General features: G+C 41.5%; 59 protein-coding genes and 2 tRNA genes. 21 read left to right on the top strand and 40 right to left on the bottom strand.

Annotation, left to right across the window (positions count from 1 at the left end; all coding sequences use genetic code 11):
* Nucleotides 1-259 precede the first annotated feature (259 nt).
* Both ACTF5Q_RS03655 and ACTF5Q_RS03650 read left to right on the top strand, forming a co-directional pair.
* Nucleotides 260-2110, top strand: coding sequence for an adenylate/guanylate cyclase domain-containing protein (locus ACTF5Q_RS03655; RefSeq protein WP_438953314.1), 1851 nt, complete (start codon nt 260-262; stop codon nt 2108-2110).
* Nucleotides 2111-2245: 135 nt separating this feature from the next.
* Nucleotides 2246-2416 carry a hypothetical protein gene (locus ACTF5Q_RS03650; RefSeq protein WP_438953313.1) on the top strand — a complete coding sequence of 57 codons (171 nt, stop codon included), beginning with the start codon at nt 2246-2248 and terminating at the stop codon, nt 2414-2416.
* A gap of 100 nt (nt 2417-2516) precedes the next feature.
* Here the strand turns inward: ACTF5Q_RS03650 and ACTF5Q_RS03645 are convergent.
* From ACTF5Q_RS03645 to ACTF5Q_RS03635, 3 genes are all read right to left on the bottom strand, one after another.
* Nucleotides 2517-2593, bottom strand: a tRNA-Arg gene (locus ACTF5Q_RS03645).
* A 132-nt stretch (nt 2594-2725) separates the two neighbouring features.
* Nucleotides 2726-4144 (bottom strand): dihydrolipoyl dehydrogenase family protein, encoded by a 1419-nt coding sequence (locus ACTF5Q_RS03640; protein WP_438953312.1) that lies wholly within the window; start codon nt 4142-4144, stop codon nt 2726-2728.
* The gene (locus ACTF5Q_RS03635; RefSeq protein WP_438953311.1) at nt 4131-4871 is read right to left on the bottom strand and encodes a TVP38/TMEM64 family protein; all 741 of its coding nucleotides are present in this window, start codon (nt 4869-4871) and stop codon (nt 4131-4133) included. The genes ACTF5Q_RS03640 and ACTF5Q_RS03635 overlap by 14 nt, the downstream gene beginning before the upstream one ends.
* A gap of 233 nt (nt 4872-5104) precedes the next feature.
* On the opposite strand from ACTF5Q_RS03635, the gene rpmH reads away from it, so the two are divergent.
* The 11 genes from rpmH to ACTF5Q_RS03580 all read left to right on the top strand — a co-directional run bounded on the left by rpmH (nt 5105) and on the right by ACTF5Q_RS03580 (nt 13015).
* Complete coding sequence (rpmH, locus tag ACTF5Q_RS03630; RefSeq protein ID WP_048599009.1) at nt 5105-5239, top strand: 50S ribosomal protein L34; 135 nt, start codon at nt 5105-5107, stop codon at nt 5237-5239.
* A 40-nt stretch (nt 5240-5279) separates the two neighbouring features.
* The gene (gene rnpA, locus ACTF5Q_RS03625) at nt 5280-5654 is read left to right on the top strand and encodes a ribonuclease P protein component (protein WP_438953310.1); all 375 of its coding nucleotides are present in this window, start codon (nt 5280-5282) and stop codon (nt 5652-5654) included.
* The gene (gene yidD, locus ACTF5Q_RS03620; RefSeq protein ID WP_153691265.1) at nt 5651-5881 is read left to right on the top strand and encodes a membrane protein insertion efficiency factor YidD; all 231 of its coding nucleotides are present in this window, start codon (nt 5651-5653) and stop codon (nt 5879-5881) included. Before rnpA ends, yidD begins: the two co-directional genes overlap by 4 nt.
* A 56-nt stretch (nt 5882-5937) precedes the next feature.
* Complete coding sequence (gene ttcA / locus ACTF5Q_RS03615; protein WP_438953309.1) at nt 5938-6816, top strand: tRNA 2-thiocytidine(32) synthetase TtcA; 879 nt, start codon at nt 5938-5940, stop codon at nt 6814-6816.
* 115 nt (nt 6817-6931) lie between these two features.
* Complete coding sequence (yidC, locus tag ACTF5Q_RS03610) at nt 6932-8716, top strand: membrane protein insertase YidC (protein ID WP_438953308.1); 1785 nt, start codon at nt 6932-6934, stop codon at nt 8714-8716.
* Nucleotides 8717-9460 (top strand): MOSC domain-containing protein, encoded by a 744-nt coding sequence (locus ACTF5Q_RS03605; RefSeq protein ID WP_438953307.1) that lies wholly within the window; start codon nt 8717-8719, stop codon nt 9458-9460.
* Nucleotides 9460-10107, top strand: a complete 648-nt coding sequence (gene yihA / locus ACTF5Q_RS03600; RefSeq protein ID WP_438953306.1) for a ribosome biogenesis GTP-binding protein YihA/YsxC — start codon at nt 9460-9462, stop codon at nt 10105-10107. Before ACTF5Q_RS03605 ends, yihA begins: the two co-directional genes overlap by 1 nt.
* Before the next feature lie 88 nt (nt 10108-10195).
* Nucleotides 10196-11041 carry an acetylglutamate kinase gene (argB, locus tag ACTF5Q_RS03595; protein WP_438953305.1) on the top strand — a complete coding sequence of 282 codons (846 nt, stop codon included), beginning with the start codon at nt 10196-10198 and terminating at the stop codon, nt 11039-11041.
* Nucleotides 11042-11112: 71 nt separating this feature from the next.
* Nucleotides 11113-11907: a sterol desaturase family protein gene (locus ACTF5Q_RS03590; RefSeq protein WP_438953304.1), complete on the top strand. Its 795-nt coding sequence runs from the start codon at nt 11113-11115 to the stop codon at nt 11905-11907.
* Nucleotides 11883-12536 carry a ferredoxin gene (locus tag ACTF5Q_RS03585; protein WP_438953303.1) on the top strand — a complete coding sequence of 218 codons (654 nt, stop codon included), beginning with the start codon at nt 11883-11885 and terminating at the stop codon, nt 12534-12536. The genes ACTF5Q_RS03590 and ACTF5Q_RS03585 overlap by 25 nt, the downstream gene beginning before the upstream one ends.
* Nucleotides 12533-13015 (top strand): SixA phosphatase family protein, encoded by a 483-nt coding sequence (locus tag ACTF5Q_RS03580; protein ID WP_438953302.1) that lies wholly within the window; start codon nt 12533-12535, stop codon nt 13013-13015. Before ACTF5Q_RS03585 ends, ACTF5Q_RS03580 begins: the two co-directional genes overlap by 4 nt.
* 40 nt (nt 13016-13055) lie before the next feature.
* On the opposite strand, the gene ACTF5Q_RS03575 is transcribed toward ACTF5Q_RS03580, so the two are convergent.
* The 26 genes from ACTF5Q_RS03575 to rpmC form a co-directional block, all read right to left on the bottom strand.
* The gene (locus tag ACTF5Q_RS03575; protein ID WP_153691258.1) at nt 13056-13823 is read right to left on the bottom strand and encodes an amino acid ABC transporter ATP-binding protein; all 768 of its coding nucleotides are present in this window, start codon (nt 13821-13823) and stop codon (nt 13056-13058) included.
* A 15-nt stretch (nt 13824-13838) separates the two neighbouring features.
* Nucleotides 13839-15122 (bottom strand): amino acid ABC transporter permease, encoded by a 1284-nt coding sequence (locus tag ACTF5Q_RS03570; RefSeq protein WP_438953301.1) that lies wholly within the window; start codon nt 15120-15122, stop codon nt 13839-13841.
* Between the two features lie 2 nt (nt 15123-15124).
* Nucleotides 15125-16339 (bottom strand): amino acid ABC transporter permease, encoded by a 1215-nt coding sequence (locus ACTF5Q_RS03565; RefSeq protein WP_438953300.1) that lies wholly within the window; start codon nt 16337-16339, stop codon nt 15125-15127.
* 111 nt (nt 16340-16450) lie between these two features.
* Nucleotides 16451-17467, bottom strand: a complete 1017-nt coding sequence (locus ACTF5Q_RS03560; protein ID WP_438953299.1) for an amino acid ABC transporter substrate-binding protein — start codon at nt 17465-17467, stop codon at nt 16451-16453.
* Nucleotides 17468-17659: 192 nt separating this feature from the next.
* Nucleotides 17660-18367 carry an ATP12 family chaperone protein gene (locus tag ACTF5Q_RS03555; RefSeq protein ID WP_438953298.1) on the bottom strand — a complete coding sequence of 236 codons (708 nt, stop codon included), beginning with the start codon at nt 18365-18367 and terminating at the stop codon, nt 17660-17662.
* Between the two features lie 56 nt (nt 18368-18423).
* Nucleotides 18424-19455, bottom strand: coding sequence for an RluA family pseudouridine synthase (locus ACTF5Q_RS03550; protein ID WP_438953297.1), 1032 nt, complete (start codon nt 19453-19455; stop codon nt 18424-18426).
* 90 nt (nt 19456-19545) lie between these two features.
* Nucleotides 19546-20871 carry a replication-associated recombination protein A gene (locus ACTF5Q_RS03545; protein ID WP_438953296.1) on the bottom strand — a complete coding sequence of 442 codons (1326 nt, stop codon included), beginning with the start codon at nt 20869-20871 and terminating at the stop codon, nt 19546-19548.
* Nucleotides 20868-22253, bottom strand: a complete 1386-nt coding sequence (locus ACTF5Q_RS03540; RefSeq protein WP_438953295.1) for a trypsin-like peptidase domain-containing protein — start codon at nt 22251-22253, stop codon at nt 20868-20870. Before ACTF5Q_RS03540 ends, ACTF5Q_RS03545 begins: the two co-directional genes overlap by 4 nt.
* 102 nt (nt 22254-22355) lie before the next feature.
* The gene (gene rplQ / locus ACTF5Q_RS03535; protein WP_438953294.1) at nt 22356-22778 is read right to left on the bottom strand and encodes a 50S ribosomal protein L17; all 423 of its coding nucleotides are present in this window, start codon (nt 22776-22778) and stop codon (nt 22356-22358) included.
* Nucleotides 22779-22881: 103 nt separating this feature from the next.
* Nucleotides 22882-23898 carry a DNA-directed RNA polymerase subunit alpha gene (locus ACTF5Q_RS03530; protein WP_438953293.1) on the bottom strand — a complete coding sequence of 339 codons (1017 nt, stop codon included), beginning with the start codon at nt 23896-23898 and terminating at the stop codon, nt 22882-22884.
* Nucleotides 23899-23996: 98 nt separating this feature from the next.
* Nucleotides 23997-24389, bottom strand: a complete 393-nt coding sequence (rpsK, locus tag ACTF5Q_RS03525) for a 30S ribosomal protein S11 (protein ID WP_438953292.1) — start codon at nt 24387-24389, stop codon at nt 23997-23999.
* Nucleotides 24390-24401: 12 nt separating this feature from the next.
* Complete coding sequence (gene rpsM / locus ACTF5Q_RS03520; RefSeq protein WP_153903227.1) at nt 24402-24770, bottom strand: 30S ribosomal protein S13; 369 nt, start codon at nt 24768-24770, stop codon at nt 24402-24404.
* Between the two features lie 203 nt (nt 24771-24973).
* Nucleotides 24974-25621, bottom strand: coding sequence for an adenylate kinase (locus ACTF5Q_RS03515; protein WP_438953291.1), 648 nt, complete (start codon nt 25619-25621; stop codon nt 24974-24976).
* On the bottom strand, nt 25618-26979 hold the full coding sequence (gene secY, locus ACTF5Q_RS03510) for a preprotein translocase subunit SecY (RefSeq protein WP_438953290.1): 1362 nt from the start codon (nt 26977-26979) through the stop codon (nt 25618-25620). Before secY ends, ACTF5Q_RS03515 begins: the two co-directional genes overlap by 4 nt.
* Nucleotides 26980-27070: 91 nt before the next feature.
* The gene (gene rplO, locus ACTF5Q_RS03505) at nt 27071-27541 is read right to left on the bottom strand and encodes a 50S ribosomal protein L15 (RefSeq protein ID WP_438953289.1); all 471 of its coding nucleotides are present in this window, start codon (nt 27539-27541) and stop codon (nt 27071-27073) included.
* Nucleotides 27542-27679: 138 nt separating this feature from the next.
* Complete coding sequence (gene rpmD / locus ACTF5Q_RS03500) at nt 27680-27868, bottom strand: 50S ribosomal protein L30 (protein WP_153691243.1); 189 nt, start codon at nt 27866-27868, stop codon at nt 27680-27682.
* A gap of 12 nt (nt 27869-27880) precedes the next feature.
* Nucleotides 27881-28441 carry a 30S ribosomal protein S5 gene (gene rpsE / locus ACTF5Q_RS03495; protein WP_438953288.1) on the bottom strand — a complete coding sequence of 187 codons (561 nt, stop codon included), beginning with the start codon at nt 28439-28441 and terminating at the stop codon, nt 27881-27883.
* A 14-nt stretch (nt 28442-28455) separates the two neighbouring features.
* Nucleotides 28456-28815 (bottom strand): 50S ribosomal protein L18, encoded by a 360-nt coding sequence (gene rplR, locus ACTF5Q_RS03490; RefSeq protein ID WP_155538021.1) that lies wholly within the window; start codon nt 28813-28815, stop codon nt 28456-28458.
* A 9-nt stretch (nt 28816-28824) separates the two neighbouring features.
* Entirely contained in the window at nt 28825-29358 is a 534-nt protein-coding gene (gene rplF / locus ACTF5Q_RS03485; RefSeq protein ID WP_438953287.1) for a 50S ribosomal protein L6, read from the bottom strand.
* Nucleotides 29359-29370: 12 nt separating this feature from the next.
* Nucleotides 29371-29763, bottom strand: a complete 393-nt coding sequence (gene rpsH / locus ACTF5Q_RS03480) for a 30S ribosomal protein S8 (RefSeq protein ID WP_438953286.1) — start codon at nt 29761-29763, stop codon at nt 29371-29373.
* A gap of 12 nt (nt 29764-29775) precedes the next feature.
* On the bottom strand, nt 29776-30081 hold the full coding sequence (rpsN, locus tag ACTF5Q_RS03475) for a 30S ribosomal protein S14 (protein WP_153903219.1): 306 nt from the start codon (nt 30079-30081) through the stop codon (nt 29776-29778).
* Nucleotides 30082-30100: 19 nt separating this feature from the next.
* A complete protein-coding gene (gene rplE, locus ACTF5Q_RS03470) occupies nt 30101-30664 on the bottom strand; it encodes a 50S ribosomal protein L5 (RefSeq protein WP_438953285.1) in 564 nt (187 codons plus the stop codon).
* Nucleotides 30657-30968 carry a 50S ribosomal protein L24 gene (gene rplX, locus ACTF5Q_RS03465; RefSeq protein ID WP_438953284.1) on the bottom strand — a complete coding sequence of 104 codons (312 nt, stop codon included), beginning with the start codon at nt 30966-30968 and terminating at the stop codon, nt 30657-30659. The genes rplE and rplX overlap by 8 nt, the downstream gene beginning before the upstream one ends.
* The gene (gene rplN, locus ACTF5Q_RS03460; RefSeq protein WP_153691235.1) at nt 30968-31336 is read right to left on the bottom strand and encodes a 50S ribosomal protein L14; all 369 of its coding nucleotides are present in this window, start codon (nt 31334-31336) and stop codon (nt 30968-30970) included. Before rplN ends, rplX begins: the two co-directional genes overlap by 1 nt.
* Nucleotides 31337-31414: 78 nt before the next feature.
* Nucleotides 31415-31645, bottom strand: a complete 231-nt coding sequence (gene rpsQ / locus ACTF5Q_RS03455; RefSeq protein WP_438953283.1) for a 30S ribosomal protein S17 — start codon at nt 31643-31645, stop codon at nt 31415-31417.
* Between the two features lie 10 nt (nt 31646-31655).
* Nucleotides 31656-31853 (bottom strand): 50S ribosomal protein L29, encoded by a 198-nt coding sequence (rpmC, locus tag ACTF5Q_RS03450; protein ID WP_438953282.1) that lies wholly within the window; start codon nt 31851-31853, stop codon nt 31656-31658.
* Nucleotides 31854-32051: 198 nt separating this feature from the next.
* Between rpmC and ACTF5Q_RS03445 the strand changes: the two genes are divergently transcribed.
* Entirely contained in the window at nt 32052-32672 is a 621-nt protein-coding gene (locus tag ACTF5Q_RS03445) for a TIGR02466 family protein (protein WP_438953323.1), read from the top strand.
* A 70-nt stretch (nt 32673-32742) separates the two neighbouring features.
* On the opposite strand, the gene rplP is transcribed toward ACTF5Q_RS03445, so the two are convergent.
* The 10 genes from rplP to tuf form a co-directional block, all read right to left on the bottom strand.
* Nucleotides 32743-33156 carry a 50S ribosomal protein L16 gene (gene rplP / locus ACTF5Q_RS03440; protein WP_156081866.1) on the bottom strand — a complete coding sequence of 138 codons (414 nt, stop codon included), beginning with the start codon at nt 33154-33156 and terminating at the stop codon, nt 32743-32745.
* An 11-nt stretch (nt 33157-33167) separates the two neighbouring features.
* Complete coding sequence (rpsC, locus tag ACTF5Q_RS03435) at nt 33168-33875, bottom strand: 30S ribosomal protein S3 (RefSeq protein ID WP_438953281.1); 708 nt, start codon at nt 33873-33875, stop codon at nt 33168-33170.
* Nucleotides 33875-34255 (bottom strand): 50S ribosomal protein L22, encoded by a 381-nt coding sequence (gene rplV / locus ACTF5Q_RS03430; protein ID WP_438953280.1) that lies wholly within the window; start codon nt 34253-34255, stop codon nt 33875-33877. The genes rpsC and rplV overlap by 1 nt, the downstream gene beginning before the upstream one ends.
* A gap of 5 nt (nt 34256-34260) precedes the next feature.
* Entirely contained in the window at nt 34261-34539 is a 279-nt protein-coding gene (rpsS, locus tag ACTF5Q_RS03425; protein WP_153691228.1) for a 30S ribosomal protein S19, read from the bottom strand.
* A gap of 3 nt (nt 34540-34542) precedes the next feature.
* Nucleotides 34543-35385, bottom strand: a complete 843-nt coding sequence (gene rplB / locus ACTF5Q_RS03420; RefSeq protein ID WP_153691227.1) for a 50S ribosomal protein L2 — start codon at nt 35383-35385, stop codon at nt 34543-34545.
* Between the two features lie 220 nt (nt 35386-35605).
* On the bottom strand, nt 35606-35902 hold the full coding sequence (locus ACTF5Q_RS03415) for a 50S ribosomal protein L23 (RefSeq protein ID WP_438953279.1): 297 nt from the start codon (nt 35900-35902) through the stop codon (nt 35606-35608).
* Entirely contained in the window at nt 35899-36516 is a 618-nt protein-coding gene (rplD, locus tag ACTF5Q_RS03410) for a 50S ribosomal protein L4 (protein WP_438953278.1), read from the bottom strand. The genes ACTF5Q_RS03415 and rplD overlap by 4 nt, the downstream gene beginning before the upstream one ends.
* A complete protein-coding gene (gene rplC, locus ACTF5Q_RS03405; protein ID WP_438953277.1) occupies nt 36513-37235 on the bottom strand; it encodes a 50S ribosomal protein L3 in 723 nt (240 codons plus the stop codon). The genes rplD and rplC overlap by 4 nt, the downstream gene beginning before the upstream one ends.
* Nucleotides 37236-37244: 9 nt before the next feature.
* On the bottom strand, nt 37245-37553 hold the full coding sequence (rpsJ, locus tag ACTF5Q_RS03400) for a 30S ribosomal protein S10 (protein WP_022571549.1): 309 nt from the start codon (nt 37551-37553) through the stop codon (nt 37245-37247).
* 136 nt (nt 37554-37689) lie between these two features.
* The gene (gene tuf, locus ACTF5Q_RS03395; RefSeq protein WP_438953268.1) at nt 37690-38865 is read right to left on the bottom strand and encodes an elongation factor Tu; all 1176 of its coding nucleotides are present in this window, start codon (nt 38863-38865) and stop codon (nt 37690-37692) included.
* A 240-nt stretch (nt 38866-39105) separates the two neighbouring features.
* On the opposite strand from tuf, the gene ACTF5Q_RS03390 reads away from it, so the two are divergent.
* The 4 genes from ACTF5Q_RS03390 (at nt 39106) to ACTF5Q_RS03375 (ending at nt 41391) form a co-directional block, all read left to right on the top strand.
* A complete protein-coding gene (locus ACTF5Q_RS03390; RefSeq protein WP_438953276.1) occupies nt 39106-39540 on the top strand; it encodes an HPr kinase/phosphorylase in 435 nt (144 codons plus the stop codon).
* A gap of 277 nt (nt 39541-39817) precedes the next feature.
* Nucleotides 39818-40225, top strand: a complete 408-nt coding sequence (locus tag ACTF5Q_RS03385; RefSeq protein ID WP_438953275.1) for a PTS sugar transporter subunit IIA — start codon at nt 39818-39820, stop codon at nt 40223-40225.
* On the top strand, nt 40225-40503 hold the full coding sequence (locus ACTF5Q_RS03380) for an HPr family phosphocarrier protein (RefSeq protein ID WP_438953274.1): 279 nt from the start codon (nt 40225-40227) through the stop codon (nt 40501-40503). The genes ACTF5Q_RS03385 and ACTF5Q_RS03380 overlap by 1 nt, the downstream gene beginning before the upstream one ends.
* A gap of 18 nt (nt 40504-40521) precedes the next feature.
* Nucleotides 40522-41391, top strand: coding sequence for a lysophospholipid acyltransferase family protein (locus ACTF5Q_RS03375; protein ID WP_438953322.1), 870 nt, complete (start codon nt 40522-40524; stop codon nt 41389-41391).
* 1 nt (nt 41392) lies between these two features.
* On the opposite strand, the gene ACTF5Q_RS03370 is transcribed toward ACTF5Q_RS03375, so the two are convergent.
* Nucleotides 41393-42268 (bottom strand): 3-hydroxybutyryl-CoA dehydrogenase, encoded by an 876-nt coding sequence (locus ACTF5Q_RS03370; RefSeq protein ID WP_438953273.1) that lies wholly within the window; start codon nt 42266-42268, stop codon nt 41393-41395.
* 186 nt (nt 42269-42454) lie between these two features.
* Here ACTF5Q_RS03370 and ACTF5Q_RS03365 point away from each other — a divergent pair.
* From ACTF5Q_RS03365 to nusG, 3 genes are all read left to right on the top strand, one after another.
* Nucleotides 42455-42530 (top strand) — tRNA-Trp (locus tag ACTF5Q_RS03365).
* Between the two features lie 64 nt (nt 42531-42594).
* The gene (secE, locus tag ACTF5Q_RS03360) at nt 42595-42792 is read left to right on the top strand and encodes a preprotein translocase subunit SecE (RefSeq protein WP_153692279.1); all 198 of its coding nucleotides are present in this window, start codon (nt 42595-42597) and stop codon (nt 42790-42792) included.
* A 178-nt stretch (nt 42793-42970) separates the two neighbouring features.
* Nucleotides 42971-43504: a transcription termination/antitermination protein NusG gene (gene nusG, locus ACTF5Q_RS03355; protein ID WP_153692278.1), complete on the top strand. Its 534-nt coding sequence runs from the start codon at nt 42971-42973 to the stop codon at nt 43502-43504.
* Nucleotides 43505-43603: the final 99 nt, after the last annotated feature.

Genomic DNA, 43603 nt, shown 5'->3' with positions numbered 1-43603 from the left:
AAATTTCTAATTGATTTAATTATAAATTATCAAAACGAAGTATATGTGCATAAATTTTCAAAAAATTAAATTTGTACGGCTTCTTTCTGGGCTTAATGTTCTTTTCTAGCTTACTTATTCTTGTTTTTGACCCCCCCCTACCTCTCAGGATGGTCCACATAGTCCACTAGTCCACAGGTAACCCTACGTCTACTAACTTTAATTGGACTGCTTATAATCTTTGTGTAATCATAAACGTTGTCCAAGTTATAGAAATTTTATGCCAGATAAAAAAATAAACCGTAAAATTGCAGTAATTTTTGCAACCGATGTAGTCGGCTATAGTAAACACATGGAGGCAAATGAAAGCGAAACCATACTCAACCTCCGCGACTGCGAGGCTATTTTAAAGGGCCTATTTTCAAAATATGAAGGACGCTTATTTAATACGGGAGGGGATTCATTTCTCGCTGAATTCCCCAGCGCAGTATCGGCCGTTGAGTGTGCGGTGGAATTTCAGGATGCAATTAAAAAACGCAACTCGACTAACGATCCGAGTGTTAAATTAGATTTCCGTATCGGCATTAATTCTGGCGATGTAGTTATAGAAAACGAGAACTTGTTGGGAGACGGAGTTAACATAGCAGCCAGACTTGAGGCACTATCTCAAACAGGTGGAGTGACAATTTCTAAATCTATCCACGATTTTGTAAAAGGCAAAACAAAGTTTGAGTTTAATGATGTTGGACTGCAAAAGGTAAAGCAAAACGAATTCCATGCTTTTGATATCTTGTTAGAGGGATCGCAGAAGCGAAGACCTCAAAAATCAGTCAGTAAAAATAAAAACCTAATAGTGATTGCTTCAGTTACGGTTCTATGCGTGATTGCGGCTAGTATTTTTTATGAAAATTTCTCCTCCAGACAAACGGTAGAAATTGAGAAAAGTAATATAGTTTCAAACAAACCAATAATTTTAGTCAAACCATTTTCATCTAGTAGCGAAGATGATGACTTAGCAAGCCAAGCAATTACAGAAAGCTTGATATCAAGCCTATCACAGTATGGTGGTGTCAGAACACTGGCTAGTAGCACATCATACGCTGTCAAACAGAAAGCCTACTCCGATGCTGATCTTATGGAAAAATTCGGTATAAACTTTGTCGTGTCAGGTTCGATACAAACCTTTGGAACAAACTCCCGTCTTTTTGCAGAAGTTTCTGATTTAAAAACAAATCAGGCACTGATGTCTATTAAAGAAGATTTTAAACTTGAAGAAATATTTGATGTTCAGGACAAAATAGGCAGAAGCATTTTAGAAAAAATTCAAGTGGAAGCCGTCGAAGGTACAAAAGCACTAGCCTCTAAGAATGATTTTAAAACTTATGAACAGTATCTGCTTTCAATTAACCATGATGTAGAATGGAGAAAATGGACTAAAGAGGGAAACTCTAATGCGATTGAAATTACTGAAAAACTGAAAGAATTAAACGTCGACAAATACGTAGTAGAAAATCTAGAGGTATGGAACATACACCAAAATATATTGCTTGGACACTCCGAAAACCCTGAAGCTGACAAAGCAATAATGTTAGAATTGTCAGATAATTTAGTTTCCAAAAGAGGAAGGGATGATGATTACTTAATAAGAGCAATAATTGAACTGGAGCATTTTGACGAAAATTGTGAATATGCTGCGGATCTCTTGAACAGAATCGCAGACCCCAGTGCCAATACAGATAACTTTATTACTTCTGGCTTTATTCATAGTAGATGCACAAATCTAGAAAAAGCAGCAGAATCATTCCGCCAAGCATTATTATTGGAACCCGTAGATCTGGGCTATCAAGTCACAAGAATGTACTCAGGAATTCTTTATGCATTGAATGAATATGAGCCTCTAAAAGAACTATTAGAACCGCTACTTCCTGATCCAGATTTATTGGGTATGCCCTTTTGGTTCTACGCGGCAGTACTTTCAGAAGAGGGAAGAGAGGATGAGGCGAGAAAGTATTATGAATTAGGTATTACTTATGGCGCTGATGAAAAGTGGATAATGCCGATGCTCAATACGCAAGAAGCGTCTGATAGGCTAAGACGTAATCTTTCGGATTATATGAACGCATCTAATTAATTAAGATCCCAATGTCTTTTCTAGTCCACTCGTCCACAGGTAACCCCACTCCAACTCACAATACCCCTGCTCACTCGAAAAGACGTTTATTTGGATCAGTTCGTTTGCTACACTCGTATCAAAAACGAGGCAGTAATGACTATTAGAAGAGCGGTAAAGTACTTCGTGTACGCAAACCTAGTTGCATGGTTATTAACGTTTTCATTCGCAGGTCTCCTTGTATGGGCACTTATGGATTTAGAGCATTGCGGCACGGGGAATGTCGAGGTCTATGACTGTATATTACCTCTAGATTTCCCTGAGTGATACAACTGCAAGATTAATGAAATTGATTAGTTTGTTACCCCAGACGTTACCCCCAAAAACAAAAGGCCCAGCACGATTTCCGCTAAGCCTTTGATTTATATGGCGCACCGGGGAGGATTCGAACCCCCGACCCCTTGATTCGTAGTCAAGTACTCTATCCAGCTGAGCTACCGGTGCACTCCAGGTGTGGTTAAGGTGAAAGTCAGGGCTTTGCAATACATAAATACATAAAAATCTATCCCCTTGCCCAATGGAGCCAAACGAGGGGATAATACAGACACCTAATTTAGTTCGTTAGCATAAACTGACTTACTTGAAGATTTTCTGAAACACTTTGACATAAAATTTCAAAAAGCTATTCCCGAAAAGCCTTGGAGCGTAGTACTCACTTACAACCCTTTTGTTAACCTCTCCGAGTGTAGGATATGGAGGTATCATTGAATTGACATTCGAAATTTTGAGGTTCCTTGAAATTAAAAACGCCCAAAAAGATATGAGCTCTCCAGCATTTTTAGAAACAATTGTGCAACCAATTACTTTTCTTCCAAATAATACAACTTCCACAAAGCCCTCAGTTTTACTATCCGTTATAGCCCTATCATTACTCTCCAAGTTCACACATGACCGTTCAACTTTATTTCCAAAACGCTTAACGGCGTCATTAAAATTCAATCCGACCGATGCTATTTCCGGGTCGGTGTATGTCACTTGAGGTATATGAGTGGTTTGTATTGTGGACGATAGACCAAATAGTGTTTTTTTAAGAACAATGCCAGCATGATAGCTGGCGGTATGAGTAAAGCTTGGACCGTCAACTATGTCCCCAATTGCATAAACTGACCGATTGGTGGTTTGCAGATTTCTATCTACAATAACTCCAAGTTCATTGTATTTAATGCCTGCTTCCGTCAAAGCCAGCTTCTCAATGTTGGGTGCGCGACCCGCGGCAATTAATAAGTCGCTAACAACAAGTGCACTAGCAGAGCTTAGATGTAATTTTATGTTAGATCTGTCGTTTTCAACACGATCAACAACAGTACCCTCAAGAATATTAACACCATCATCGATTAAACTTTTATGAACGGGCTCAACAAACCTACGCTCATAGCCCTGCATAATTCTGTTTATCTCTATTATTGTAGTTTTTACGCCTAGCCTAGCATGGGCCTGTGCCATCTCCACACCGATTGGACCTCCACCTATTATAGCAAGATGCCGAGGCGATTTTCTTAAATCGAACAAAGATTCATTAGTTAAATAATTTACTTTATCGAGACCTTTTACATTTGGAATTTTTGCCCTGGAGCCAGTAGCAAGCACGATGCGACGCGCAGTTATTTCATTGTTACCGACGACGACTGTTTTAGGATCTTTAAATTTCGCATAGTCCCTCAGTACAGTTACCCCCATTTCTTCAAAACGCTCTTGGCTATCGTGAGGAGCAATTTCTGCTATTTTTTTCTCTACATAGGTCATGACCCCAGCGTAATCTAAATCGACTATTTCTGCTTTAATGCCAAACTTATCCGATTGATTGACTTGCTTCGCGGTATTTGCTGCAGCCAGCAGAGCTTTTGAAGGTACGCAGCCGTAATTAAGACAATCCCCACCCATTTGATCGCCCTCAACCAAAACAACATTAGCCCCCAATTGTGCAGCACCAGAAGCTACAACCAACCCTCCAGAGCCTGCCCCAATGACGAGTAAATCTGCCTTAATTTTTTTCATTTCCCCGCTCCGTTATTGTTTTCGGCAAAATGCCAGAGCGCCTCATAATCATTGGCAACATAAGTAGAGCCACAAGACCCAGTATAGGACCTAGGATCACTGGACTGTATAGGAGTTCAAGGTTAGGATACTCATTTCGGTCAAATACCTCACCAACGCCAACTCCTATCCATGTAAAAACTATACCTCCGGGAATAATGCCAATAATAGTTGTCCAGATAAAATTAAAAAGTCTGACACCAACAAGTGCAGGCAAGATATTTGCTAAAAAAAAAGGGACCACTGGAACCAGCCTGAGTATCAGCATTATTGAAACTTGATTGATCGTGAGAGCATTTTTAATTCGAAAGACAAAATTACTATTGAACGTATTTGATTTATTATAATTGAAGCTCTTCACACCGTATCGAACTAGTAAGAACAATAAAGTGGCGCCAGTACTAGCGGCAGTTATATTAATTATTAAGCCTCCGCCAAGACCAAATAAATATCCACCTGAAACTGAGGCGACTGCGGCGCCTGGCAGCGAAAAAACAACCAATGTTACGTAAAATATCCAGAAACTAATGATTGATAGTGTGAAATTTTTATCACGAAATTCTGCGATTTTTGCTCTATTTTCTTTAAGAGACTCAAAACTTATCCATTCACTAAAAAAGATAAGGCTAAAAACAGCAATAATTAGAAGTAAGAATATAATTATTTTTCTTAAATCTAGTTTGTTCATTGTGTTTTCATACTTTCAATACTGCTAAATATGCTGCCAAAAATAATAAAGATTATCTAATTAATATTAACTCAAAGTCTGTCTGTGGCAAAAAATAGCTCATGGAACTGCAAAAGTATATTTGAAGTAGCAGAACGGTTTGACTTCTCTGTGTAAGGCCCTTAAAAGCCAAATTTCAGAGATATGCGACTTAACGATTCTTAGTTAGGGGCACAAAATACGGAGAATAGGCCATGAAACGTACATACCAGCCATCAAATTTGGTTAGAAAGCGCCGACATGGTTTCCGTTCTAGAATGGCAACCAAAGCCGGTAGAAAAATTCTCAATGCTCGAAGAGCAAGAGGACGGAAGTCCCTAAGCGCCTAGGATTACGCTCAGTCCTGAGACGCACTTTCGGTGCACACTCATGGAAAATTTTACAACAAATCGCCGGAATCCAAAAATCTTTTTGGAAACTCTTTCCAAAAGATCAGACTTCGTGGCTGCTTCAAAGGCAGAAAAGTATGTTGGAAAATCTATCATTGTACAGGCCCGACCCAACTCTCTTCAAAATATAAGAGTGGGCTACACGGCTAGCAAGAGGGTTGGTAATGCCGTAAAGCGGAATAGAGCTAAACGTCGGATGCGAGCAGCTGTGGCAGAAACTTTGGCTTTTTATGGGACTCCTGGAACAGATTATGTTTTGATTGGACGTGCCCAAACTACCTGTAATACAAAATTTGAAGAGCTTAAGGATGAACTAATCTGCGCTTTTGAAAACCTGAATGTGAAACTAAAATGAACCCCATTTCATTTGTAATATCACTTCCAATTAGAGCCTACAGGGTTATCTTTTCACCCTGGGTGGGACATAACTGCCGTTATCAACCGACGTGCAGCGCGTACGCCTTAGAAGCCCTGGAGAAACGTGGAGCATTAGTTGGGGTTTACTTAATCGTAAGGCGCTTACTAAAATGCCATCCCTGGGGGGGGCAAGGCTATGATCCCGTTCCTAAAAAAAGTAAATAGTCATAAGGATACATACATGACTTGTTATGGATATTAATCTAATTTAAAGCCATGTTATGCTAGATGATCTAAACGATATCCATCCTTTGTTTTACGGTGCCCCATCGAGTACTGAATTCAAAAAACTACGCCGCAGAATTATTAGAAATGTGAGCCAGGCTATCAGTGATTACGGCATGGTGGAAAGAAATGCGCGCTGGCTAGTCTGTTTATCTGGTGGGAAAGACAGTTATACACTTTTAGCAGCACTCTACGAATTAAAGTGGAGAGGTTTATTACCTGTTGATATATTAGCTTGTAATCTAGATCAGGGTCAGCCGAATTTTCCACAAACCGTTCTTCCAGAGTTTTTAGAAAAAATGAAAGTGCCTCATCGGATTGAATATCAAGACACTTATTCTGTTGTAGTTGATAAAATTCCTGAGGGTCGCACATTCTGCTCATTATGTTCACGATTACGACGTGGCCACTTATACCGTATTGCACGGGAAGAAGGTTGTTCAGCAGTTGTACTAGGCCACCACAGAGATGACATCCTTGAAACTTTTTTTATGAACCTTTTCCATGGCGGCCGGCTTGCTACAATGCCGCCAAAACTTGTAAATGAAGAAAAAGATTTATTTGTCTACCGACCCCTTGCTTACGTAGCCGAAACGGATTGTGAAAAATTTTCGAAGCAAATGGATTATCCAATAATTCCGTGTGATTTATGTGGGTCTCAAGATGGACTGCAGAGACAGCAAGTAAAAAAGATTATAGATGGATGGGAAAAAAATAGCCCTGGACGACGTCAAGTAATGTTTCGCTCGTTGATGAATACTAAACCTTCTCATTTACTGGATACTAATTTATTCGATTTCTTAGGTTTGCAGAGAGAACTGATAGACGAACCCAAAATCCAATCTGACTCAAAAATTAGAGATATTGTTGAATAATCTCTATTTTTTTAATTAAAATTAACATGGTATCTATAAATTCACTCAAACAGGCTTGACCTTTTTGATCTTAGTCTGTTGAACGTGTGTAAAATAGAAAGATTTGGCGGCTTTTATGGACGATCAGAATAAAAATCTAATCTTAGCATCCGTGCTTAGTTTTGTTGTTATTATCGTTTGGTTTGTTTTATTTCCTCCACCAGAGCCAATTCAAACCGAAGAGCAAAATATAGAGCAAACACAGACCCAAAATTTGCCCGCTCAAGATATTCAGGAAAATGTAACCTTACCGTCCGATCTCAGTGACAATAAAGATGTCCCCAGCATCGAGATTGAGACAGACCGAGTTGTCGGATCGATCTCACTAGAGGGTGGAAGAATAGACAATCTTTCTTTGAAGGACTATCGCGTTGCTTTGGATGAAACCGCCGAGATAGTGACTCTGTTAAAGCCAAGTAGTATCCCACACGCATTTTATGCTGCATATGGTTGGGCAGCATTAGCTGGACTAGATTCCAAGTCAGTCCCAAATCCAGATACTATTTGGTCAGTGTCAGGCAACCCAAAATTGACGCCAAAAGATCCTGTAACGATATATTGGGATAACCAAAATGGCCTTTTGTTCAGCCGAACAATATCAATTGATGAAAATTATCTTTTCACAATCGACCAGACTGTTACAAATAAAAGTGGTTCTGAAGTGCAGTTAAGGCCCTATGGCCTTCTCAGACGTCATGGCGAGCCACTTGGTCTCAAAAATTTCTTCATACTTCATGAAGGATTAGTCAGAATGTCCGATGGAACCTTAGCTGAGGACAGTTATGATGATCTTAGAGACTATTCATACAGTGACAGAGAAGCCGCATACGCGGATAGAATTGAAGTGGAAAATTCGGGATGGATTGGTTTTACCGACCATTTCTGGATGGCAACGCTTATTCCAGAACAAAACAACAGGTTTCGCTCTACCGCTAAGTATTATGATAAATCTGATATTTTTCAGGCAGAGACCGTTTTTAGTCCCCAGACCGTGGGTACAGGACAGTCGGCAAGCGTAACTTCTTACCTTTTTGCTGGAGCAAAAGAATGGGAGGCAATACGAAATTACGAAAGAACCGGCGTAGATGGCTTTTTAGATAGTATCGATTGGGGTTGGTTCTTTTTCTTAACAAAGCCGATCTTCGCAGCTCTACATTATTTAAATAAGTTCATCGGCAACACAGGCTGGGCAATCATTGGCTTAACGTTATTAATAAAAACTCTGTTGTTACCTTTGGCGTATAAGTCTTACGTTTCGATGGCAAAAATGAAAGAGCTCCAACCAGAGATGGAAAAAATAAAGGAGCGCACAGGTGGCGATAGACAAAAATTACAAGCTGAAATGATGGAGCTTTATAAAAAAGAAAAGGTAAACCCCGCAGCAGGTTGCTTGCCAATATTACTCCAAATACCAATTTTCTTTGCACTGTATAAAGTGATATTTGTTACTCTGGAACTCAGACACGCTCCCTGGATTGGGTGGATAAAGGATCTTAGCGCTCCAGACCCTTCTACTATCTTAAATCTTTTTGGTCTGCTTCCTTGGGCAAACCCATTTCCACCGGAAAGCTTACTATTTATATTCTCACTGGGCATTTTGCCAATTTTACTCGGAATATCTATGTGGCTTCAGCAGAAGCTAAACCCTGCGCCAACTGATGCAACTCAAGCTATGATTTTCGCATGGATGCCATGGGTATTTATGTTCATGCTGGGCACTTTCGCTTCCGGTCTCATAATATACTGGATTGCGAACAACATGATAACGTTTGCTCAACAATATATGATCATGCGATCTCAAGGTTACAAACCCGATGTATTTGGCAATATAAAGGCAAGCTTCAAGCGAAAAAAAACCTAAATGGCTTACTTATCAGAAATATGGCGCTATCCTATAAAATCACATGGGAGAGAGAGTATTTCGGAAGTTAGAGTAAGATCTAGAGAGACACTTCCGTATGATAGAGTTTGGGCCGTACTGCACGAGAATAGTACCGCAGATGGTAGTAAGTGGGTAGCTTGCCATAATTTCTCAAGAGGCGCCAAAGCACCTGGACTAATGGCTATTTCAGCGAATTTCGATCAGGCGACAAATACTCTGAAAATGTCACATCCGAATAAAAATGATTTAATTTTTTGCCCGGATACCGAGGGTAACAAATTAATTGAATGGACCAAAGATCTTATACCCAGTGACAGGAGTGGATCTGCTAAGCTTATTAGAGCACAGGCATCTGCGATGACGGATACGGATTATCCTTCAATAACTATTTGCAGCTCAACGTCACATGACGCTTTAGCTGCAGAAATGGGGCTAGATTTGTCAAAGGTTAGGTGGAGAGGAAATCTGTGGATAGATGACCTTAAACCATGGGAAGAAATGGAATGGGTAGGTAAAATAGTTCAGATTGGAAATATACAATTTGATATAGTAGAGCCTGTACAACGATGCATGGCAACAACTGCTAACCCTGAGACCGGAGTACGTGATGCGGATACTTTAGGCGCATTACAGGCACACGGTCATCAGAATTTTAGTGTTTACGCAGTTGCAAAAAATAATGGAACTTTAAGTTTGGGTGACAAACTTACGTTAATTGATTGATGCTAGAGTTTAAGGAAAGTTCTGAACCGGATGAGTTTGCCAGAGAAAAGGGAAGAAAACTCTTCGCTGGAAACGTAGACTTTTTGAAAGGTGTGGTGGACATGAATGGTCTACCTCCCGCAGATAGGCTTGAAGTATGCTTCGCAGGAAGATCCAACGTGGGCAAATCTTCACTGATAAATGCAGTCACTGGAAGAAAGTCTATTGCAAGAGCGTCCAACACTCCTGGACGGACGCAAGAAATTAATTTTTTCAAAACTGAGGACCATCACTATCTTGTAGACTTGCCTGGTTATGGTTTTGCAAACGCTCCAATTGACGTTGTAAAAAAATGGCAACAACTGTTGAAGCGTTATTTATCAGGGAGATCGTCGCTTCGTAGGGCATTTGTACTAATTGACATTCGCCATGGAATTAAAAAAGTCGACGAAGAAATTATGGACTTATTAGATACGTCTGCAGTCACATTTCAATGTGTTTTAACAAAATGTGACAAAGTAAACTTAGAACAAAGAAACCAGATACTAAATCAGGTGAGAAAGAAACTTCAAACCCACCCAGCAGCCTTTCCAGAACTATTAGTTACTTCGGCGGAAGATAAAGTCGGGCTCGAGGCGCTGCGGAGTATAATTGCAACATTAGATTAGTATGTTGAAATATAATGTTTCACTATAAGGCTACATTGGGGTAGTAGAAAACCTCTACACTTTTGGATTATCTAAGAAGAAGCAAAATATGAATAGAGATTGGATTGCCACGGCAGAAACCTTGTCACAAGCTCTTCCGTACTTGCAACGTTACTCGGGAGCTATCATAGTAATTAAGCTCGGCGGTCACGCCATGGTGAGTGATGAAGCCCTCGAAACTTTCGCAAGAGATGTCGTACTTATGCGCCAAGTAGGCATAAATCCTGTAATCGTCCATGGTGGCGGACCAATGATTAATTCTATGTTAGATAAATTAAACATTGAAACTGAGTTCATAGATGGAAAGCGCGTTACAGACTCTGAGACAATTAGTGTAGTTGAAATGGTTTTGTCTGGGAACGTAAACAAAAAAATTGTACAAGCTATTAATAATCAAGATGGGCGTGCTGTCGGTCTATCCGGTAAAGATGCAAAACTAATTACCTGCGTTCAAGATAAACCAGAATTGGGCCTCGTAGGGACACCTAAAGATGTAAATCCCGAAGTGATCTTTAATTTGTTTGAAAATGACATGATCCCCGTAATTGCGCCACTGGGTTCAGGCATTGACGGTGAAACTTTGAATGTAAATGGTGACACAGTATCAGGTGCTATCGCTGCAGCATTAAAGGCTGACAGATTACTTTTACTTACGGACGTGAGTGGCGTTCAAGATAAAGATGGCTCCATCATAACTGAGCTGAATTCTAACCAAATTAAGAACTGGATAAACGAAGGTATTATTTCGGGTGGTATGATTCCCAAAACAGAAACCGCTCTAATGGCACTAGAGGGCGGAGTGCGGGGTGTTGTAATTTTAGACGGACGAGTGCCAAATGCATGTTTACTAGAGTTATTCACCGAACATGGGGCCGGCTCACTAATAAGAGCTTAAGAATTGTGAATTATGTAAATTAAAACTCTAAACGGGTTGAAAATTCACTTCTACACAGTACATCTCTGCTTATGGAAAATGAAATCTTCATAAGACTTGGAATATTCTTTTTGGCTTTCGCAGCTTTAGCTTTGCTGGAACAAGTCATACCGCGCAGGTCAGAAGAAGCAAATAAAGGGTCTAGATGGAGAACAAACTGGTCTTTCATCATTATAGATAGCTTTTTCTTAAGGCTGTTCGCTTTCGCACTTCCATTGCTTGCAATAGGCGCGGCAATGGATGCAAAGGCAAATTCAATTGGAATTTTTAATTTATTTGATTGGCCGATTTTTGTTGAGTTTATCTTATCAATATTAATTTTGGATTTCGCTATTTGGTTGCAACACGTGGTAACGCACAAGATACCATTTTTATGGAGGGTCCACCAAGTCCACCACTCTGATCCTGAATTTGATGTTTCCACAGCTATTAGATTTCACCCTATTGAAATTGTCCTTTCTATGCTTTTTAAAGTTGGCCTTGTATACCTGCTCGGACCATCTGCATTAGCCGTTTTGGTATTTGAGATTTTACTTAATGCCAGTGCGATGTTTAATCACGCCAATATCAACATCCCACCAAAACTTGAAAAGTTTCTCAGATTATTCATCGTTACACCAGACATGCACCGAATACACCACTCCTCAGATAGAAGTGAACACGATACTAACTACGGGTTCGCACTCTCTATTTGGGATAAATTGTTTGGCACCTATAAAGTAGAGCCCAATCTTAGTCATCCAAAAATGGAAGTGGGTTTGAGATGGCAAAACGATAAACCCACAAAATTTTGGTGGAGCATATGGCTACCTTTCAGAAACAAGTAACCTATGCTTCTATTAATGAGAAACTAAAAAGAAGTGGCCTCATATTGAGAGGTGGATTTACTCAAGACGATCAAACAACATTGCTAATTGGACCTAATGAACCTTCCTTTTGGGACTATTTCAGAAACTCCCCGGAATATAAAGATACTCTTCCAGATCCAATGGACAGATGGTCAAAACGCGTAATCGGAGCAATAGCATCAGACCTTAATTCAAAAGCAGTGTATCCTTCTGATGGACCACCTTATGCACCTTTTTACACTTGGGCAGTTTTGAGTGAAAAGGCATTCGTATCACCATTGAAATTACTCGTCCATGAGGACGTCGGTTTAATGATATCATATAGGGGGGCTCTGGTATTAGACCAATCAATTAAGCTGCCAGTTAGTAGCGAGAAATCACCATGCGAAGCCTGTAGTAAGCCATGCATAAGTGCCTGCCCAGCAGATGCATTTAGTATAGCCGCGTATGATACTGATGCTTGTAAATCTTTTCTATGTTCTAATACTGGACAAGATACGTGCCTTCAACAAGGATGCAATATTAGACTAAGCTGCCCTTTATCGCCTAAGAATAGTAGACATGCAGATCAAACAAAATTTCACATGAAAGCATTTTTAAAACTATGAAACGCCTCATACTAATGCGTCATGCTGAAGCTGGATGGCATATAAATGTGGATGATCACGAGCGACCCCTGAGCGCTAGTGGCATTCGTGATGCAAAAAAAATTGGTTCATGGTTAAAAGAAAAAGCATATATACCTGATAAAGTCATCTCATCTACTTCTTTAAGAACCAGGGAAACTTTCAGCTACTTATTTTTAGACTGCCCACAAATCTTCGAAAGGTCATTATACTTAGCAGACGCTGACCAAATGAAATCAACTCTTCAAACGCTCTTATCAGAAACGGTTATTTTGTTGGCGCACAATCCAGGAATAACTGAATTAGCGCATGATTTAATGAACCATGAGGAAAAGCATGAAAATTTTATGGATTTCCCAGCTGCCTCTACTTTAGTGATAGACTTCAAAGCGGATTTATGGAGCGAAGTAAAATCAGACAGCGGAATATTCGTCGATTTTGTAATGCCGCTGCAATTATAGACGACTTCAATAACAAAACACTTAATACAAATTTTAGGTCTTAGTGTCCTAATATCTGGCTTAAAAATAATTTTGTACGATCTGACTGAGGATTATTGAAAAACTGTTCAGGCTCATTTTGCTCTACGATTTGTCCGTCATCCATAAAAATTACTCGGTTAGCAACTTGACGGGCAAATCCCATTTCATGGGTAACACAAATCATTGTCATTCCATCTTCAGCTAACTCAATCATAGTATCAAGCACCTCTTTTATCATCTCAGGATCAAGTGCGGAAGTAGGCTCATCAAAAAGCATTATTCTAGGTCGCATACAAAGTGATCGGGCAATTGCAACCCGCTGCTGCTGCCCACCAGATAACTGACCAGGATATTTGTCAGCCTGCTCAGGGATCTTCACTTTCTCTAAAAAATGCATCGCTGTTTCCTCAGCTTCTTTTTTCGGAATTTTTCTTACCCATATGGGTGCTAAAGTACAGTTCTCTAGAATACTTAAGTGAGGAAATAGATTAAAGTGTTGAAAGCACATTCCAACTTCAGATCTGATTCTATCGATATTTTTTATATCGGATGTAAGTTCTGTGCCATCGACGATGATCTGGCCACTCTGGTGTTCCTCAAGCGCGTTTATACAACGAATAAGGGTTGATTTTCCAGAGCCTGAAGGACCGCAAACAACAATTCGCTCACCTCTATTCACAGTTAGATCAATATCGCGTAGGACATGAAAAGAGCCAAACCACTTATTCATGCTCTGAATCTTAATTGCAATTTCATCAGAAACTTCAAGTTTTAACTTTTCAGCCATATAGCTTTCCTTTTCCTACCGTTTACCAGTTTCCAGTTGCCGTTCCAACCATTGAGAATATTTTGATACACTAAAACATACGACAAAGAAGATTGCAGCAGCCGCTCCGAATAGTTCCCAATACACACCGTTCCAGTCCGTCGACGACAAAATTGGTCCCCTAATCATTCCAACCAAGTCAAACATAGATATGATTGATACCAGAGTAGTATCCTTAAGCATTCCAACCGAAACATTTACAATTCCCGGTATCGAAATCTTTAATGCTTGAGGAAGTATTATGAACCGCATCGACTGGGTATAATCAAGACCAATACTATCTGCGGCCTCATATTGCCCTTTAGACAGTGCCGCCAGACCACCCCTTACAACCTCAGCAATATATGCCGCATTGAAAAAGGTCATCATGATTAATACCCGCAAAATAAGATCTATGGAGGTATCAGGCGGAAAGAAAAATGCTAGAATGACATTCGCAACAAATAAAAGAGTTATAAGCGGTACACCTCTTATGAACTCAATGAAGACAACACAAATCCATTTAATTATCGGCATACCTGACTGCCGCCCCAGAGCCAACGCAATTCCAAGTGGAATAGAGAGACAAACTGCGATTGTACCCAATAAGAGATTGAGCATAAAACCGCCCATATCTCGTGAAGGAACAACTTCCAATGCAAGAAAGGATACGTTTGAGTCAACAATATAACCTCCAATAATCCACCAAACATTAGCAGCGATGAAGCTTACAAAAACTGCTATTGCAAATGAGCCACTAGAGAACCTGCGATAACAGATAATGGCAAGCACACATCCCAACAATGTAGATACTGAAGTTAATATTGATCCTCCCCATATCAACCAAAATGCCAGAAATGGGTATATTGCGCTAAATATTAGAAGCTGGCGTGGAAGAGACCTAAACAAAATAGGAGCCAAAGCAACAAGAAGTAATACGGTTGCTAAATTTGGTCTCCAGTATTCTGACGACGGGTATTTGAAACCATAAATGAGCTGTGGGAACCTTTCCTTTAAGACAGCAAAACATGCCCCACTTTTCCCATCTAATAGGTCGTAGCATTCTCGAACAGTCTTAGCGTCCCAAACTCCATTCAAAAACCAGGGAGTGACTGCAACAATAATCGAGTATATCACCCATAGTGAAATGAACGTCATGATTGTGTTAAATGCAGATGAAAATAAATTTTCCCGAACCCACTTAACTAAACCCCTCTCAGCTGTAGGAGGAACACGTTCTGAAATCATTTCCTTGCGAACAAACGAATTATTTTCAGACATAACTAGCGCTCCTTCAACATAATGCTGCGATTATAAACGTTCATGATCGCAGATATGCTAAGACTTATGACTAAATAGAATAACATTAATAGAAGTACGGCCTCAATCGCGCGGCCGGTCTGGTTTAAAGTTATACCACCTAATGTACCTGTGATATCCATATAGCCAACAGCTAATGCCAACGAACTATTTTTAGTAATATTTAGGTAAAAAGAAATTAGCGGTGGTACGATAACACGAAGTGCTTGAGGCAAAATAACTAAGTTCATTATAAAATTAGGACGCATGCCGAGCGCACCCGCCGCTTCACTTTGACCTTTATCTACGGACTGGATACCTGCTCTAACAACCTCAGCTATAAATGCACCTGTGTAGATTGAGAGCGCAAACCAAAGTGAAATTAAAGATCCTCTTGCGTGTATTCCACCTTTAAAATTAAACCCCTTCAGTTCTGGGTATTCCAAACCAATAGGACTTCCTAGCGCAAAATAAATTATTAGTGTCGGAATAAAGAATATTCCAACGCTAGTCCAGCGGGTCTCTAATAACTTACCCTCTGAATAAAGTTTTTGTCGGGCATAGTACCGAAATACAAAAATCCCAATAACAGACAAAATAAAAGTAACGATAACGAGGAAGGAACCATCATTAAATACAGGTTTAGGGATATAAAAGCCCCTACCGGTGAAAGCAAAAGCATCCCATAGCATGGTTGCCTCTGGGTTCTCTCCGCGGAAAGCTTTTGGCTGAGGTAAAAAAGCTAGGAAAACAGAGTGAATAATTAATATCCAAATAAGAACTGGTACATTTCTGAAGATTTCAACGTAAATCATCATCAGTTTTGCAACAATCCAATTGTTGGATAACCTTAAAATACCAGCAGTAACACCGAAAAACGTTGCCGCAATACAGCCCAAAAATGCCACCAACAAAGTGTTAAGAACTCCAACAATTGATGCTCTTAAATGGGTTGACTGACTGTTGTACTCAATAAGTCGTTGGTTAATATCATAACCAGCAGGTTCACCTAGAAAACTATAAGAAATATTCAAACCAGCAGCAGCTAAGTTCTCTAGTAAATTCTTTCCTAGATATGCCATTGCACATATCAGGATAAATAAAGCGAAAAACTGGAAAGAATATGATCGATAACGCTTATCGTTCAGCAGCATAGAAAACTGAAACTTGTCACGTCTCGCTAACTCAGATGTATTCATATAAAACTAAACCTGGATATGCCAAAGTTAATTGCGGCACGCTAAACGTTTTAAAGCATTTACGCAACAAAAAGGGCGCAAGAATGCGCCCTTTAGTGATTTATTTAACTATTAACGGAAAGGTGGTGAGTAGATCAGACCACCGTCTGTCCATTTTGCATTAACACCGCGAGCCAGTCCAATGATTGTACCTGCACCAATGTTATTTTCGAAAATTTCGCCGTAGTTTCCTGAAACAGCGATAGCTCTCTTTGCCCACTCTGCATCAAGACCAAGCATTTCACCAAGATTGCCTTCGGAACCAAGTAAACGGTTCATTTCAGGATTGTTGGTGCCTTTTGACATTTCTTCAAGATTTCCTGAAGTAACCCCTAGCTCTTCTGCAGTAATAAGTGCATTTAAGGTCCAGCGTACTACGTCACCCCAGTTGTTATCACCGTGACGCACAAGAGGGCCAAGAGGCTCTTTTGATACGATTTCAGGCAGCACTACGTGATCTGTTGGAACTTCAAAGTTAGCACGTCTTGCAGCAAGTGCTGATCGGTCAGTTGTGAAAACATCACATGCCCCAGCGAGGTAGTTTGTCACAGCCTCAGAACCAGTTTCAACTGGTACTGCTTCGTAGCTCATATTGTTTGACCGGAAAAAGTCAGCCAAGTTTAGCTCAGTTGTAGTACCAGTTTGGATACAAACTGTAGCACCGTCTAACTCAGTAGCTGAGCTAACACCAAGATCAGCTTTCGCCATAAAGCCCTGACCATCGTAGTAGTTCACGCCTACAAATTCGAACTTAAGGTCAACATCACGGCTGAAAGTCCAAGTTGTATTTCGTGCCAACATGTCAATTTCACCTGAAGCCAACGCCGTAAAACGTGTCTTACCTGTTGTTGGGACAAATTCGATAGCATCAGAATCGTTAAGAACGGCGGCTGCAACAGCTCGACATACAGCTACGTCGAAACCCTGCCATACACCATTTGCATCAGGTTCTGCGAAACCTGGAACACCAGTTGAAACGCCGCAATTTAGCTTGCCTCGCGCTTTAACGTCGTCGAGTGTGCCTGCGAAAGCAGCACCAGCAGTAAGACCTGCAACAGTCACTGCGCCAAGAATAAATGAAGTCTTCATTTTTACCTCTTCCTAAATTTCCCTTGATCAGGGCATTAAAAAAATTGAACTGGCCCGTTAGCGTCAGACGCACGCACCCAGCCAACTAAGTGCCGGGAGTGTGTCCCAAATGGACCTAAAAGGTCAAGGTCACAAATGTTAATATATTAATAATTTTTAGTTTTTTTTATAATTTTGAGAAAAAAAATGGGTTCAGAGCGATATTTGAAAAAATTCACACCCGATTTTAAAGTCATTATATTTTTTTTCAGAAGCTGCCATCGCTTCTTCATCGCTGCCCCACTGTTCTATTTGCCATTCTTCGTCTACGCGAGATGCAGACCAAACTTGGTCTGCCATAAATGCATTATTAACAACGGCATAAGCACCTATTAAACTGCCCAAAATAGTAACAATCTCATGGAAACCAGCTAGCTGAAACGGTGTCATATTATAAATTGGAGCATTTAATTTATCCATTTCACCGTCATCTTGCTCTATGAACATAACGCCAGAAGAAACATTCACACTGACATTCATGGAATTTTTAACCCAATTTAAAAATGGATCCCAAGCAGTAGTTTGTTTTTTGATTAGTGCAGCTGGACTACTGGCTCGATAGTAAAATAGATCAGTTTCGCCGAATTCAGACAAAATATCTGCAACTTCCTTAAATTGTACCGAGACTTTGTCTAAAGCTGAATTGGATAATCTAGTAAAAGGCATTTTTGCAGGAATAACTTCATTATCTTGCTCTTTCCACTCATTTGCTACCCTATTTGCTAACGCGTTGGACGGTAATAAAAGAGGATTTTTCGCAGGTGTGATGATTGGCCGGTCATCCAGCGCAACCAAAAAGCCAGCTTCAGTTTGCTTCACTTCAACATTATCCCACGTGCGCTTAATCTTCCATTCACTCATTACATTTCCAATCTAAGGACAAAAGCATTTGTAAGTACTCATGACTACTCAAATAGTTATTCCAAGAAATCTGAAAATGGATCATCAGAGAAGTCTTTACTACTCCACTCAAATGTTTTCCATGTGTGTGCCATATGAGGAGGCAAATCAGCAACTAATTCCAGGGGTTTTTTTGTTATGGGGTGTTCCAGTTTTAAATAACGGGCATGAAGATGTAGATCGTCACTAAGATCACCCCCAAGTTTAGCGCCCCATCCATCACCTAAATTTTGCCGACTCATATTGCCATATTTTTTGTCACCAATAATCGGATGACCTAATTCAGCAATATGAGCCCTAAGTTGATGTGTTCGACCTGTGACTGGAACCATTGCCAACCACGAACCGCGTTTAGCAAGTTGTGTCAAAACCATATAGTCAGTTTCTGCCTGCTTGGCTCCATCTATCTTTTTTACATCACCCGGATGTACACATCGCATTTTTTCAAAATCTTTATTAGAAGACTTTACTAGACCATAGTTAATTGTTCCTAAAGTTGGGGTCGGCACACCCGCTACAGCAGCCCAGTAAATTTTACGTGTCTTCTTCTGTTGAAAGGCTTTCGACAAATGCTTAGCAACATTTCTAGTACGAGCCAACAGCAATACGCCTGAAGTTTCTTTATCCAAACGATGTACCAATCTTGGCTTCTCATCCATTCCAAATTTTAATGCCTCAGTTAGCCCATCTATATGTGTTACTTGCTTACTACCTCCCTGGGTGGCAATTCCTGGAGGTTTATTTAATGCTATAAGATAATCATCGCGGTAAATAACCGCATTCATTATTGTCTTAGCATCATCTGCACTCAGTGGTTTACTAAGTTTTGGAGACCTTGCTTCTAAGTTACCTAACGGCGGAATTCTTACTGCTTGCCCAACCTTTAAACGGCTTGAGGCTTTACAGCGACTGCCATTTATTCTCAGCTCGCCCTTTCGACACATTTTCTCAATTCGACCCTGAGTAAGCTGCGGAAAACTACGCCTCAACCATCGATCCAACCGCTGATCGTCATCGGATGCCGAAATTTCCAATATTTTAGCACTCATAAAAATTATCCTACAGAGTTTAATGACGCTCAGATTATTAGGGCAAGATCGCGCATAACTTTGTGTGTTTCAGAAGGAATAATGTCAATATCACATATTTTCATCACGTTTCGATCTGAGTTTTTCGAAATAGGCGAGCCTTTTTTTAAGTTCACGCTCAAATCCTCTCTCAACTGGACTATAGAAGACCTGTCCTGATAGCTCGTCAGGAAAAAAGTTTTGCCCCGAAAATGCATTTTCACTATCATGGTCATAAATATACCCATCCCCATAGCCATTGTTTTTCATAAGTTGCGTAGGTGCATTGAGAATGTGTCTTGGTGGCGGAATTGACCCAGTTTCTTTGGCTAAGTGTCGAGCGGCACTGAATGCCGTATAAACTGCGTTTGATTTTGGAGCGAGTGCGAGATAGCAAACCGCTCGCGCCAATGACAAATCACCTTCAGGGCTTCCAACCCTCTCATATGACTGCCAGGCCTCTATACATATTGATGATGCATGGAGGTCAGCAAGGCCAATATCCTCCGAGGCTATTCTCACCAAGCGTCTACAGATGTAAGATGGGTCTTCCCCACCTTCTAACATTCTCGCCAACCAATAAATAGCCGCGTCTGGATCAGACCCTCTAATAGATTTGTGCAAAGCAGAAATTAGATTATAATGCTCATCGCCTTTTTTATCATAATTCGCGGCTCTTTGCGAAAGTTTGGTTTTTAGATCATGCGCATCAACAGTGCCATTATCTTTCCAGGACCCAACTAGCTCCAAAAGATTTATCAACGCCCGTCCGTCGCCATTGGACATATGAATTATAAGAGAAATTGCATCATCTGAAAAAATAGGTGCATTACCCATAAAACCTATAGCACGATTAAAAATCTTTCGTAGGTCTTCCGCATTAAGTCTTTCGAGAAGGATCACATTAGACCTAGATAACAACGCTGAATTCAATTCGAAAGATGGGTTTTCAGTTGTTGCACCGATCAGGGTAATAGTTCCATTTTCCATATAAGGCAGAAAACTATCCTGCTGGGATTTATTAAATCGATGAATTTCATCTACGAATAAGATTGTTTTTGAGCCATTTGAATGCCTAACAGTTGCTGCAGTCAGTAATTTCTTTAAATCAGAAACGCCTGAAAAAATAGCACTTATCTCCTCATAGTGAGCACTAACTTCATTTGCGATTACTCGAGCAAGAGTGGTTTTCCCAACTCCAGGCGGCCCCCAGAAGATTATTGACGATAATTGGCCACTTTTTACCATTGACTTAAGTTGGCCATCAGACGCGAGGATCTTCTCTTGTCCGATTACTTCATCCAAAACCTTTGGTCGAAGTTTTTCTGCGAGGGGAATGTTTTTTTGGGAATTATTATCCACTGCGTCTTTCGTGTCTTTGTCAAACAAATCCATCATGTTCGGTATCGTATTATGAGTCTCTGCCCATCACGAGAAATAATAAATTGACCCGAGCGACTAATACTTCCTATTAATTCATCTATTTGTTCAGCAGCAGTTAAACGGGTTCCATTTATTTCTTCAATTATGTCACCTGATTGAAAGCCTAAACGGGAACCACTTAGTCCTGGCTCCACGATTACTATTCCACTTGTATTAAGCCCTAAACCCATTTCTTGTTGTACCGCAGGATTTATTATTCTCACGGTCAAATCTCTAAGAGGTGATGTTTTGGGCAACCGCTTCAATTTACTTGGTGGATCATTTGGTGCCGGCTTCAATTCGATCCAAAGATCACGCCTTTGCCCACCGGATACGATCGTTAGTTTAGACTGCGAACCGATCCCAGCTACAGTTAAATGATATAGCATTTCTGCCGGACCATTTACTGCATAATTATCTACTGAAACCACTACGTCACCTGTAGACAATCCTGCTAAACTAAGCGGGCTTTTCTCATGCAAGGCTGAAATCACCATTCCATCAAAACCGTCTAATTGGAGAGCATCTGCTAATTCGGGAGTAATTGCCTGACCAAAAACACCTAACCAAGGCTGTTCAAATTTTTTTACGCCGCTTTTTGCCTGACGTAAGAATTCACGCACAAAAGCGGCAGGTATAGCAAAGCCAATACCATTTGAACCACCAGATCTTGTTAAAATAGAGGTATTTATTCCAACTAGCGATCCATTTATATCCACCAATGCTCCACCTGAGTTGCCAGGGTTTATTGCTGCATCGGTTTGTAAGTAATATCCACGACCAGAGCCATCAGCCGTGCCAGACCGAGCCAACCCCGAGATAATACCACTTGTAACGGTTTGGCCAACACCAAATGGATTACCTATAGCCAAAACCAACTCACCTACTGCTACTGCTTCATCCTCTCTAAGCGGAAGAAAAGGCATATTTTCAGCATTTTCTAAAATTAAGATTGCTAAATCATTTTTTTCATCAGCTAAAGCTACTGAGGCTGTAAACTGGCGTCGATCATTTAGAACCACTCTAATATCAGAAGCATTTCCGACCACATGATAATTGGATACCACATAGCCATCCTCGGTTAAAATGACTCCAGAGCCTAGCGAGTTTTGCACCCTTTTCTGAGGGTTCATTCTATTTTGAAAGAATCTCCTAAAAAAGGGATCATTCTGAAAAGGGGACCTATTTTGATTGACGAGTCTTTTAGCATAGATATTTACGACTGCCGGTGCTGCTCGTTTGACGACAGGAGCAAAACTAAGAGTTATTTCATTGGAATTTAATGGAATCCGCGTTTCCGCAAACAATACTAAGGGAAACGATAAACTAACAAAAACCCAAACTAGAATGGCATACATCTTATAAATCTCTAAAGTTTTCGCGAATATTATATTTAAAAATGAGACAAAAAAAACCCCAGCCAGTAAGCTGGGGTCCAATCAAAATAAATAAAACTTTTTTTATGCTTCTTCAGCGCTCTCTTCTTCTGCAACCCTCGCTTTGTCAGCGGCTCCCTTTGCCGCAAGATCGCGGTCAACAAATTCAATTATCGCCATTGGGGCCATATCACCGTAACGAAACCCAGCCCGCAATACTCTAGTATAACCACCTTTGCGCTCAATATAGCGTGGTCCAAGAATATCAAATAGCTTTGTTACATATTGATCTTCCTTTAGCTGCGAAGCTGCTAAGCGTCTTGCGTGCAAATCGCCTCGTTTGGCTAAAGTTATTAATTTCTCCACAATTGGACGCAATTCTTTTGCTTTCGGAAGTGTAGTTTTTATCTGCTCATGCTCTATCAACGAGCCAGCCATATTAGCAAATAAAGCTTTTCGGTGCTCATGAGTCCGGTTTAAGCGGCGATAGCCTTTAGAATGACGCATTTATATCTCCTATAATTTTTTCTTTGTCCGGCGGCCGGTGCGTGCCAGCCACTCTCCTTGGGGCTTTTGCCCTAATTTCCCCAGAAATCTGGGCATTTAGTAATTAGAAGTTATCCTCAAATTTCTTAGCAAGCTCTTCAATGTTGTCTGGGGGCCAATCTTCCACATCCATTCCAAGATGCAGTCCCATTCCGGACAATACTTCTTTAATTTCGTTAAGCGACTTTCGACCAAAGTTAGGTGTTCTGAGCATTTCAGCCTCAGTCTTTTGAATAAGATCGCCTATGTAAACTATATTGTCATTCTTCAGACAGTTTGCAGATCTAACAGAGAGCTCTAGCTCATCAACTTTCTTGAGAAGTAGAGGATTGAATTCCAACCCATCATCGTCATCACCACTATCTGCAGACTCAGGTTCCTCAAAATTTACAAAGATAGAAAGTTGATCTTGCAAAATACGCGCTGCAAAGGCAAGCGCATCATCTGCCGAAATAGAACCGTCCGTTTCAACTTTCATCGTAAGTTTATCGTAATCTAAAACTTGGCCTTCCCTAGTAGGCTGGACATCGTAAGAAACTTTTTTAACGGGAGAGTAGATTGCATCAATCGGCATAAGACCAATAGGGGCATCCTCCGGTTTGTTTTTTTCAGCGGGAACGTAGCCTTTGCCTGTATTTACCGTTAATTCCATGTAAAGATCGGCTCCGTCATCCAAGTGACAGATCACATGTTCTTTATTTAGCACTTCGATTCCCGCACTATCGGATATATCGGCTGCTGTTACTACAGCTGGCCCCTTAACGTTAACAGATAAGCGCTTAGGCCCTTCAACTTCCATTCTTAAATCTACGCCCTTCAAGTTCAGGACTATGTCTGTAACATCCTCTCTCACACCCGTTATAGATGAGAATTCATGAAGAACGTTATCTATTTGAACGCTTGTTATGGCTGCACCCTGAAGACTACTCATCAATACACGACGAAGAGCATTTCCAAGGGTTAAACCAAAACCTCTTTCAAGAGGTTCGGCAATCATAGTAGCTTGTCTAAGCTGATCGTTTCCAGATTTTACTTCTAATTGTGCTGGTTTTATGAGCTCTGCCCAATTTTTGTGGATCATGAGTCCCTCCATTCTTGCGTTGATTCCATGACCGTAAAATCAAACGCGCCCGAGGTTAAAATGCTGAAACTGAATTTATAAAATAAATTCAAATTAAATTAAACGCGGCGCCTTTTTGGCGGCCGACAACCGTTGTGCGCAATTGGCGTAACATCCCTGATTGAAGTGATATTGAAACCAACCGCTGCTAATGCCCTAAGCGCACTTTCTCTTCCAGATCCAGGCCCCTGCACCTCAACCTCTAGAGTTTTAACACCGTGCTCTTGAGCTTTTTGGCCTGCGTCCTCTGCTGCCATTTGAGCTGCATAAGGTGTCGATTTACGAGAACCTTTAAAACCCATAGTACCAGCTGAAGACCAAGCTATAGCGTTTCCCTGAACATCAGAGATTAATATTTTTGTGTTATTAAAAGAAGAATTTACGTGAGCAACCCCAGCTGCAATATTTTTGATGACCTTCTTCTTAGTTCCACGACGTGTTTCGCGTGCCATTGATCGCCCTCCCTACTTCTTCTTGCCAGCAATAGCTTTTGCAGGACCCTTACGAGTTCTTGCATTAGTATGAGTGCGCTGACCACGAACAGGCAGGTTTCGGCGATGTCGAAGACCACGGTAGCAGCCCAAATCCATAAGTCTCTTAATGTTCATTTGCACTTCGCGACGCAAATCACCCTCAACGGTGAAGTTTGCATCTATATGCTCGCGCATTGCGAGTATTTCCGCATCTGAAAGTTCGTTAATACGTCTTGATTTATCAATCTTCACAGCGTCACATATTTCGTTCGCTATTGATGATCCAATTCCGTGAATATAAGTAAGAGCTATCGGTACCCGCTTACTTGTCGGGATGTTTACACCGGCGATCCGTGCCATTTCTTTCCTTTCGTTGCGGTTCCGTAAAACCAGAACCTTTTTTCACAACGCGAAAACTCTAATATTTGTTGCTTCCGCTACCACCTTATAAAGTGGATTTGTTATGTATCACAGCCGATTCCATATAGGACTATGGGTGCCTATGAGCATTTTAGATCTACGTCAAGGCTTAAGTATAAAAATATTGAATTTAACCCAATATGTTATTCTTTGTTGAGAACTTTTTTAAGGCTATCACGGACCTCATTCATGGATAGCAGACCATCGATAGAAACGAGGTTTCCTTTCGCAAAGTAATACCCCAAGAGCGGAGAAGTCTTCTTATAATACTCCATTAATCGCTGTTTTAAGCTTTCCTCATTATCGTCAGCTCGTCGCTTTACATCATTACTACCGCAAGTGCCGCACTTTCCGTCCATAGGCCAAGGTTTCGTTTCATCATGATAGACCTGGCCACAACCACCGCACGTTGATCTTCCAGTTATTCTTTTTATCAATGCTTTATCATCAACTTGAATCTCAATAACGCTATCCAACTCGATATTACAGTCATTGAGCAAAGCACCTAAAGCATCTGCCTGAGCCAGTGTCCGCGGGAAACCGTCAAATATGAAACCAGCACCTTTTTCCCCATCCAGCTTTTCTTTAATTAGACCTATTACAATGTCATCAGTGACCAAGTCGCCTCGCGACATTACTTCAGCAACGAGCTTACCCATTTCGGTTCCACTATCCTTTGCCTCACGAAGCATATCACCCGTTGACAACTGAACCATGCCCAGAGACCCAACTAAAAATTGAGCTTGTGTCCCCTTACCTGCACCAGGAGGTCCTAGCAGTATGATATTCATTTACGGGCTGCCCCCCGGCGCCTTTTACTGCGTGATTTACCCCTTAATTGAGATTTCTGAATCAGGCTTTCATATTGATGAGCCAACAAATGGCTTTGAACTTGTTGAATGGTATCCATGGTCACTGATACTACAATTAAGACTGATGTTCCTCCAAAGTAAAAAGGTATCGCAAACTGGCCTCTGAGGATCTCCGGAAGCAAACAAACTCCGCCAAGATATGCAGCTCCAAGCACCAGAACCCTATTTAAAACATATTCCAAATGCTCTGAAGTTTTTTTACCTGGCCTAATTCCAGGAATAAACCCATTTTGATTTTTTAAATTCTCAGCAACATCATCAGGTTTGAAGGAAACGTTGAATGTGTAGAAATAAGCAAAAAATACAATCATTAAGGTAAAAAATGCCAAGTACAAAGGCTGACCAGGTCCAAAATATGCAAGTATGGTAGACATTATTGGTCCGGTCTGAGATCCGGAAAACGTACTAACTGTAGTTGGAAGTAGCAGCAAAGAACTGGCAAAAATTGCCGGTATCACACCAGCCGGATTTACCTTGATCGGTAAATGAGAATTCTGGCCCTCCATTACTTTCATACCAACTTGCCGTCTTGGATATTGAATCAAAACCTTTCGCAAGGCTCTCTCCATAAAAACCACAAAAGCGATGGTTGCAATTACCATTACAATCACGCCAATTATAACCGCAGGACTTAATGCTCCAGATCGGCCAGATGCAAAAAATTGAGCCAGCGCTGCTGGAACTTCAGCGATAATTCCAACGAAGATTATCAATGATATACCGTTACCTACTCCTCGAGCTGTGATCTGTTCGCCAAGCCACATCAAAAACATAGTGCCACCCACCAAAGTAATCAAACATGACAGCCTAAAAAAGAGACCGGGGTCAGTAACCAGGTCGCCACTTTCGAGGCTCACAGCAAGACCATATGCCTGCAAGGTTGCTAATGCGACAGTACCATAACGCGTATATTGATTTATTTTCTTTCTGCCCTGCTCTCCCTCTTTTTTCAACTGTTCCAAAGAGGGGACCATAGAGGTTAATAATTGAACTATAATTGACGCAGAGATATACGGCATAATTCCCAAAGCAAAGATACCCATCCGACCAAGGGCACCTCCAGTAAACATAGTCAGCATGCCACCGATGCCTGACTGCGCTTGCTCCATGAAGTCTCTTAAAGCAACACCATCTATCCCTGGGACTGGGATAAATGTGCCCAACCGATACACAATCAATAAACCAAGTGTAAATAATATACGACTACGAAGCTCAGTGGCCTTACCCAAAGCCGACCAACTTGTATTTGCTGCCATTTGCTCTACTGCAGATACCATTTATCTCTCACTGTTAAAAAACATAATCCTAATTAATTCTAGCAGCACTGTAAAAAGTGACCGATTTTCTAACCGGCAAGCTCAACTTCGATTAGTTTGAAGTTTCCGACGTCAATGTCAAGCTACCCCCTGCCTTCTTTACAGCCTCGATCGCTGATTTAGACGCCCCGGTAACTGCTATATTAATCTTGGATTTTATGTCGCCCTTGGAAAGAACTCGCACACCATCCAACTTTCGCCTTACCAATCCGGACTCTACAAGAACATCCTCAGTAATATCAGTTTTTGCGTTGAGCTTACCAGCCTCGATAAACTTTTCTATTATTCCAAGGTTAACAATGGCATATTTTTTTCTATTTGGCTTGTTGAAACCACGCTTAGGTAGTCTTTGATAAAGGGGCATTTGCCCGCCTTCATAGCCATTTATGGAAACGCCAGAACGTGATTTCTGTCCTTTGATTCCTCTACCAGCAGTTTTTCCTTTGCCAGAACCTACACCTCTAGCGACGCGTTTCTTTTTCTTAACTGCGCCTTCATTATCTCTTAATTCATTGAGTTTCATGTCGCTTCTCCTTTTGCCGGAATTACCTCCCGGTTGCGACGAAAGAGGTAAACACAGCCTTAATTTAGTATTGAGTAAATTATCTTTCTACCGGTAACCCAGAATATCGATTTAGCCGATCTACACCTCTGGGAAACCTTAACTTCTTTCCTCTACAATCTCCACTAAGTGCGGAATCTTATTAACCATGCCTCGCACCGACGGTGTATCCTCAAGCTCGCGAGTTTTATGCATTTTGTTTAGACCCAAACCTATTAATGTTTGACGTTGTTTAGCTGGGCGTCGGATTGGAGATCCGATTTGTTTTACAACTATTGTTTTAGCCATCACACTCTTCCTCTATGCTTCAACAGCTTCTTGAGAAGAAGCTTCATCACGACGAAGAATGTCTGCTACTTTCTTACCACGCCGCTGAGCCACCATTCTTGGCGAAGCCTCTTTCTTTAATCCGTCTAGAGTAGCTCGTATCATATTATAAGGATTCTGCGACCCAATTGATTTAGCAACAACATCCTGAATACCCAACATTTCAAATACAGCACGCATCGGACCACCAGCGATAATTCCTGTACCTGTTGGAGCAGTTCTCATAACCACTTTACCAGCACCATGCCTACCTTCCATATCATGGTGCAATGTTCTACCCTCTCGCAGAGGAACACGGATCATATTTCTTTTGGCCTGCTCAGTTGCTTTTCTTATGGCTTCCGGCACTTCCTTCGCCTTGCCCTTTCCGAAGCCAACTCGACCTTTTTGGTCACCTACAACTACCAAGGCTGCAAAACCAAAACGCTTACCACCCTTAACCGTTTTAGATACACGATTTATAGCCACAAGACGATCTGCAAACTCAGGAGCAGCTTCATCACGACGACCTTTATTATTGGGTTCCTTTGCCATATTTAAGAGTCTCCTTAAAATTTCAGGCCGCCCTCACGGGCAGCATCTGCTAGAGCTTTAATTCCACCATGGAACAAAAAACCACCACGGTCGAAGTAACATTCCACAACACCTGCTTTCTTGGCACGGTCTGCTAATAATTTTCCTACTTTTGAAGATGCATCTACGTTGTTTTTACCAACCACACCTAAGCTCTTCTCCAGAGATGACGCAGCGGCTAAAGTAACACCATTTACATCATCAATTAATTGAGCACTGATATTTTTATTACTCCTATGCACGGAAAGACGCACACGCCCTGCGTTAACCTTTCGTAACTTATTCCTTACGCGCAAGCGTCGTTTGAGAAAAAGTTGCCTTTTGGAATTTGCCATTTGTTTGCCCTACTTCTTCTTACCTTCTTTGCGGAAGATATATTCACCTTTGTAACGAATACCTTTGCCTTTATATGGCTCCGGTTTTCTCCATTCTCTTATATTAGCTGCTACTTGGCCCACGCGTTGAGCATCTATACCCTCAACCACGATCTCTGTTTGCTTCGGCGCCGTCACCGTCACATCTGGCGGAGCTGCATAGTCCACATCGTGGGACAAGCCAAGATTGAGCTTTAGTACATTGCCTTGCATTTGAGCACGGTAACCAACTCCCTGAATTTCAAGCTCTTTCTTGAAACCTTCGCTAACTCCAGTAACACAATTTGCTACCATCGTACGGCTCATACCCCATTGTTGCCTTGCCCGCTTCGACTTACCGCGGGGGCTCACTACAACTTTTCCTTCTTCAACCGCTAGTGTTACATCATCCGAAGCGGTAAAACTTCTCACACCTTTAGGGCCTTTTACCTCTATAGTCTGCCCTGAAACCGCAGCACTTACCCCTGAAGGAAGCTCTACTGGCTTTTTTCCTATGCGCGACATCTCAAAATCTCCTTAAAATACCGTACAAAGAACTTCGCCACCAACATTATTGGCACGAGCGTTCGCGTCTGACATTATTCCTTTAGGCGTAGATACAATCGACACACCCAAACCTTGCCTAACTTGGGGAATATTCTTGACACCAAGATAAACTCTCCTACCAGGCTTCGAGACGCGTTTAATGTCCCTTATCACAGGCAAACCATCATAATACTTCAAACTTATTTCCAACATAGGATGCCCCAAAGTGTCAGTCGTCTTCTCATAACCACGGATGTAACCTTCATCTAACAGAACATCCAATACCCAAGCCCTTACTTTTGAGGCTGGTGTAAGAACAGTAGACTTTCCTCTCATTTGAGAGTTTCTCATTCTAGTAAGCATATCACCAATAGGATCATTCATATCTATTCTCTCCTACCAACTTGACTTTACCATTCCAGGCATTTGCCCAGACGAACCTAATTCCCGCAGAGCGATACGAGAAACCTTCAATTTTCTGTAGTAAGCATGTGGTCTTCCGGTCAACTGACAACGGTTGTGCATACGATTAGCTGCTGAATTTCTCGGTAACTTAGCCAGTTTCAAACGCGCTTTGAACCGCTCCTCCATTGGAAGGCTTTCATCTTTAGCGATTTCTTTTAACTCGGCACGCTTCGCTGCATATCTATTAACCAACCGCGCTCTTTTCTTTTCGCGTTCAATCATTGCTTTTTTTGCCATTTAGAAAATCCTCTCGCGCTCAATTGCTAAATGGCATATTAAAATGCCCTAGCAAAGATTTGGCCTCTGCATCTGTCTCAGCAGTAGTGGTTATAACCACATCGAGGCCCCAGTCCTCATCAATTTTATCGAAATCAATTTCCGGAAATACAATATGCTCTTTTATCCCAAAAGCATAGTTTCCCCTGCCATCAAAAGACTTGCTTGAAACGCCACGAAAATCTCTTATTCTAGGCATTGCGACAGTAGTCAATCGATCCATGAATTCGTACATCCTTGAACCGCGCAGGGTCACTTTTGCACCCATCGGCATATCCTCACGAACTCGAAAACCAGCAATAGATTTTTTAGCTCGGGTGATTATAGCCTGCTGCCCCGCGATCAAAGTTAAATCGTTTTGCGCCGATTTAGCCTTTTTACTATCTTTAACAGCAGCGCGCCCGCATCCGATGTTTAATACAATTTTTTCCAGTTTCGGTATCATCATGTCGTTCTTATAACCAAATTCTTCCTTCATAGCGGCCCGAATTTTGGTCTTATATTCGTCCTGCAATCGCGGTGTATAATTTGCTTTATCAAGCATCGATAACATCCCCCGTTGTCTTAGCCACGCGTACTTTGTTGCCACCCTCATTTTTGAAACCCACGCGGGTGGCTTTGCCGTTTTTATCCATTAAAGATAAGTTTGAAATATCAATAGGCATTGCTTTGGGCAAACGCCCACCTTGAGTGGTCTGTGTTTGTCGTTCGTGGCGAATTGCCATGTTAACGCCATCAACAATCGCTTTGCCAGTTTTAGGCACAACCAAGGTTACTGTCCCTTTTTTGCCTTTATCTTTTCCGGCAAGAACAATGACCTCATCACCTTTTCTAAGTTTAGCAGCCATTATAACACCTCCGGTGCAAGTGATATTATTTTCATAAAATTTTTGGCACGTAATTCTCTGACCACGGGACCAAAAATCCGGGTACCGATTGGTTCACCACTATTGTTCAAAATTACTGCAGCGTTGCTATCAAATCGGATAGCTGTGCCGTCTTCTCGACGCACTTCTTTGGATGTTCTCACGACAACTGCTTTTCGAACATCACCCTTCTTTACTCGACCTCGTGGGATAGCTTCCTTAACGGATACCACAATCACGTCACCAACCGAGGCGTATTTTCGCTTAGAGCCACCTAGAACTTTGATGCACTGAACACGGCGAGCGCCTGAGTTATCAGCGACATCCAGATTAGTTTGCATCTGGATCATAAATTTTCTCCCGACCTATGAGGGGCTAATGCTTTTGCCTTTTCCCCAGGGTTTCGTTAAATCGTGAAAGCTCAAAAACTAAGTTTCAAGCACTTCCCAACGTTTTGTTTTAGATTTCGGAGCACACTCCATTATGCGCACCGCATCACCCACTTTGAACGTATTATTTTCATCATGGGCTCTATACTTCTTGGACTTCCGGATCGTTTTTTGCATAACCGGATGCTTAAAACGACGCTCAACAGATACGGTAACGGTTTGAGCATTAGAATCAGAAGTCACAATACCTTGTAGTACCCTTTTTGGCATCTCTAACTCCCTATTCCTCAGAATCTGCTTGCTGATTTAAAACGGTTAAAACACGCGCCGTATCGCGTTTGACTGTTCTCATACGAGCAGTATTTTCAAGTTGACCGGTTGCCTGCTGAAAACGCAGATTAAAAGACTCTTTTTTCAAAGAAGCTAACTGCTCACGCAACTGATCTGGTGTTTTTTCACGTAACTCTTGGGCTTTCATAGCCTATCCTTTTCATACACCAGTGAGCCCCAGGCGGGTCACTCATAATCTGGTGGACATTACCTAATTTATACAATTGCGATTCCGACGAACCACATCCGGATGAGACGACATACAGTCTTATTTATTAAATGGCAACACCTATTGAAAAATTTATTATCACTGTTAAAAAAAAATAGCTTCGTTTATACACATCCTATGAAGTCGATAACGCCATTATTCGCAACGCAGTTGTACCTCTCCAACTTATCCAGTGTAGGTGAATTAAATATTTCAGAGCTGGAAGTATCTTGCCGCTCAATAGCGGAAGATGATCTAGCTGGCCAGCAATGGTGCGAAAATAATGGATATTCCGGGTATACCAGCTATGCCTCACTTTCAGACCTAACATGGCGGTTCCCAATTTTTAGTGAATTAAAAGATATTTTGGACAGTCACGTGGCAAACTTTGTAGAAAAGTTAGACTTTGACCTTGATGATCGAAATATTGTCTTGGAGGACATGTGGATCAACATCCTTGATGAGGGCGGTTCACACGGCTCGCATATTCACCCACATTCAGTAATTTCAGGCACGACATATGTATCAATTCCAAATGAGGCTGGCGAAATACGGTTTGAGGATCCCAGATTACAATTTATGATGTCAGCACCACCACGAAAGAAAGACGCACGAACTGAATTAAGAACTTTTCATAGCCACCATCCAGTGGCAGGACAAGTACTTTTATGGGAGAGCTGGTTGAGACACGAAGTACTTCAGAATGGCTCAAAAGGCGAAAGAGTATCGATTAGTTTCAATTATAAGTGGTCGGACTAATCAAAGATCTCTTTTAAATTGCATTCGTGATTTTACCACACTGGCATTGGTAAAAAACCAACGTAATAAATTACCAATCTTCCCGAACAACAACTCTAGATTTAATGGGTAGTTTCATTGCAGCCAAACGCAAAGCTTCCCTTGCTATTTCATCGTTCACACCATCAATCTCAAACATAACTCGGCCAGGTTTCACTTTGGCAGCCCAAAAATCTACTGAACCTTTACCTTTACCCATCCGTACTTCAGTCGGTTTTGAGGTAACTGGTGTATCTGGGAATATTCGAATCCAGACCCGACCTTGTCTCTTCATATGACGAGTCATAGCTCTACGGGCAGCCTCTATTTGTCGAGCAGTCACTCGTTCCGGCTGGAGTGCCTTAAGCCCATAAGTCCCAAAATTAAGGTCAGATCCGCCTTTGGCCTCACCTTTTATGCGACCCTTGTGCATTTTACGAAACTTTGTACGCTTTGGTTGCAACATTTCCTATCTCCTTACCGGCGGGTCGACGCACCGCGCGGTGCCGGTCCATCTTGAAGCTCTTGTGCACGTCGGTCTCGAGCCTGTGGATCATGTTCCATAATCTCACCTTTAAATATCCAAACCTTGATCCCAATTATACCATATGGCGTGGAAGCCTCTACATTGGCGTAATCAACGTCAGCTCTAAGTGTATGTAAAGGAACCCGACCCTCTCGGTACCATTCCGTTCTGGCTATCTCGGCTCCTCCAAGACGCCCAGCAACGTTAACCCGAATTCCTAAAGCGCCCATTCTCATCGCATTCTGAACTGCACGTTTCATTGCCCTTCGGAAAGAAACACGGCGTTCTAACTGCTGGGCAATACTTTCACCAACCAGTTGGGCGTCTAACTCTGGCTTTCGCACTTCTACGATATTGAGATGTAAATCGGAATCAGTCATGTTTGCTAGTTTCTGACGTAAAGTCTCGATATCAGCACCTTTTTTTCCAATTATGACACCAGGTCGGGCTGTATGAATTGTAACGCGACATTTCTTGTGAGGGCGCTCAATTATTACTCGAGCCACGCCTGCCTGAGAACACTCTTCCCTAATAAAATCACGCATACGGAGGTCTTCCAAAAGTAAATCCCCATAATCCTTCGTATCTGCGTACCAACGACTATCCCAAGTGCGATTTACTTGTAGCCGCATTCCTATTGGATTAACTTTCTGACCCATTAAGCCTGCTCCTCTAATTGACGCACTTTAATTGTTATTTCTGAGAAAGGTTTAATGATACGCCCAAAACGACCACGAGCTCTTGGTCGACCACGTTTCATTGTCAAATTCTTCCCGACATATGCCTCAGAAACAATTAGTTCATCAACATCTAAATTATGGTTATTTTCAGCGTTAGCGATTGCTGACTGAAGACACTTTTTAACATCCGCCGCAATTCTTTTTTTGCTAAAGGTCAAATCATTTAATGCCCTATCAACTTTCTTTCCACGGATCAGGCCAGCAAGTAAATTAAGCTTTTGGGGGCTCGTCTTCAACATGCGCAATTTTGCCATTGCTTCATTATCTGCCACACGGCGAGGATTTTTTTCTTTTCCCATGGTCTTTACTTTCGTTTAGCTTTTTTGTCAGCACCGTGACCGTAATAAGTACGAGTTGGAGAGTATTCACCAAACTTTTGACCGATCATATCCTCAGAAACCGACACCGGGACATGCTTTCTACCGTTATAAACACCAAATGTTAAACCGACGAATTGCGGAAGAATAGTAGATCTACGGGACCAAATTTTAATAACATCATTTCGACCACTTTCGCGAGCTGCTTCAGCTTTTTTAAGCACATGAGCATCGACAAAGGGTCCCTTCCATAATGAACGTGACATCTATCAGCGCCCTTTCTTCTTTGCGTGCCGCGAGCGAATAATTAATTTCTGCGACGCTTTGTTTGTATTTCTCGTACGCTTGCCTTTAGTAGGTTTTCCCCATGGAGTCACAGGATGCCGACCCCCGGACGTACGACCTTCACCACCACCATGGGGGTGATCAATCGGATTCATAACAACACCCCGGACAGAAGGACGAATGCCTTTATGACGCATTCGACCTGCTTTACCGTAGTTCTGGTTCGAATTATCTGGATTAGAAACCGCTCCAATTGTTGCCATACACTCTTGCCGAACCATGCGTAGCTCACCAGACGAAAGCCGAATTTGTGCATAGCCACCGTCACGACCAACAAATTGAGCATAAGTACCAGCCGCTCTCGCAATTTGACCGCCCTTTCCGGGCTTCAATTCGATATTATGAATTATAGTACCAATTGGCATACCTGAAAACGGCATAGCATTACCGGGTTTTATATCTGCTTTTGAAGATGCGACTACTGTGTCGCCAACAGCGAGCCTTTGAGGAGCTAAAATGTAGGCCTGCTCACCATCCTTGTATTTAACCAAAGCTATGAAAGCCGTTCTGTTAGGGTCAAACTCGATCCGTTCAACCGTCGCCGGCACATCAAATTTAGTTCTTTTGAAATCAACTATTCTGTAGAGCCTCTTAGCTCCACCACCACGTCGGCGAGATGTTATACGTCCGGTATTGTTCCGACCGCCAGATTTTGTCAGTCCCTCTGTGAGAGACTTAACTGGACGTCCTTTCCAAAGCTCCGAACGGTCAATCAGTACCAGCCCTCGCTGGCCCGGCGTCGTTGGTTTGTACGACTTTAGTGCCATGCTTTCTGTCTTCCGTTTGCTTGTAAGACAAAGTAATACTCTGCCTATGGTAAAGCCCCCCTGAGGTGGCCAATTTGAAGCAAATCAAAACGAATCTTGATTGCTTTAGCGAAGGACGTATAGCTACCTTTATAAAAAAGGTCTAGGGCTTTGAAACTTTTGTTTCATGTTTGTATTTAAACACCATGCAAATACGTCCAAAAATCATTACTTAACTCGGTCAAAGACCGGTAGTTACGTCAATAGTGTTTCCGTCCTCCAATGTTACAAAGGCCTTCTTTACATCCTTACGACGTCCAACGACGCCCCTAAAACGCTTTTTCTTTCCTTTTGTAATAGAGGTGTTCACAGCCTTAACTTTAACACCAAATAATGCTTCGACGGCTTCTTTAATTTGGGGCTTGTTACTATCAATAGAAACCTCAAACACGACCGCACCGTTTTCCGATGCCATAGTAGATTTTTCTGTAACTAAGGGCTTTCGGATAATATCATAATGTTCTGCTTTTACACTCATCTTAAACGAGCCTCCAATGCCTCTATACCGGCTTTGGTAATAACAAGTGTCTCACGCTTCAAAATGTCGTAAACGTTAGCACCGATCGACGGCAACACATCCAGTCCCTCTATATTCTGAACTGCCTTGGCAAATGTGTCATTAACAGACGATCCGTCGATAACCAATGCGCGTTTCCATCCAAGGTTTTTAACTTGTTTAGCAAGATCAGTTGTCTTGCCCGAACTTTGGGCTTGGTCAATCACTACTATTGAACCGGACTTAGCCTTAGCTGACAATGCTAGTTTAAGACCCAACCTTCTAACTTTCTTTGGCAAATCAAAAGCATGGCTCCGCGGGGTTGGACCCTTATAAATGCCACCTTTACGAAAAATAGGAGCACGTCGAGAACCATGTCGGGCTCCACCTGTACCCTTTTGACGATAGATTTTCTTTGTCGAGTAACTGACTTCTCGCCGGGTTTTTACCTTATGAGTACCAGCCTGGGAACCATTGCGCTGCCATCTAACGACTCTCTGTAAAATATCTGCTCTCGGCTCTAAACCAAAAACGTCATCCACTAACTCAACTGAACCAGCTTTTTTTCCATCCAATTTTATTACATCAATTTTCATGCCTCACCTCCCTCTGGCTGTGGTGCTTCATCGACTTTTGCTCCCTCAGAGCGAAGAGCAGCAGGAAAAGGCACATTATCTACAAGAGGTTTTTTGACGGAGTCTTTAATAGTGACCCAACCACCTTTAGAACCAGGCACAGCACCTTTTATCATTATGAGACCACGCTCAACATCTGTCTTCATTACTTGAAGATTCTGAGTGGTAACTCTGACGGCTCCCATATGCCCTGCCATCTTCTTGCCTTTAAAGACTTTTCCTGGCCCTTGACACTGACCAGTTGATCCATGAGATCTGTGACTTATAGAGACGCCGTGAGAAGCTCTTAAGCCGCCAAAATTGTGGCGTTTCATGGCTCCTGCGAAACCTTTACCTATCGATGTCCCCGAGACATCTACAAATTGTCCCTCGACATAGTGGTCTGCAGTTATCTCTGCTCCCACCTCAATTAAGTTTTCTGGAGCTACCCGAAACTCAGCGAGCTTCCGCTTTGGCTCAACTTTTGCGACAACAAATTGACCGCGCACAGGCTTCAAAACGTTTTTTGCTTTGACAGAACCTGCACCAAGTTGAACCGCATTATATCCGTGCTGTTCATTAGTTCGCTGAGCCACTACTTGCAGCTTATCCATCTGAAGGACGGTAACAGGTATCTGCTTACCATCTCCCATGAATAGCCGCGTCATTCCAACTTTCTTAGCTATAATACCAGAGCGCATTTTGCCCTCCTAAACAGAAATTTGAACATCAACACCAGCTGCGAGATCTAACTTCATAAGAGCATCTACAGTCTGTGGTGTTGGGTCAACTATGTCTAATAGCCGCTTATGAGTGCGTATTTCAAATTGATCGCGCGACTTTTTGTTAACATGCGGCCCACGAAGAACAGTGAATTTTTCAATCTTGTTCGGAAGTGGAATAGGACCTCGAACAGACGCACCCGTTCGCTTCGCAGTATTTACTATCTCTTGTGTACTTGCATCTAGAACACGATAGTCGAAGGCTTTTAACCTAATACGGATGTTTTGGCTTTGCATTTTACCTTGCCTTTTTAACCGACGTTAAAGTTGAGAGGAGGGAATGAGGGCATCTCATTACTTCTTCGAACCTTACTGGGTTTCCCCAATGTTTAGTAAAGCTCACTGAAGTGAGCTTTACATATTATTTTGATGACTATTCGATAATTTTGGCGACGACGCCTGATCCGACGGTACGTCCGCCTTCTCGAATAGCAAACCTTAGTTTTTCTTCCATTGCGATAGGCGCTATCAGCTCAACAGTGAACTTCAAGTTGTCACCCGGCATAACCATTTCAGTTCCGCTTGGTAATACTACAGTCCCAGTTACGTCAGTGGTACGGAAGTAAAATTGAGGACGGTAATTTGCAAAGAATGGCGTATGTCTTCCACCTTCATCTTTAGTCAAAATATATGCCTCTGCCTCAAACTTGGTGTGAGGTGTAACTGAACCTGGTTTACACAAAACCTGACCACGCTCAACGCCCTCACGGTCAACACCGCGAAGTAACGCACCAATATTGTCACCTGCTTCACCACGATCAAGTAGTTTGCGGAACATTTCAACACCAGTACAAGTTGTTTTTGATGTGTCACGGATACCAACGATTTCTATTTCGTCACCAACATTGATTACACCGCGCTCAACACGACCTGTAACAACAGTACCCCGACCAGAGATAGAGAACACATCTTCAATCGGCATTAAGAATGGCTCATCAACTGCACGTGGTGGTTGTGGAATATATTCATCAACAGCAGCCATAAGCTCTTTGATTTTATCTTCCCCAATATTTGCGTCACGACCTTCCATCGCTGCTAGCGCAGAGCCAGCTATGATAGGAATATCGTCACCTGGAAAATCATACGCACTTAGCAATTCACGAATTTCCATTTCAACCAATTCAAGCAATTCTTCGTCGTCCACCTGGTCTACTTTATTCATGAAAACAACCATCGCAGGAATACCAACTTGGCGACCTAACAAAATATGTTCACGTGTCTGCGGCATTGGACCATCTGCAGCATTAACAACCAAAATGGCTCCGTCCATCTGGGCAGCACCAGTAATCATGTTCTTAACATAGTCAGCGTGACCTGGACAGTCGACGTGTGCATAGTGACGATTATCCGTCTCATACTCTACGTGAGCAGTTGAGATTGTTATCCCACGCGCTTTTTCTTCCGGGGCACCATCAATTTGGTCATATGCCTGAAAATCACCAAAGTATTTTGTAATCGCGGCTGTCAGTGTTGTCTTACCATGGTCCACGTGACCAATCGTTCCAATGTTGCAGTGCGGTTTACTACGATCAAATTTTTCCTTTGCCATCGAAAATTTTTCCTTATTTTTGAACCTGAGTATGATTTTTCAGCGCTGATAATAAGTAAGCATTAAAAAATCAAGTATTTGTTTTCAAATTAACCATATGTGCAGTTTTTAACCTTCGAATTTCTGGATAGTAATCTTATCCTATTTCAGAATGTTGTCTTGTTCTCTAAAACGATATTAACTTTTTAAAATTGTGAGGTTACTTTTTTATACTAATCACATTATTTTGGGGACCCCAATTTGAAAAATATTCTTAAAACAAAAAACATTCATGCCAGTGGTGTGTGTTTTGAAAACAAGGGCATACTAATTCTAGGTGAATCAGGTTCAGGAAAATCTTCTCTAGCATTATCGCTCGTTGCTAACGGAGCTCAGCTCGTTTGTGATGACAGGGCTCATTTGCAGGTGAAAAATAAAATATTGATGATGACAAAACCTCCATCATTGCCAGGCGCGTTAGAGGTGCGGGGTTTGGGTTTGATAAACGTTCCGTTAACTACAGAAGCACGTATAGACCTGATAATCGATATGGAGTTAACGTCGGATTCGAGGTTGGGTGGTCATAAAATGGAGTTATTTGGTGTTGAGTTTCCCTGTGTGAAAGGAAAGAATTTTTATGGATTGTCTGATGCAATAATCGTTTGGTCAAAGTATGGGGGTTTTTTAGACCTATGATACAACTCTAGATTGACACAATTATGATAATTTTCATTGCACACTAAATCTGTGTTAAATTTTCTGCATTTTTATCATTGGTTTTGTATTTTATGTTGAATTACTTATTTTATGGCTACTGATATATAAGTTTTTTATTCGGTCCCTATTCTGGACATACGAATTCATGATTTAAATCGAATTAGTTTTATTGGTTTTAAATTGATTTAGACACTTGCCGTTTTCGACATGGATTTTCGTACTTGCGTATATGGTTAAATAGTGAAAAAGATTAATTATGGTTGGTGATATAGGTATAGTTATTGTAGCTCACGGACAGCTAGCTAATGAGTACAAAGCGGCCGTTGAACATGTAGTTGGCCCTCAATCAAATATTGTTGCTGTTTCAATCGCCGCCGAATGCGATAGAACTGAAAAGGAAACCGAAATTTGTAAGGCCGCAGAATCTGTTGATACTGGCTTCGGCGTGGTAGTAGCCACTGACCTTTTTGGATCTAGTCCGTCTAACCTGGCGTTAAAGGCTTGTCAGATTAGTGATCGAAAGATTGTCTATGGGATGAACCTGCCACTGTTGATTAAACTTTCACAATCAAAACACCTTACTCTGTCGTCAGCCGTTGACCTAGCATTATCGGCCGGACGCAAATACATTAACTCGTACGAAAATAATGCTGTTATACAATAATGACTAATACCAAAAGTGTTCGACTTCGAATTTTGAATGAGAAGGGATTACACGCCCGTGCTGCAGCTAAGTTTGTTGAATTAGTGGACAAATTCGATGTTAAAGTGGTTGTTAAAAAAGATAGTTTAGAAGCCAGTGGTGATAGTATCATGGGGTTGCTAATGCTGGGGGCATCTAAAGGCAGTGAAATTGACTTGGTTTTGTCTGGAAAGCAATCAGAGGATACACTCAAAGCTCTATCAAATTTAGTTGAAAATCTTTTTGGTGAAGAAATGTGATTGATTGAAAGTTTAATAATGCCCACAAATCTTCATTCCAAAAAATCTGACAAAAATATTTACACCGAGCGCTACGATAGGAAACGCCTTTCATACGCCAACACGTTTACAAATCCAGTCCAAAAAAAAATTATACAGTCTATAGAGTTGCTGACAGGTCAGCTTAAACTTTTGAGATGTGTTCGAAAATTTGAGCGACTGGGCATACCATACGGGCAGCCCTTTTGGTCACAAGCACTTGATGTGTTGGATATCAAACTTGAAACACCCCAATATCAATGGGAACGGATACCGACGACGGGTCCACTAGTTGTTACTGCTAATCATCCTCACGGCTTAATAGATGGTATGGTTTTGGCCGAACTTATTGGAAAAGTAAGAACAGACTATAAAATCCTCACAAGATCACTGCTCACGGGAGTTGATCAGATTGATAAATTTATGATTCCAGTACCATTTCCTCATGAAGAAATGGCATTAGAAAAAAATTTAGAAATGCGTAAGCGTGCAATGACCCATCTGAAAGATGGTGGCTGCGTAGTTGTCTTTCCTTCAGGATCCGTAGCAGCTTCGGAGTCGTTTTGGGGACCTGTTATTGAGAGAGAGTGGAACCCCTTTACGGCGAAATTAATTCAACGATCTAGTGCAGCAGTGCTTCCCATTTGTTTTCCAGGGGCGAATTCTAGATCTTATCAAATTGCAAATCAGATATCAGCAACATTGCGCCAAGGCCTTTTAATTCGGGAAGTTGTAAAAGCTATGCATAAACCGCAGTCTCCAATTGTTGGAGAATTAGTAGGAAGAGATGAAATACAAAAGTGGTCAAATAGTCCGCGAAAATTTATGAAGTGGCTGAGAAATATTACCCTAGGTTTGCACGCAAACTAGATTATCGGGTAGGTAACGGAGTTCCCGTTTTGTAATCATAAAAGCCACGTTTTGATTTTCTTCCCAACCATCCAGCTTCAACATATTTAGTCAATAATGGGCATGGGCGATATTTTGTGTCTGCCAAGCCGTCGTGTAAGACATTCATTATTGACAGGCATGTATCTAATCCTATGAAGTCTGCTAATTCTAAAGGCCCCATTGGGTGGTTAGCGCCCAGTTTTAAAGAAGTATCTATTGCTTCAACAGATCCCACACCTTCATACAATGTGTATATAGCCTCATTTATCATTGGAATTAAAATCCGGTTTACGATAAAAGCTGGAAAATCTTCCGATCTCGCAACTGTTTTACCGAGTCGATCGACTACTGCCTTGCATTTTTCAAATGTATCTTGAGTAGTTGCTATACCGGGAATAAGCTCTACAAGCTGCATTATCGGAACTGGGTTCATAAAATGAAAACCTAAAAATTTTTCTGGTCTGTCTGTACTACTCGCCAAGCGAGTTATTGAAATTGAAGATGTATTAGAAGTCAGTACGGTATGTTCCTCTAAGTAAGGCATAATAGACAAGAAGACTTTTCGTTTGAGTTCCTCTTCTTCATTTACTGCCTCTATTATTAAGTCTGTGTTTGCAACTGCTTCAAGATCTATGGAGGTCTTAACATGACTCAAAGCTTCAGAAGCTTCATCGCCAGAAATTTTCTTTGCTGCAATCTGCCGATCAAGATTTTGAGCTATTTTATTTTTCGCTGATATCAAATGTTCTGGCAAAACATCGTTGAGGATTACGTCGTAGTTCGCTAGAGCCATTACATGGGCTATGCCTGTGCCCATTTGGCCTGCGCCTATTATTCCAATTCTATTGATACTCATTATAATTCCTAAATATTTTAAAAAGCTTTTCTTTTGAGCTCGGTTTAGAACAATTTTTTCGCGCAAAATAAAGCGTAATATTAGATCTGATCATTCTAATTATTAATTTTTCTACTAATTTGTTTCTGCGCCAATATAAATTTCTGGTTGAAATTCATATGCATGAAGATTAATTAGGACCGGCGTAGGGGTATAGCTCAGCTGGTAGAGCGACGGTCTCCAAAACCGTAGGTCGCGGGTTCGAACCCTGCTGCCCCTGCCAACTGCACCCTTGAACTTTGGTACCAGTGAGGTTAGACGCTCACGGAGATAGAAAGAATTGTAAGATGGCAACGACAAATCCTTTTAGATTTATCCAACAGGTGCGATCAGAGGTATCAAAGATAACATGGCCTACCCGAAGAGAGGTACTACTCACTACGGTGATGGTGTTTGCACTATCTGCTTTGGCAGCTGTATTTTTTGCGCTAGTAGATTGGATTATACGATTTGGTTTACAGAATATTCTGTCTTTGGTCAGCTGAGCTAACTTTTCGGAAATAAATTGCGACTTGAAAAGGACATCAAATACCTTTAGGACAACTCCCGATGTTAAATGGCGTGCAGCGATTCGAGTTGTGCGCCGATTTTTTATCCTAAATGCAGAGATTGTGTTAAAATATTTCTGTTTGAGATTTGAGATGAAGTAAGGACTTAAATAAAATGGCAAAGCGATGGTATTCGGTAAGTGTCCTTTCAAATTTTGAAAAAAAAGTTGCCGAACAAATACGTACATCAGTGGAGGAGTCTGGGCTTCAGGATGAGATTGAAGAAATCTTAGTGCCAACAGAAGATGTTATTGAGGTGCGACGCGGAAAGAAAGTAACGTCAGAAAGACGGTTCATGCCAGGTTATGTTCTTGTTAGGATGGAAATGTCAGATCGTGGGTATCATATGATAAATTCCATCAATAGAGTTACGGGTTTTCTGGGGCCTCAAGGCCGCCCAATGCCAATGAGAGATAATGAAGTGAATGCCATTTTGAACAGGGTTCAAGAGGGTGAAGAATCTCCAAGAACGCTTTTAACTTACGAAGTAGGCGAAAAAGTAAAGGTAAACGATGGGCCGTTCGAAGATTTTGATGGAATGGTTGAAGCAGTAGATAATGATAATCAGCGGTTAAAGGTCACGGTATCAATTTTCGGACGAGAGACACCCGTTGAGTTAGAGTTTACTCAGGTTTCTAAGCAAACTTGAGCATTAAATGTGGGAGGGTATCGTGTCGCGATGCGCAGCCCGTACCACACAACTTGAATTTCTCTAACGCGTTAGAGAAATGTTGAAAAAAGGAGCCTT

Origin of the sequence: Candidatus Salinivivens marinus (assembly GCF_965655845.1) — a bacterium.
GTDB classification, from domain to species: domain Bacteria; phylum Pseudomonadota; class Alphaproteobacteria; order Rhodobacterales; family Rhodobacteraceae; genus Salinivivens; species Salinivivens marinus.
This window is presented reverse-complemented; position numbering and strand designations above follow the sequence as displayed.

Coding starts and splice junctions, on each gene's coding strand:
- ACTF5Q_RS03655 (WP_438953314.1), top strand. CDS start 260: ATGCCAGATAAAAAAATAAACCGTAAAATTGCAGTAATTTTTGCAACC.
- ACTF5Q_RS03650 (WP_438953313.1), top strand. CDS start 2,246: ATGACTATTAGAAGAGCGGTAAAGTACTTCGTGTACGCAAACCTAGTT.
- ACTF5Q_RS03640 (WP_438953312.1), bottom strand. CDS start 4,144: ATGAAAAAAATTAAGGCAGATTTACTCGTCATTGGGGCAGGCTCTGGA.
- ACTF5Q_RS03635 (WP_438953311.1), bottom strand. CDS start 4,871: ATGAACAAACTAGATTTAAGAAAAATAATTATATTCTTACTTCTAATT.
- rpmH (WP_048599009.1), top strand. CDS start 5,105: ATGAAACGTACATACCAGCCATCAAATTTGGTTAGAAAGCGCCGACAT.
- rnpA (WP_438953310.1), top strand. CDS start 5,280: ATGGAAAATTTTACAACAAATCGCCGGAATCCAAAAATCTTTTTGGAA.
- yidD (WP_153691265.1), top strand. CDS start 5,651: ATGAACCCCATTTCATTTGTAATATCACTTCCAATTAGAGCCTACAGG.
- ttcA (WP_438953309.1), top strand. CDS start 5,938: ATGCTAGATGATCTAAACGATATCCATCCTTTGTTTTACGGTGCCCCA.
- yidC (WP_438953308.1), top strand. CDS start 6,932: ATGGACGATCAGAATAAAAATCTAATCTTAGCATCCGTGCTTAGTTTT.
- ACTF5Q_RS03605 (WP_438953307.1), top strand. CDS start 8,717: ATGGCTTACTTATCAGAAATATGGCGCTATCCTATAAAATCACATGGG.
- yihA (WP_438953306.1), top strand. CDS start 9,460: ATGCTAGAGTTTAAGGAAAGTTCTGAACCGGATGAGTTTGCCAGAGAA.
- argB (WP_438953305.1), top strand. CDS start 10,196: ATGAATAGAGATTGGATTGCCACGGCAGAAACCTTGTCACAAGCTCTT.
- ACTF5Q_RS03590 (WP_438953304.1), top strand. CDS start 11,113: ATGGAAAATGAAATCTTCATAAGACTTGGAATATTCTTTTTGGCTTTC.
- ACTF5Q_RS03585 (WP_438953303.1), top strand. CDS start 11,883: ATGGCTACCTTTCAGAAACAAGTAACCTATGCTTCTATTAATGAGAAA.
- ACTF5Q_RS03580 (WP_438953302.1), top strand. CDS start 12,533: ATGAAACGCCTCATACTAATGCGTCATGCTGAAGCTGGATGGCATATA.
- ACTF5Q_RS03575 (WP_153691258.1), bottom strand. CDS start 13,823: ATGGCTGAAAAGTTAAAACTTGAAGTTTCTGATGAAATTGCAATTAAG.
- ACTF5Q_RS03570 (WP_438953301.1), bottom strand. CDS start 15,122: ATGTCTGAAAATAATTCGTTTGTTCGCAAGGAAATGATTTCAGAACGT.
- ACTF5Q_RS03565 (WP_438953300.1), bottom strand. CDS start 16,339: ATGAATACATCTGAGTTAGCGAGACGTGACAAGTTTCAGTTTTCTATG.
- ACTF5Q_RS03560 (WP_438953299.1), bottom strand. CDS start 17,467: ATGAAGACTTCATTTATTCTTGGCGCAGTGACTGTTGCAGGTCTTACT.
- ACTF5Q_RS03555 (WP_438953298.1), bottom strand. CDS start 18,367: ATGAGTGAATGGAAGATTAAGCGCACGTGGGATAATGTTGAAGTGAAG.
- ACTF5Q_RS03550 (WP_438953297.1), bottom strand. CDS start 19,455: ATGAGTGCTAAAATATTGGAAATTTCGGCATCCGATGACGATCAGCGG.
- ACTF5Q_RS03545 (WP_438953296.1), bottom strand. CDS start 20,871: ATGATGGATTTGTTTGACAAAGACACGAAAGACGCAGTGGATAATAAT.
- ACTF5Q_RS03540 (WP_438953295.1), bottom strand. CDS start 22,253: ATGTATGCCATTCTAGTTTGGGTTTTTGTTAGTTTATCGTTTCCCTTA.
- rplQ (WP_438953294.1), bottom strand. CDS start 22,778: ATGCGTCATTCTAAAGGCTATCGCCGCTTAAACCGGACTCATGAGCAC.
- ACTF5Q_RS03530 (WP_438953293.1), bottom strand. CDS start 23,898: ATGATCCACAAAAATTGGGCAGAGCTCATAAAACCAGCACAATTAGAA.
- rpsK (WP_438953292.1), bottom strand. CDS start 24,389: ATGGCACGCGAAACACGTCGTGGAACTAAGAAGAAGGTCATCAAAAAT.
- rpsM (WP_153903227.1), bottom strand. CDS start 24,770: ATGGCACGGATCGCCGGTGTAAACATCCCGACAAGTAAGCGGGTACCG.
- ACTF5Q_RS03515 (WP_438953291.1), bottom strand. CDS start 25,621: ATGAATATCATACTGCTAGGACCTCCTGGTGCAGGTAAGGGGACACAA.
- secY (WP_438953290.1), bottom strand. CDS start 26,979: ATGGTATCTGCAGTAGAGCAAATGGCAGCAAATACAAGTTGGTCGGCT.
- rplO (WP_438953289.1), bottom strand. CDS start 27,541: ATGAAACTCAATGAATTAAGAGATAATGAAGGCGCAGTTAAGAAAAAG.
- rpmD (WP_153691243.1), bottom strand. CDS start 27,868: ATGGCTAAAACAATAGTTGTAAAACAAATCGGATCTCCAATCCGACGC.
- rpsE (WP_438953288.1), bottom strand. CDS start 28,441: ATGGCAAAGGAACCCAATAATAAAGGTCGTCGTGATGAAGCTGCTCCT.
- rplR (WP_155538021.1), bottom strand. CDS start 28,815: ATGGCAAATTCCAAAAGGCAACTTTTTCTCAAACGACGCTTGCGCGTA.
- rplF (WP_438953287.1), bottom strand. CDS start 29,358: ATGTCGCGCATAGGAAAAAAGCCAGTAGAGCTTCCTTCAGGGGTAAGT.
- rpsH (WP_438953286.1), bottom strand. CDS start 29,763: ATGAATGATCCTATTGGTGATATGCTTACTAGAATGAGAAACTCTCAA.
- rpsN (WP_153903219.1), bottom strand. CDS start 30,081: ATGGCAAAAAAAGCAATGATTGAACGCGAAAAGAAAAGAGCGCGGTTG.
- rplE (WP_438953285.1), bottom strand. CDS start 30,664: ATGCTTGATAAAGCAAATTATACACCGCGATTGCAGGACGAATATAAG.
- rplX (WP_438953284.1), bottom strand. CDS start 30,968: ATGGCTGCTAAACTTAGAAAAGGTGATGAGGTCATTGTTCTTGCCGGA.
- rplN (WP_153691235.1), bottom strand. CDS start 31,336: ATGATCCAGATGCAAACTAATCTGGATGTCGCTGATAACTCAGGCGCT.
- rpsQ (WP_438953283.1), bottom strand. CDS start 31,645: ATGCCAAAAAGGGTACTACAAGGTATTGTGACTTCTGATTCTAATGCT.
- rpmC (WP_438953282.1), bottom strand. CDS start 31,853: ATGAAAGCCCAAGAGTTACGTGAAAAAACACCAGATCAGTTGCGTGAG.
- ACTF5Q_RS03445 (WP_438953323.1), top strand. CDS start 32,052: ATGAAGTCGATAACGCCATTATTCGCAACGCAGTTGTACCTCTCCAAC.
- rplP (WP_156081866.1), bottom strand. CDS start 33,156: ATGTTGCAACCAAAGCGTACAAAGTTTCGTAAAATGCACAAGGGTCGC.
- rpsC (WP_438953281.1), bottom strand. CDS start 33,875: ATGGGTCAGAAAGTTAATCCAATAGGAATGCGGCTACAAGTAAATCGC.
- rplV (WP_438953280.1), bottom strand. CDS start 34,255: ATGGGAAAAGAAAAAAATCCTCGCCGTGTGGCAGATAATGAAGCAATG.
- rpsS (WP_153691228.1), bottom strand. CDS start 34,539: ATGTCACGTTCATTATGGAAGGGACCCTTTGTCGATGCTCATGTGCTT.
- rplB (WP_153691227.1), bottom strand. CDS start 35,385: ATGGCACTAAAGTCGTACAAACCAACGACGCCGGGCCAGCGAGGGCTG.
- ACTF5Q_RS03415 (WP_438953279.1), bottom strand. CDS start 35,902: ATGAGTGTAAAAGCAGAACATTATGATATTATCCGAAAGCCCTTAGTT.
- rplD (WP_438953278.1), bottom strand. CDS start 36,516: ATGAAAATTGATGTAATAAAATTGGATGGAAAAAAAGCTGGTTCAGTT.
- rplC (WP_438953277.1), bottom strand. CDS start 37,235: ATGCGCTCTGGTATTATAGCTAAGAAAGTTGGAATGACGCGGCTATTC.
- rpsJ (WP_022571549.1), bottom strand. CDS start 37,553: ATGCAAAGCCAAAACATCCGTATTAGGTTAAAAGCCTTCGACTATCGT.
- tuf (WP_438953268.1), bottom strand. CDS start 38,865: ATGGCAAAGGAAAAATTTGATCGTAGTAAACCGCACTGCAACATTGGA.
- ACTF5Q_RS03385 (WP_438953275.1), top strand. CDS start 39,818: ATGGTTGGTGATATAGGTATAGTTATTGTAGCTCACGGACAGCTAGCT.
- ACTF5Q_RS03380 (WP_438953274.1), top strand. CDS start 40,225: ATGACTAATACCAAAAGTGTTCGACTTCGAATTTTGAATGAGAAGGGA.
- ACTF5Q_RS03375 (WP_438953322.1), top strand. CDS start 40,522: ATGCCCACAAATCTTCATTCCAAAAAATCTGACAAAAATATTTACACC.
- ACTF5Q_RS03370 (WP_438953273.1), bottom strand. CDS start 42,268: ATGAGTATCAATAGAATTGGAATAATAGGCGCAGGCCAAATGGGCACA.
- secE (WP_153692279.1), top strand. CDS start 42,595: ATGGCAACGACAAATCCTTTTAGATTTATCCAACAGGTGCGATCAGAG.
- nusG (WP_153692278.1), top strand. CDS start 42,971: ATGGCAAAGCGATGGTATTCGGTAAGTGTCCTTTCAAATTTTGAAAAA.